General features: G+C 47.4%; 55 protein-coding genes and 1 pseudogene (2 of these 56 cut by a window edge). 19 read left to right on the top strand and 37 right to left on the bottom strand.

Annotated elements, in window-relative coordinates; genetic code table 11:
- The 9 genes and pseudogenes from E5331_RS02110 to E5331_RS02070 form a co-directional block, all read left to right on the top strand.
- Positions 1–752, top strand: the 3' portion of a protein-coding gene (locus E5331_RS02110; protein ID WP_123482767.1) for a radical SAM protein. The gene continues 175 nt to the left of window position 1, outside the view; the window shows 752 of its 927 coding nt (coding positions 176–927); the start codon falls outside the window, past its left edge; its stop codon occupies positions 750–752.
- Between the two features lie 12 nt (positions 753–764).
- Entirely contained in the window at positions 765–1,391 is a 627-nt protein-coding gene (locus E5331_RS02105) for an antitoxin (protein WP_123482766.1), read from the top strand.
- 51 nt (positions 1,392–1,442) lie between these two features.
- The gene (locus E5331_RS02100) at positions 1,443–2,267 is read left to right on the top strand and encodes a M23 family metallopeptidase (RefSeq protein ID WP_123482765.1); all 825 of its coding nucleotides are present in this window, start codon (positions 1,443–1,445) and stop codon (positions 2,265–2,267) included.
- On the top strand, positions 2,261–2,557 hold the full coding sequence (locus E5331_RS02095) for a hypothetical protein (protein WP_123482764.1): 297 nt from the start codon (positions 2,261–2,263) through the stop codon (positions 2,555–2,557). Before E5331_RS02100 ends, E5331_RS02095 begins: the two co-directional genes overlap by 7 nt.
- A complete protein-coding gene (locus tag E5331_RS02090; protein ID WP_123482763.1) occupies positions 2,557–4,422 on the top strand; it encodes a hypothetical protein in 1,866 nt (621 codons plus the stop codon). Before E5331_RS02095 ends, E5331_RS02090 begins: the two co-directional genes overlap by 1 nt.
- 22 nt (positions 4,423–4,444) lie before the next feature.
- Positions 4,445–7,135 carry a MutS N-terminal domain-containing protein gene (locus tag E5331_RS02085; RefSeq protein ID WP_123482762.1) on the top strand — a complete coding sequence of 897 codons (2,691 nt, stop codon included), beginning with the start codon at positions 4,445–4,447 and terminating at the stop codon, positions 7,133–7,135.
- A 3-nt stretch (positions 7,136–7,138) separates the two neighbouring features.
- A complete protein-coding gene (locus E5331_RS02080) occupies positions 7,139–8,707 on the top strand; it encodes a glucosaminidase domain-containing protein (RefSeq protein WP_123482761.1) in 1,569 nt (522 codons plus the stop codon).
- A gap of 24 nt (positions 8,708–8,731) precedes the next feature.
- A complete protein-coding gene (locus E5331_RS02075; protein ID WP_123482760.1) occupies positions 8,732–9,370 on the top strand; it encodes a hypothetical protein in 639 nt (212 codons plus the stop codon).
- Position 9,371: 1 nt separating this feature from the next.
- Positions 9,372–10,442, top strand: a pseudogene (locus E5331_RS02070) (ArdC family protein); the annotation flags it as partial.
- Between the two features lie 237 nt (positions 10,443–10,679).
- On the opposite strand, the gene E5331_RS20210 reads toward E5331_RS02070, so the two are convergent.
- The 8 genes from E5331_RS20210 to E5331_RS02035 form a co-directional block, all read right to left on the bottom strand.
- On the bottom strand, positions 10,680–10,838 hold the full coding sequence (locus E5331_RS20210; RefSeq protein WP_160246872.1) for a hypothetical protein: 159 nt from the start codon (positions 10,836–10,838) through the stop codon (positions 10,680–10,682).
- 652 nt (positions 10,839–11,490) lie between these two features.
- On the bottom strand, positions 11,491–12,915 hold the full coding sequence (locus E5331_RS02065; protein WP_123482758.1) for an OmpA family protein: 1,425 nt from the start codon (positions 12,913–12,915) through the stop codon (positions 11,491–11,493).
- Between the two features lie 28 nt (positions 12,916–12,943).
- A complete protein-coding gene (gene mobV / locus E5331_RS02060; protein WP_123482813.1) occupies positions 12,944–14,419 on the bottom strand; it encodes a MobV family relaxase in 1,476 nt (491 codons plus the stop codon).
- A 228-nt stretch (positions 14,420–14,647) separates the two neighbouring features.
- A complete protein-coding gene (locus E5331_RS02055; RefSeq protein WP_135984587.1) occupies positions 14,648–15,550 on the bottom strand; it encodes a hypothetical protein in 903 nt (300 codons plus the stop codon).
- Entirely contained in the window at positions 15,531–16,145 is a 615-nt protein-coding gene (locus E5331_RS02050; RefSeq protein ID WP_123482756.1) for a hypothetical protein, read from the bottom strand. Before E5331_RS02050 ends, E5331_RS02055 begins: the two co-directional genes overlap by 20 nt.
- 23 nt (positions 16,146–16,168) lie before the next feature.
- Entirely contained in the window at positions 16,169–16,522 is a 354-nt protein-coding gene (locus E5331_RS02045; RefSeq protein ID WP_123482755.1) for a hypothetical protein, read from the bottom strand.
- Between the two features lie 18 nt (positions 16,523–16,540).
- On the bottom strand, positions 16,541–16,990 hold the full coding sequence (locus tag E5331_RS02040) for a hypothetical protein (protein WP_123482754.1): 450 nt from the start codon (positions 16,988–16,990) through the stop codon (positions 16,541–16,543).
- 20 nt (positions 16,991–17,010) lie between these two features.
- Positions 17,011–18,063, bottom strand: coding sequence for a hypothetical protein (locus tag E5331_RS02035; protein ID WP_123482753.1), 1,053 nt, complete (start codon positions 18,061–18,063; stop codon positions 17,011–17,013).
- A gap of 397 nt (positions 18,064–18,460) precedes the next feature.
- Between E5331_RS02035 and E5331_RS02030 the strand changes: the two genes are divergently transcribed.
- Both E5331_RS02030 and E5331_RS02025 read left to right on the top strand, forming a co-directional pair.
- Positions 18,461–19,087 carry a recombinase family protein gene (locus tag E5331_RS02030; RefSeq protein WP_123482752.1) on the top strand — a complete coding sequence of 209 codons (627 nt, stop codon included), beginning with the start codon at positions 18,461–18,463 and terminating at the stop codon, positions 19,085–19,087.
- A gap of 69 nt (positions 19,088–19,156) precedes the next feature.
- Positions 19,157–20,464, top strand: coding sequence for a hypothetical protein (locus tag E5331_RS02025; RefSeq protein ID WP_123482751.1), 1,308 nt, complete (start codon positions 19,157–19,159; stop codon positions 20,462–20,464).
- 96 nt (positions 20,465–20,560) lie between these two features.
- Here E5331_RS02025 and E5331_RS02020 read toward each other — a convergent pair whose 3' ends face one another.
- The 9 genes from E5331_RS02020 to E5331_RS01975 form a co-directional block, all read right to left on the bottom strand.
- Positions 20,561–20,926, bottom strand: a complete 366-nt coding sequence (locus E5331_RS02020) for a hypothetical protein (protein ID WP_123482812.1) — start codon at positions 20,924–20,926, stop codon at positions 20,561–20,563.
- A 455-nt stretch (positions 20,927–21,381) separates the two neighbouring features.
- Positions 21,382–23,094, bottom strand: a complete 1,713-nt coding sequence (locus E5331_RS02015) for a ParB/RepB/Spo0J family partition protein (RefSeq protein ID WP_123482750.1) — start codon at positions 23,092–23,094, stop codon at positions 21,382–21,384.
- A 431-nt stretch (positions 23,095–23,525) separates the two neighbouring features.
- Positions 23,526–24,041: an SLOG family protein gene (locus E5331_RS02005; RefSeq protein WP_123482749.1), complete on the bottom strand. Its 516-nt coding sequence runs from the start codon at positions 24,039–24,041 to the stop codon at positions 23,526–23,528.
- Positions 24,031–24,603, bottom strand: coding sequence for a phosphoribosyltransferase (locus E5331_RS02000; protein ID WP_123482748.1), 573 nt, complete (start codon positions 24,601–24,603; stop codon positions 24,031–24,033). The genes E5331_RS02005 and E5331_RS02000 overlap by 11 nt, the downstream gene beginning before the upstream one ends.
- Positions 24,604–24,995: 392 nt before the next feature.
- Positions 24,996–25,469 (bottom strand): hypothetical protein, encoded by a 474-nt coding sequence (locus E5331_RS01995; protein ID WP_135939736.1) that lies wholly within the window; start codon positions 25,467–25,469, stop codon positions 24,996–24,998.
- A gap of 37 nt (positions 25,470–25,506) precedes the next feature.
- Complete coding sequence (locus E5331_RS01990) at positions 25,507–25,788, bottom strand: LPD28 domain-containing protein (RefSeq protein WP_123482746.1); 282 nt, start codon at positions 25,786–25,788, stop codon at positions 25,507–25,509.
- A gap of 22 nt (positions 25,789–25,810) precedes the next feature.
- Positions 25,811–26,206, bottom strand: a complete 396-nt coding sequence (locus tag E5331_RS01985; RefSeq protein ID WP_185155197.1) for a hypothetical protein — start codon at positions 26,204–26,206, stop codon at positions 25,811–25,813.
- Positions 26,203–26,448, bottom strand: a complete 246-nt coding sequence (locus tag E5331_RS01980) for a hypothetical protein (protein ID WP_123482811.1) — start codon at positions 26,446–26,448, stop codon at positions 26,203–26,205. The genes E5331_RS01985 and E5331_RS01980 overlap by 4 nt, the downstream gene beginning before the upstream one ends.
- 12 nt (positions 26,449–26,460) lie before the next feature.
- Positions 26,461–26,733 carry a hypothetical protein gene (locus E5331_RS01975; RefSeq protein WP_094401825.1) on the bottom strand — a complete coding sequence of 91 codons (273 nt, stop codon included), beginning with the start codon at positions 26,731–26,733 and terminating at the stop codon, positions 26,461–26,463.
- Between the two features lie 658 nt (positions 26,734–27,391).
- On the opposite strand from E5331_RS01975, the gene E5331_RS01970 reads away from it, so the two are divergent.
- From E5331_RS01970 to E5331_RS01950, 5 genes are read left to right on the top strand one after another with little or no spacing between them, the layout of a single operon-like run.
- Entirely contained in the window at positions 27,392–27,736 is a 345-nt protein-coding gene (locus E5331_RS01970; RefSeq protein WP_123482745.1) for a DUF3795 domain-containing protein, read from the top strand.
- Between the two features lie 10 nt (positions 27,737–27,746).
- On the top strand, positions 27,747–28,406 hold the full coding sequence (locus E5331_RS01965) for a hypothetical protein (protein ID WP_260403679.1): 660 nt from the start codon (positions 27,747–27,749) through the stop codon (positions 28,404–28,406).
- Positions 28,407–28,463: 57 nt separating this feature from the next.
- Entirely contained in the window at positions 28,464–29,477 is a 1,014-nt protein-coding gene (locus E5331_RS01960; RefSeq protein ID WP_123482744.1) for an alpha/beta hydrolase, read from the top strand.
- 35 nt (positions 29,478–29,512) lie between these two features.
- Positions 29,513–30,295: a helix-turn-helix transcriptional regulator gene (locus tag E5331_RS01955; protein WP_123482743.1), complete on the top strand. Its 783-nt coding sequence runs from the start codon at positions 29,513–29,515 to the stop codon at positions 30,293–30,295.
- Positions 30,296–30,354: 59 nt separating this feature from the next.
- Positions 30,355–30,978, top strand: a complete 624-nt coding sequence (locus E5331_RS01950; protein ID WP_123482810.1) for a CatA-like O-acetyltransferase, family 2 — start codon at positions 30,355–30,357, stop codon at positions 30,976–30,978.
- 404 nt (positions 30,979–31,382) lie between these two features.
- Here E5331_RS01950 and E5331_RS01945 read toward each other — a convergent pair whose 3' ends face one another.
- From E5331_RS01945 to E5331_RS01920, 7 genes are all read right to left on the bottom strand, one after another.
- Entirely contained in the window at positions 31,383–31,916 is a 534-nt protein-coding gene (locus E5331_RS01945) for a hypothetical protein (protein ID WP_123482742.1), read from the bottom strand.
- A gap of 12 nt (positions 31,917–31,928) precedes the next feature.
- Entirely contained in the window at positions 31,929–32,123 is a 195-nt protein-coding gene (locus tag E5331_RS01940; RefSeq protein WP_123482741.1) for a hypothetical protein, read from the bottom strand.
- 475 nt (positions 32,124–32,598) lie between these two features.
- The gene (locus tag E5331_RS01935) at positions 32,599–37,611 is read right to left on the bottom strand and encodes an N-6 DNA methylase (RefSeq protein WP_135939737.1); all 5,013 of its coding nucleotides are present in this window, start codon (positions 37,609–37,611) and stop codon (positions 32,599–32,601) included.
- 913 nt (positions 37,612–38,524) lie between these two features.
- The gene (locus tag E5331_RS20205) at positions 38,525–38,692 is read right to left on the bottom strand and encodes a hypothetical protein (protein WP_160246875.1); all 168 of its coding nucleotides are present in this window, start codon (positions 38,690–38,692) and stop codon (positions 38,525–38,527) included.
- Positions 38,693–38,718: 26 nt separating this feature from the next.
- A complete protein-coding gene (locus E5331_RS01930) occupies positions 38,719–38,988 on the bottom strand; it encodes a DUF7688 family protein (protein ID WP_123482809.1) in 270 nt (89 codons plus the stop codon).
- Positions 38,989–38,992: 4 nt separating this feature from the next.
- Entirely contained in the window at positions 38,993–39,241 is a 249-nt protein-coding gene (locus E5331_RS01925; protein WP_094401911.1) for a DUF6926 domain-containing protein, read from the bottom strand.
- Between the two features lie 342 nt (positions 39,242–39,583).
- Positions 39,584–40,009 (bottom strand): single-stranded DNA-binding protein, encoded by a 426-nt coding sequence (locus E5331_RS01920; protein WP_275441029.1) that lies wholly within the window; start codon positions 40,007–40,009, stop codon positions 39,584–39,586.
- 196 nt (positions 40,010–40,205) lie between these two features.
- Here E5331_RS01920 and E5331_RS01915 point away from each other — a divergent pair, with 196 nt between their 5' ends.
- The gene (locus tag E5331_RS01915) at positions 40,206–40,469 is read left to right on the top strand and encodes a hypothetical protein (RefSeq protein ID WP_135984585.1); all 264 of its coding nucleotides are present in this window, start codon (positions 40,206–40,208) and stop codon (positions 40,467–40,469) included.
- Between the two features lie 305 nt (positions 40,470–40,774).
- On the opposite strand, the gene E5331_RS01910 is transcribed toward E5331_RS01915, so the two are convergent.
- Positions 40,775–40,951, bottom strand: coding sequence for a ribonuclease P (locus tag E5331_RS01910; RefSeq protein WP_094401811.1), 177 nt, complete (start codon positions 40,949–40,951; stop codon positions 40,775–40,777).
- A 10-nt stretch (positions 40,952–40,961) separates the two neighbouring features.
- On the opposite strand from E5331_RS01910, the gene E5331_RS01905 reads away from it, so the two are divergent.
- On the top strand, positions 40,962–41,162 hold the full coding sequence (locus tag E5331_RS01905; protein WP_135984584.1) for a hypothetical protein: 201 nt from the start codon (positions 40,962–40,964) through the stop codon (positions 41,160–41,162).
- 202 nt (positions 41,163–41,364) lie between these two features.
- Here E5331_RS01905 and E5331_RS01900 read toward each other — a convergent pair whose 3' ends face one another.
- The 12 genes from E5331_RS01900 to E5331_RS01840 form a co-directional block, all read right to left on the bottom strand.
- Entirely contained in the window at positions 41,365–42,060 is a 696-nt protein-coding gene (locus tag E5331_RS01900) for a hypothetical protein (RefSeq protein ID WP_260403680.1), read from the bottom strand.
- A 4-nt stretch (positions 42,061–42,064) separates the two neighbouring features.
- On the bottom strand, positions 42,065–42,493 hold the full coding sequence (locus E5331_RS01895) for a hypothetical protein (protein WP_246863805.1): 429 nt from the start codon (positions 42,491–42,493) through the stop codon (positions 42,065–42,067).
- Between the two features lie 390 nt (positions 42,494–42,883).
- Entirely contained in the window at positions 42,884–43,360 is a 477-nt protein-coding gene (locus E5331_RS01885; RefSeq protein ID WP_123408028.1) for a hypothetical protein, read from the bottom strand.
- Between the two features lie 441 nt (positions 43,361–43,801).
- Positions 43,802–44,383 carry a hypothetical protein gene (locus tag E5331_RS01880; RefSeq protein ID WP_123482737.1) on the bottom strand — a complete coding sequence of 194 codons (582 nt, stop codon included), beginning with the start codon at positions 44,381–44,383 and terminating at the stop codon, positions 43,802–43,804.
- Between the two features lie 833 nt (positions 44,384–45,216).
- Positions 45,217–46,368 carry a sensor histidine kinase gene (locus E5331_RS01875; protein WP_123482913.1) on the bottom strand — a complete coding sequence of 384 codons (1,152 nt, stop codon included), beginning with the start codon at positions 46,366–46,368 and terminating at the stop codon, positions 45,217–45,219.
- On the bottom strand, positions 46,368–47,720 hold the full coding sequence (locus tag E5331_RS01870; protein ID WP_135984582.1) for a sigma-54-dependent transcriptional regulator: 1,353 nt from the start codon (positions 47,718–47,720) through the stop codon (positions 46,368–46,370). Before E5331_RS01870 ends, E5331_RS01875 begins: the two co-directional genes overlap by 1 nt.
- 258 nt (positions 47,721–47,978) lie before the next feature.
- Positions 47,979–49,535: an ABC transporter permease gene (locus E5331_RS01865; RefSeq protein WP_123482917.1), complete on the bottom strand. Its 1,557-nt coding sequence runs from the start codon at positions 49,533–49,535 to the stop codon at positions 47,979–47,981.
- A 33-nt stretch (positions 49,536–49,568) separates the two neighbouring features.
- On the bottom strand, positions 49,569–49,994 hold the full coding sequence (locus E5331_RS01860; protein WP_123482918.1) for an ABC transporter permease: 426 nt from the start codon (positions 49,992–49,994) through the stop codon (positions 49,569–49,571).
- 306 nt (positions 49,995–50,300) lie between these two features.
- Positions 50,301–50,975: an ABC transporter ATP-binding protein gene (locus E5331_RS01855; RefSeq protein ID WP_123482920.1), complete on the bottom strand. Its 675-nt coding sequence runs from the start codon at positions 50,973–50,975 to the stop codon at positions 50,301–50,303.
- Between the two features lie 85 nt (positions 50,976–51,060).
- The gene (locus E5331_RS01850) at positions 51,061–53,472 is read right to left on the bottom strand and encodes an FtsX-like permease family protein (RefSeq protein WP_123482922.1); all 2,412 of its coding nucleotides are present in this window, start codon (positions 53,470–53,472) and stop codon (positions 51,061–51,063) included.
- Entirely contained in the window at positions 53,472–54,722 is a 1,251-nt protein-coding gene (locus E5331_RS01845) for an efflux RND transporter periplasmic adaptor subunit (RefSeq protein WP_123482924.1), read from the bottom strand. The genes E5331_RS01850 and E5331_RS01845 overlap by 1 nt, the downstream gene beginning before the upstream one ends.
- 42 nt (positions 54,723–54,764) lie before the next feature.
- Positions 54,765–56,222 carry a TolC family protein gene (locus E5331_RS01840; RefSeq protein ID WP_123482926.1) on the bottom strand — a complete coding sequence of 486 codons (1,458 nt, stop codon included), beginning with the start codon at positions 56,220–56,222 and terminating at the stop codon, positions 54,765–54,767.
- Between the two features lie 388 nt (positions 56,223–56,610).
- Between E5331_RS01840 and E5331_RS01835 the strand changes: the two genes are divergently transcribed.
- Positions 56,611–57,671, top strand: the 5' portion of a protein-coding gene (locus tag E5331_RS01835; protein WP_275441039.1) for a Gfo/Idh/MocA family protein. Its footprint extends 298 nt past the window's final position; only the first 1,061 of its 1,359 coding nucleotides appear in the window; its start codon is at positions 56,611–56,613; its stop codon lies off the right edge, out of view.

Genomic DNA, 57,671 nt, shown 5'->3' with positions numbered 1-57,671 from the left:
ACAGTCCCTGGACCTGTGAGGTTATCAAGGGCGGCACCGGGTACGACATAAAGAGCCAGCTGGCTCCGGAAATTGAAGTATCATCCCTGATGGATTATTCCCTCTATCCGCAATACGACTATTCCATACAGTTATTCTCTCGCGGCTGCATCCGTCATTGTCCGTTCTGCTTGGTTCATGACAAGGAGGGCGGCATACACCCCGTGGAACCAGTGCAGCTGAACCCCAACGGAATGCATATCGAGGTGCTTGACAACAATTTTTTCGCCAATCCGGAATGGCGATCTGCTATCGACTATCTGCTGAAGGCAGGGCAAAAAGTCAATCTCCACGGTGTTGATGTGCGCATCATGGACGAGGAACAGGCATACTGGCTCAACAGGCTCCGTCTTTACAAGTCCATACATATCGCATGGGACTTGCCGCAGATAGACCTGACCAAAAAAATCACAGAAGTAACTCGATACATAAAGCCGTGGAAGATCATGTGCTACATCCTCGTCGGCTACAACTCGACCATGGAGCAGGACTTATACCGCATCGAGCGGTGCCGGGAACTGGGCATCAAGCCTTATGTGATGCCGTATCGTGACTTCGACAACAGAACACAGCCCTCGCAGTATGCGAAGGATCTCGCGCAATACGTCAACAAGCCGATGCTTTTCAAGTCATGCAGTTTCAGAGACTTCTCACCACGGAAAGGATTCAGGTGCGAGGCTTATTTTCAAACGGATAATACGATAACACTCTAAAATACAACAGATATGGGCAAATGGGCAACAATATTCAAAGGTGGCAAATACATCTTCAACAACCCGGCGACAAGAAGCCTTGGCGGAGCCGTCATCCATCCCCAGCGCACCCTTGTGGGCGCAGGTCGCGCCGTGAAAACCGCCACGGTCGGAGCCGGTGTGGGCTATCTCGGCTGGGAGGCACTTGTCAATGACAAGCCGGTGGTGAGGACGGTCGCCGACATAGCGATAGGAAGCGACAATGTGGATGCAGTGGTGGACACCACAAGCAAGACCGTCGATAGCGTGCAGGAAACGGTACGGGATGTAAAGGAATCCGTGTCCGGTCTGAGCGGTACCGTGCAACAGGCCAACAGCACATTCGGAGGCATCTCCGATTTCCTGAAGAACGTATGTGGGGGCAACGGTGCCGATATGTTCGGCAATTTCTTCTCCAACATAGGGAAAGGCAACGTGTCCGGACTGAGCATCGTCGGACTGCTTGCCGCCGGACTGATGATATTCGGACGGTTCGGCTGGCTCGGCAAGATTGGCGGCGCACTGCTCGCCATGATGCTTATCGGCAATAATTCCCATGTGGCACAGGTGCAGGAGAACCCGCAGGCAGAGAACCGACAACCGGGAGGACGGCACAGATGAACCGTACCCGAACAAGTTTGACAAGACAACAGGTAAACATATAAAAAGGATATGGAATATACACAGGAAATGAACCTGCAGTCAGAGAGCGGCTACTGTATGCCGTTCAATGACAAGAAAGAAGAAGTGGTGCTGACCCGGACTTATGGAAAACAGGAGGACGGGAGTTTCAACCACGGCATAGACCTCGCCGCAGACCGCTATGTGCTGCGTGCGGTGGCGGACGGCATCGTTACCGCCATCGGCACGGACAGGGTACACGGTCTATACCAGACGGCCCGTTACGGGAAATACGATGTGACCTACGGCGGCATACGCAACGCTATGGTTGCTTTCGGCAAACGTGTCAAAGCCGGAAGCATCCTTTCCATCAGCGGTAACACTCTTCATCTGGAGGTGAAGTATGACGGAGCGGAGATAGACCCCGTAGAGTTTTTGAAAATGCTTTTCGGTAACATGAAGATGTCCGGCACGGAAAGCGGCATGCCCGACTTCGAGACCCTCGATATGGACATCCCGACGGATTATGACGAGAACATGGAAGAGATCGAGGGCCTGATGGCAAGGTTCTATCCCGAATACCTGATGGAGGTGGCCGGAGGTCTGTACGTCGTTCCCGACAAGACAGAACAGTCCCTGCGCAACATCTTCTCCCTGTCGGCGGCACGGAGCTATTTCTATGACGCCATACCGTCGATGGCCAATCCGCTCGGACTGTCTGAACGGTCGGTGCCTATCGCCGCCAAAGTGCAGAACCTGCTTATCGGGGATTTTCTCAACTATCTCGCCCTTCGGCACAGGATATTCCTGTCGGTCATGGATGAAGCGAGTAAAAAAAAAGCTATGACGAAGCCGTCGCCACCGCCGGAATCATAGACCCGCTTGCCGACCTTGACATCGACGTGCGGAGCTTCGACATCCAGCGGCTGGTGACTGTCTATCCTGACAGGTCCGGCATACGCTGGTGGACGAAAGCCTGGTTCAACGGTTCGGAAGACGGTGAGGCGGCCGTGGAGATAGAGCGTGAATGTGCGATACAGTTCCTGCTTGACCGGATAGACAAAGAGAGGATGCTTGAGGAGTATTATCCCAAACAGATGGAGGTGTATCACAATGCCATCGAGCAGACAAAAGAAAATTTATTGAAACAACTGAACATATCATAATGGCGCAACCGAAAAATACAAAAAGGCTGTCAGAGGTGGAATACTGCCTTAGCAGCTATTTCAACGCACACTTCGTGCCGGTCATGAACCGGGAGAAATCGGCATTGCAGACGGCACAGGCAAAAGAGATAGCGGACTATTCCACTTCATTTGCCGGCATCATGCGGTCGCTTGCACAATCATCCTCTTCCGCAGGCATACCGGGTCCCGATGATACCATGCAGTACCTACGGCTTACCGGCAAGGAATGTTCCAAGACCGCGGAGGACTACGTGGGGATGTGCAAGGAGAGCATACTCGGCAACAAGGATTTCGTAGCCGACCTCCAGCGTCTTGCCGGGGAATGGCGCAATGCGGTGGTGGCCGAAGTGGGACGCAAGCGTTATGACGAACTTTCCGCAAAAATCGGTTCAGACCTGGCACTCGCCTATGTCGATCACCGTATCGAGCAGATGATGGTTGACCGTATGGTGCGTGAGCAGATGCCCAAAGGATCTTTCGACTATATCATCCGCAAGGGGGCGGCCGGCAGCCTTTTCGGATTGCCACAGGAAATGATGAAGTCACCGTTGCAACGTGAGATAGAGGAACGTGGCGAAGCCATATACAAACCGTCGAAAGCGGAAAAAGGCACGGCTAAGGGTGTGAGTTTCGCAGCGGACGTGGTGGCTTTTGGCGGCGTGTACTCATGGGGCTCGCTTGCCAGACTTGCCGGTGCGGAAGTTGTGTTCTCAGGACTTGAGTCCGTACTTGACAAGAAACAGCAGAAACAGGGATTGACGGTTGACCAATGTGTCAGCACGGGACTGTTCGGTAATGGCAATACACTCTCGGATATACGCAAGGAAAGTTTGCGCATCAAGACATACGAGAGCAACTATATCCAGTCAGTCAACGGCACTCTGTCCAAAAAGATGCCCATTCTGAAAGAAAAGCCGGCATGGGAAATGGACTGGAACCTCGGCAATTTGCAGAATCCTTTTTTGAATCAGGGAAAAGGACTTGTGCCTTTCAAGTTCTCTCCGATAACTCTTGGCAAACCTCAGACGGCAGATTGTGGAAAGAACTTCGCCAACGTGCCGTCTGTCATCGCTCCAGGTCAGGAACAGGCATACCTTGACTGGAAAACGCAGCATGACAGGGAGCAGGCACAGAAAGCGCAACAGGAAAGTCCCGCAACAGAAGAAAAAACTGAATCACGTGGACAGGAAACGACAAACGATAACACTCAAGAAATTGAGGACAACGGTGAAGAAAGGGAAAAGGAGACACAGGCACAAGACAATAACGACGGCTGGGTGAATCTTCTCAGGTCGGTCGGGCTGGACGGCATCGGTGACATCGGACGTAACCTCCCTTATGTAATAGCCATGCTGCCGGATATGCTTGTTGGACTGTTCACCGGCAAGACCACCTCCTTAAACCTCAAAAGCGGAATGATGCCTCTGGCTTCCATCCTTGTAGGAATGTTCGTCAGGAATCCTCTTCTGAAGATGGTGCTGATAGGTATGGGTGGTGCCAACCTTGTAAACAAAATCGGACATGAGGCGATAGAGCGTGAACAGGACGGACACAGTCCGACCGTCCGCTACAGGCAGTATGACGATGAAGAACTGAATCCACGCATATCCGGTGCTGTCATACGGGGCAACACGCTGATAGCCACCATTGACAACGTGCCTTGCTCGGTGATGCTGCCCGAAAATGCGGCACAGGCATACGCCGCCGGAGCATTGCCTTTGAATACGCTTGCCAATGCGGTGCTTGCCCGTCACGACCGCATGAAGGCGATGGCGGAAGACAATTACCGCAGTCTGGAAATCGAACAGGAACGGCAGCAGGAACGCGGCATAATCCTCAGATAAACCAATACATCAATATATAGCAATGAAAGAAAAGACACCACAGGAACAGACGGCGGCCGCCAGACAGGTGGAGCTGCTGTCAAACGCTCTCAACGGGGCATCTACGGAAGGATACTGGCTGAACGTGTCGGGACGCCTCTCTCCGAGAATCTATCCCAAAGGGGCTGCACTCAGCCCGTTCAACAGCCTCACGCTGATGCTCGACGCTGACAGCCATGGATATTCCACCGCCTTGTACACTACGTTTTCGGAAGCAAGGAAACGTGGCGAATCCGTCCTCAAGGACGAACGCTCCGTACCGATGAACTGGTACCGGTGGGACTCATACGTCAACAAGCACGACGAGAGAGACATTATATCCCGTGACGACTACCGCAGCCTTCCTCCTGTGCAACAGGAACAGTACAAGGCAGTAAGAAAACGTGAGATACACACACTTTTCAATGTGGAGCAGACCACTCTTCCCCATGTGGATGAAAAGGAGTTCGAGAAGTTGCGACAGCAGTTCGGCGGACGAACCGACCGAGGCAACATCCTTGCGGAGGAACGCCAGACACGTTCCGCAGTCAACAGGTTTCGTGAGCAGATTTCGCAGAACCTTGTACCAATAAGGAAATCGACCACGGGAACGGCGGCATACGACACTGGCAAGGATGCCGTCTATATTCCCGATCAGAAGCATTTCGGCAATTACATGGATTATGTGCAGGAACTGGTGCGTCAGGTGGTGAGTGCCACCGGCCACCGTGAGCGTATGTCGAGGGAAGGCATGGTGATGAACGGCGGCAAAGCACCGTCAGGTGATGCCTTGCGCTATGAGCGTCTTATCGCCGAGATAGCCTCCGGTCTGAAGATGGCGGAGTTCGGTCTGCCGGCGAAACTGTCACCTGAAAGTCGTGGCATGGTGGAATACTGGACAGAGGAACTGAAGGAGAATCCCTGCCTGATAGACGCTGTGGAGAGCGATGTGAACAATGCCCTTGATGTCATCCGCAAGGCTGAAAAGGGAGAACGCATGGAATCGGCCCACGAGCGCAACAAGCAGCAGACGGAGGAACTCAGGGAACAGGAAGAGGGACGGCCGCAGGTATCAGTTGCGGATGCGCTGGTATTGCAGGACATTCTCCGCAAGGGAGGTATGGAAATCAATGACCGTAATTTCCCGGGAGGACAGGATGACAAGCGTGAGTTCCTGGCCCGCTTTGACGGACTTGGACATTACGACACGCTGACACAGGACTCACTCACCAATGCACGTCTGAAGCATGACGACCCGGAGCTTGTCAATATAGCCTATACACAGGCTGCCGGTTCTGCTGCATGTATCCATCGCCTTTGCAGCGAATGGCTACCGCAGGAATGGGAGGAAAAAGGTGCGCATGTTATAGCTGACGACATTAATGCCGTTCCGGACAAGCGCAGCCGTGAGTTCGTGGTGGTACTCGACAAGAACACGGGGATTGCCGATGTGGTACTTCCCACTTCCGCCCGTTCAGGAGGCGATGTCGTGATGCCCAACGGTGACCGCCGCAACTACTGGATGTCACCCGACGAGGTGATGACAGCCGATGAGCGCAAAGAAGCCGGTGCGAGAGTAGTATCGCATACGATTCCCGGATTTAATAAAGAGAAGATAGCGGCTGCGTTGATGGCTCAGGGTGCCTCATACGTTAGGTTCTATAATAAGGACGGGCAGTTGCGCTACCATCCTGATGATTCCTATTTTGCAGACAAGCAGGTGTATTCGGCCAGACTGGACGGAAGGGAGATAAGAAATGTTTCCGCTTTTGATGTCAGCGAGGCAGTCAGCCGCGCTACGGAAGTGCAGTTCGAGCGAATCCAGATGCTCCGTGACGACACGGGCGGATGGGCATTGTACCTCAAGCCTGAAAACGAGCCGTCGTTCAGCATCCGTCCGGACAAGAATGACATCAACCGTTTCTTTTCCACCGTCAAGCAGGATGACCGTGTGGCTGCAGGTGCGGTACGCAACGAACTGGCTCAGAAATACTATGCTCTCGCACAGGCTGAACCCAACCTGAAGGTTGACCTGTTCGGTGCCATGCCGGACGGTATCGACCCGCTGCGCATCAAGCGCGTGAACGTGTTCAAGAGCAAGGACGACAAGATACTGTGTGTCCCCGTAATCGATGGCATCGACAAGGTGCAACCGCGCGAAGTGAGCAAGCAACAATGGCAACGGATGTGGGTGGCAGAAGATGTGGCCCAATACAAGACCTGTCTCGCCGCTACGTTGTTCTCTGACCTGCTGATGCAGAAAACGGAGGAACAAACCGTAGAAAAGCAGCAGGAAGAGGACGCTGCCGTTGTCCGTCCTGATGTGGCGGCAGTGCGTCCCGAACTCCAGCAATATGAAGAGTTGAAAGAAAAGCATCCCGATGTCATCCTGCTGTTCCGTCACGGCGGCAATTATGAGGCTTATCAGGATGATGTGCCAAGTATGGAAAAGACATTGGGACTTGAAAAAATCGAATTCGGAAACCAAAAGGAAGATGTCCATGCCGTGAAAGTGTCATTCCCGACAGATATGCTGGATGTCTATCTGCCGAGACTCGTGCGGTCAGGAGCAAGGGTAGCCATTTGCGATGCTGTTGAAAACATTTCTGCTGACAGAAAAGCCGGTATGTCACTTCCTCAAAATGCAGTTAGCGCAGCGGAAAATATGGAACGTCACACAGGAATAAGAATGTAGGCTATGGCAGGAAAGAATCAGGCATACGCAGAAAGATATGCGGAATTTGCGATGGAGCAGATGCGTCTGTACGGCATACCGGCTTCGGTAACGCTTGCTCAGGGCATCCTTGAGAGTGCAAGCGGCCAGAGCCGTCTCGCACAGAACGAGAACAACCATTTCGGCATCAAGGCCACGCAGTCATGGATAGCCAACGGTGGCAAATACGGTCTCTACTCCGATGACAAACCGAATGAGAAATTCTGCAGCTACGACAGTGTGGGCGATTCCTATGCCCATCATTCCAGATTTTTGAAGGAGAACTCCCGGTACGCATCCTGTTTCAAACTTGATGCGGACGATTACAAAGGATGGGCACAGGGGCTTGATAAAGCCGGATATGCTACAGCCGGGAAATATGCGCCCGCGCTTATATCCATTATCGAGCGTAACGACCTTCAGCGATATGACCGTATGGTAATGGAAGAGATGAACGCCAAAGGGCTGAAACCGGGGCAAGGAATCCCACAGTTGCAGTCCGGCAATAACAACAGTGCGGAACATGATTATTCTTTCCCGTTGAAACGAGAAGAGTTCCTGTTCGTTACATCGCCTTTCGGTATGCGTTCAGATCCGACAGATACTTCCAAAAAGCAGATGCACAAGGGGATGGATATACAATGCAACAATGAAGCTGTGCTGGCGACGGAAAAGAACGGCAAGGTTGTAGCGGTGAATGAAAACGCCAACACAGCTGGTGGAAAGTCGGTCACCGTAGAATATACTCGTGAAGGCGGAGCCAAGGTACAGGTCAGCTACCTGCACCTTAATTCATTTTCTGTCAAGGTCGGCGATACAGTAAATGCCGGACAGCAGATAGGCGTTTCCGGAAATACTGGAACCCGGACCACTGGACCGCACCTGCATTTAGGTGTGAAGCAGATTGCAGCGGACGGTACTACCAGGGACATGGATCCCGCCGCTTATCTTGCGGAGATAGCCGAAAAAGGAAATATCCGTCTCACCGCCATGCACGACGGTCAGAACCTGTTGGCGAAATACAAAAGCCAGAACCCTAACAGCCCGGCAATAGACACCTCGTTATCCCCGGAAGAATGGATGAAGAAACTCCTGTCATCCGAAGACAGCGGTATCGGTATGGGCGGATTTGGACAGGATCCGGTCATGGAGATGGCTATGACGCTGTTCACTTCCCTCATGGCATTGGCCGTGCAGATAGATAGCAAGACAGAAGAAGAGAAGATGGCTGCAGCAACAGCCGCCGCCCTTGACAAGCGCATAGACCTTACACCGCTTGTGCAGGGAATGAGGGAATGTACGCTTCAGGTCAAGGAAGGCGAGACTCCGTTACTGTCCGTAGATACCGGTACAAACCGTTTCACGGCACAGCTGTCTTCGTCAGACATGAACCGTATGAACCTCGTCCTGTCGGACAGTACCCTGACCGCCGACGAAAAGAAAGAACGTATTTCCGGTATCATCGGTAATATCGCGCTCAACGCCCAGTTGTCGCAGGATTACCGTCAGGGAATATCGCAGCAGTCACAATCAGAGAATATTTCAATCAAATAATCACTCACATTAAAACAAAACAGTATGATTAAAGTACAAGCAACAATCAACGGCATCATCAGCAAACCGGCAACAATCCGTGTGTCTGGAGACGGTAAAAAATTCATCGGTTTCCTTGTTAAACTCTCTGTACCAGGTTCGCGTAACAATATGCCGGGTAAGGAACTGTCCATATCCGTAAGTAAGGACGGGGACGAATCGGAGTTGCCTTCCCTCGCAGCAGGAACACGTATAGAGGCGACTGGAACACTGACCTTCCGAAAGACCGGCGACAACCTCTATTTCAATTTCCATGCAGACACGGTGAATCTCAGCCCCGAATCGTCCAAGGATGCCATTGAGGGCACAATGGAGTTCAAGGGGACTGTCGGCAAGGGAGTTGATGAGAAAACCGACAAGAAAGGTGGAAAATATGTGTCGTTCTCGGCATATTCCACAGAAAAGTCCGGGGATGCTCTGCAGTTCACATGGGTACGCTTCATCAAGTTCGATTATGTCAAAGAAGCGTTTCTCGAAGCCAAGGCGAAGATACATGCCACCGGTAAGCTGACAGTATCGGCATACAATGGCCGTATTGACCTTGACTGCCGTCTGGAAGAGGTCAAACCGTGGGAACGCCAGCCATTCCCACAGACAAAGGACAACGAAAACCCACCGATCTGATATGGCATACAGGAAATACAACGACAACGGTGACGGACGCAGTGCCGAAGACCGCGCCCTTGACAGGTTCGCAGACCTCATGGTGGAGAAAATAAAAAATCTCCAGTCAGACTGGCAGAAACCTTGGTTTACCGAGGGCAGCCTGAAATGGCCCAAGAACCTGAACGGGAGGGAGTATAACGGTATGAACGCCGTGATGCTCATGCTCCTGTGTGAGAAGAACAACTACCAGCTTCCTGTGTTCTGTACCTTCAACCGTGTAACCGGAATGAATTACTCCGTTGGGAAGGACGGCAGCCGCAAGCCGCTGGTGGATGGTAACGGAGAGAAACTCCCGGCCGTCACAGTCAACAAGGGAGAGAAGTCATTCCCGATATTCCTCACCAGTTTTACGGTAGTGAACCGCGAGACCAAGGAGAAAATCAAATACGAGGATTACAAAAGACTCTCCGAGGAAGAGAAAAAGCAGTATAATGTCTATCCGAAGCTGAACGTATATAATGTGTTCAACGTGGACCAGACCAATCTGAAAGAGGCCCGTCCTGAACTGTATGCCAAGTTGGAAGCACAGAACCAGATCACCAGACCGGCATCCCTTGATGGTGAGAAATTCTCTTTTCCTGCCATGGATGAGATAATCAAACGTGGGCTGTGGCTGTGTCCCATTAAGCCGACACATCAGGACCAGGCATACTATTCCATATCAAAGGATGAGATAGTTCTGCCAGAGAAATCGCAGTTCATCAACGGGGAGGCGTTCTATGGAACGGCGTTTCACGAAATGACACATTCGACCGGTTCCGAGAACCGTCTCAACAGGCTGAAGCCAACGACATTCGGTTCGGATGATTATGCCCGTGAGGAACTTGTGGCCGAACTGGGCAGTGCCCTTGTAGCTTCGCGCTACGGCATCGTGAAGAATGTCAAGGATGAATCAGCAGCATACCTCAAGTCATGGCTCGACAGCCTCAAAGAATCCCCCGAGTTTATCAAGACAACCCTGCAAGATGTACGTCGTGCCACATCCATGATAAACCACCGCATCGACATTGTTCAAGGACAGATAGACAGCTACCAAGCCACTCCCGGACATACGACCGAATACCCCGATGTCTATGACATCGACAATGACGGCAACACGACAGAGGTCGTTCATATAGAGGATACACCTTTCGACATGATGCGTGAGGACGAGGAAGTGCCGTTCCAAAGGACTCACCGCAGCCGCTGATTAAACACGGTAAAACCTTTCGCAATCCGCCGGGACACCTGTCTTAGGCGGGTTGTTTTTTATGCAGTCATGGAAGTGTCAGCGTCCATTCCTCTTGTTGAACTCTTCCCAGTCATATTCGTCCATGTCCGGTTTCCAGAATGAACGCTTACGTTTGCGTCGTGGCTTCTTACGCTCACGGAAGCCCAGGACTCCCGACAGCCACCATCCGACCAATAGTAGAAGTATTATTTCCATATTCTGTTATTTCCAAGTTAGTATTTGCCATATTAAAGATACAAAATAATCCGCACATACACAAGTTTTTAGCGGATTATTTTCAATTTATTTTTCATGTGCTCGGATGCGAGCTGAATAAAAAACGCCTCGAAATTGTCCGAAACGACATAAATCTTTTGCAGATAGAAAAGACTATTACCTTTACACCCAATAGAAGCAACCAAGCCTCTTCGCAATGCTCAAATCGGCATATATTAGGTTATTTCAGGTTGTCCGCATACTTTTTCCCTTACTTTAATTTCCTAAAACCGAACATCAATATAAATCCTATGTCTCTTTCCAAAATTCGATGGACATGTATCGTTTTGACCGTAAACTCAGATTGATTCTATTATTTCCTGACGACAGGGAACAGGATGATTTAACCTTTGAAATTTTGATGATTTTTCAAGTGTAAAGCCGCCTTTGTTTATTGAAACGACCACAAGACATAGTAGTATCTAAACTCATTTTTTTTGTAAAATCAGGCGTTTTAAGCGCAAATATTTGTACCTCGACGTTCTCTTAATAGTCATTTTTTGTATGTCTGTTTATGCAAAAGACAGCCCTAACCTCACGGTCGGGACTGCCTGCAAAAAAATGAAAAAGTTAGCTTCTTAGTGCTCGTCTATTATGGCAAGAAAAGTCTGACGATGGTGTTTCTGTTTGCTTTTCCCGGTGTATAATCATCAATACCGCCCCTTGAGATTTTCTTGATATTGTTCTCCAGAATGCCTCGTTCTTTCAGGCATCCGGCGATAAAGGTGGCTCTTTGAGAACCGAGATTTGAATTGATCATTTCCGTACCAGTAGCTTTGTCGGCCGAACCTGTAATTTCAATTCTAAGGTTGTATTTCTTAGCGATACGTGCAATCTCGTCGATGTTCACCAGTTGTGATTCCTCTACAAGATTGTCGGTGCCGAGTTCAAAGAAGAAATATATGGGTGCACCGAGTGCGGCATTGCCGTTAATGACATCATCCGCATAACTGTTATTGTTCCCGTCACTGCCGACTTCTGCCTTGCTTCCGTTGCTTTCCCCGGACACTGCATTTTCTGACCGGTTATCCTTTTCGGGACTGCCGTTTTTGCCATCACGGAGGCGTTTTCTAAGTGAGTTAAGCCCGTTGTAGTCGTTCATGGTATAGCCTCCTGCCGAGGTATTACCGTGGTCATCGACACGTTCAAAACATCCGGCATATTTGTCAAGCAGTCCCTCGATTTCAAGAATCTTTCGGAGTTCGGCAATCAGCCTGGCTTTTGCTTCATTCTCTTTGGCAAGCCTTTCATTCTCTTTTTCTTGTTCGTATGCTGCAGCCTTCAGTCGCTCATTGAGGATGACATAAGGCCGTGCGTCAATGACCTTTTTCCATCCACGGTTCTTTCCGAAAGTCCATGAGACACCAGCCGAAAGCGTCAGTAGGTGGTCTCCGATTTCTCGTGCAGAACCAAGACCGTCGGCATCCTTGAACGTGGTCGCGTCACCGATTTCAGCGGTGATATGCAGTCCATCGGCAATGCGAAAACGCCCTTGGACACCATAATTGAAAGCGAAAGGATTGCGCCCGGCATCACGGTTGTCAATCAATCCGACACCGACAAAGGGAATAATATCCCACCGACATTCCTTATCACCCTTAGCTATCGACGGCATCAGGTTCACAAGGAGGTCGGCATGATAATGACGGTATTGTTGGTTCGTCAAAGCCCCGCTTTTCCACTCGAAGCCTTGAAATACGAGACGGTTTCCCACCGATGGTGTATGCCATTTGCCTAATGATATTTGTAAGGCAGGTTTGATGCGTCCGAACAGATCATCGCACCCCAACGGCGAACCGATAAAGGATGATGCGCCTCCCGAGACGCTTATAAACCAGTTGTCTGTCCATGAAGGAATGATTGCACCGGAGAGATATTTCGGCTTTTTGCGGAGCGTAATTTCCTTTTGTGCGGCTTCGATTTCCTTCAATTTCATCTCCGCATGGCTGACCGCATGGGCATTCGCGTCAAGCAGTGCCACAAAGGTCACAAGCATTGAAAATAAGATTTTCTTCATCGTTTGAATTATTTGAATTAGTGTTATATCATTTACGTTTTACAGATTTTCCGCCTGACGGACGCATCATTTTTGCCGCACGGAAGAGACAACGCCGTGCCCAAAGAAGGTCGTCCTCGTCATCTTTCCGTCCCCAGGGCAGGTCGCTTCCGCCTCCTCCGCCACCGTGTCCCTCGGCAAAAGTTGTGGCACCATCAACATATCCGGCGAACAACAGTCCGGCGCATTTTAGAATCTCCTCTCCACGTTCCGCAAGGTCTCCAAGCAGCGTGTTGTTAAATACTGAACCTGCATCGCCGAGCGTTGGCAAAGTGCTTTTAAGGCTGTCAATGACATTATTCACGAAAGCATCCGCAATGCGAAAACGAACCTGTTGGGCAAGGTCACCGGATGCCTCTCGGACATCTTTCTTGTAGTCCTCTGCCTGTTGCCGGTATTCGTTGGCTTTCTCTTTGGATTCTTCCTCCAGCTCCCGGTATTCAGATAATTTCCGACTTGCCTCGGTCAGTTTCTGACGCTTGTCCGTAAGGGAATCCAGCACTTTCTCATAGTCCTTGCTAAGCCTGTCAATGTTCTTTTGCAACTCGTCAGCATTTCCTTTTCCGGCTTGCAAATCGGTAGAGAGCTGTACCATTTCCTGCTCCAGTTCTGCTTTGCGGTTCTCCAGATTGGCTATCATTGTGGTCAGTCCTTTTACCCTTCTTTCAGCATGAGATACTTCAAGTTTCAACTGTTGCAGCAACGATTTGTCCGATTCGATTTGCGTCTCAAGGTCTGCACATTCCCTGCTCAACAGTCGTCTGTATTCATACGGAGGGATATTTCTTGCCCCGGTCTTAGTTATGTCGGATCCTCGCACCAATCCCCATTTCTCATTCACTTTGGCAAATTCATCGTGGAGCGACCGCATATAGTCCTTGTAGTCGTACAAGTCTTTCCCTCCGAATATTTTCTTGAAAGCGAAGCGTCCATCCCTTATCGGAAGCAGGGTGCAATGGCAATGTGGGTTCGTCTCATCGAGATGCACGACAAATCCGGCAATGTTCTCTTCGCCCCATTTGTCGGCGACAAAACGATACACATCCAGTGCCCATTTCTCAATGTCCGGACAGCGTTTTATATGGGAATTGTCGGCATCCTTATTCAGATTTACAGTCTGAGTTCCGAAAGCTAACTCGTGCATCCTTGCTCGTGAACCACCGAAAATAAAGTTCACCACCGTGCGGAATTTCGGCTCCGGCAATCCCTCGTTAGGGTCTTTGATTCCACGCGCCGACAGTATCTCACGGATGCGTTCAGGGATGGATTTTGTCTTATCAAGAGGAACGATTTTTCCCTTCACGATTTCAAAATTCAGGCCGTCGCGTGTGCGGTCGTAGGCTCCATATCCCGATGCCCGGCCCCATTTTTTATCGTCCCAGTTACGTTTATGCTCATCGCTTTGAGCTTCGGTGAAGCCCTTTGCAACCTTGAGATCCATGACTTGTTTTTGTGAATTTGCCATGATTTTTTCGTCGTTTTTTTGATTTTCCGAAGGCTTTTTGGGAGCCATCCGACTTCATTTTTTTTGAATTTTGCGAAGAAAATTCTTCCATAACTTCACAGCTTGCTGCCGCTTTTGGCGGTCTGTCCCGGTTTTCTGCTGAAAATCCGGGGTATTATGCTTCCCAACAGCCGCAAAGCGGCCTTTTTGGGCGTAGCCCGTCCGATAATGAGGCGGCAAGCCGCCGTGTTATCCCGTATGCGGAGTCGTATCGGTTCCTGTTTCGGGCGCAGCCCGTCCCTGATAGCCAAAGACGGTCGGATTGGTGAGGACACCGTGCCTTATAAAAGGAGAATAATATTCGAGGACCGCAGCGAGCCGTTGCATCGTAGTGTCCGGTAACGACGGCGGGAACTCCGTGTTGTCGCAGCGGTCATCTATCAGTTTGAGTCCACCGATAGTAAGCAAGGTGAAGAACCTTGCAAAATCGGAATCGCAATCATCAATGAACAGACAACGCAAGGCATCCGCCACACGGTCGTCTTTTGGAAAGAAACCGGAAGGATGCAACACAAGATGATTGACCAACCGGTGCAGCCGTCGTCCGATTTTAATGTCGTGCGGGTCGTCCGCATCCAACTTCTCGACATCATGTTCGGTCTTTGAAATCACAGAGTCGAACATGTCCGCCAGTTCCTCGATGGACATCGTGCCGAAGATGAAACGCAGACGGTCACGTTCTTCACGGGACGGAAGCCGTGTAAGTGTCGGAGTGCCGGACATGCATACGGGAATGGATATGACCGTCGCCTTCCCCCGGCGTTCAACCGAAATGGCCCCAGTCTTGGTCATCTCAAGAAAGAAATTGCGCACGTTGTCGCGTGACCATCCCCAAACGACAGCAAGCTCGCTATATGAAGTCACAAGCTGGCCAACGGAAAGATGAAATTCCTGTCCGAAGGATATTGCTGTGCTCGGCTCTTTGTTCGCACGTTCCAACAAATAGACAAACGCACTGTAACGTGACAGCCGTCCGCCATCAGCAGGCCTGTCTTCCTGAAGGCTGCGGAGCAGGGCCATATTTGTCGTGAGACTAAAAGTATCTTCTGATTTCATATTGTCTGGTTTATGATTACACTTCGTCCTGTTCATGTCCGATCTCTTCAAACTCTGCATCCTCTATCTCTTCGTTAAACACATGCTTCCGTTCTCGCTCGGATTCCTGCAACATAGAGTTTCCTGATTCATCCCAACGGAAATATAATTCGGAAAGCTCCAGCAGGTCTTCGTAGCAATCCGGGCGGTACGCACATTCCGTCAGGAGCATTAAGTCTCTGAGCAGACGGGACGGATAGAATACTGTTCCGCAGAGCAGTACACCGATGGAGAAGCCAAGAGGCATGAAGTGCGGAATGAAGAGGCACGTCAAGGAGAGAACCATGCCGACCCACAGGACACGGCAATCCTGAAGGAAGTAGATAAATCTTTCACAGAGACTGTGGGAGAACATCGCAAAGCACAGCACCGATGACGGGATGAGGTCATAATGGTTCTGGAAAATCGTCAGGTGATAGAAATGGAATGCCAGCAGAAAAAGCAGCAACATTTTGGTGTACACTTTCCTGAAAGCGAAACTCATCGCCATGTTACGGTAGAAGACGAGCATGGCAGGCCGTTTGTTTTTATACAGGAACGGTACGACAAGGAATGTCGGAAACATCAGTGAATAGAGAATCTTTATCAGCATGGTTGTGTTATTTGAGTTGTTAGTTATAAATCGGAAAGTTCGAGCCGGATGAATCCATAGGATGCACGGTTTATAATCTCTTCAATGTCATCAGGACTTATTGTTTCTTTGTTCCACCGCTCCTTGAAACGAGAACCGCGTTTGAGTGAGCGCACTGCCTTTTCAAGATTGTACTCCGGAATGTCCCACACATGGCCTTGCTCATACAGCCCGTGTTTACGCAGGGCGACAAGTGTAAGCACACGGCAACGTACTTCCCGAAGTTCACGTCCTACCTGAACCATCATGTTACGTTCCCTGTCGGCATGAAGCACGGTTATCCAGGTGCGCCTTGCACGGATTATCTCGACAATTCTGTTGTATGCGGTCTCTTTCATCCTATAAGTGGCTCTGGTTTATTTCATGAAGTCGCGCAGGAGATCTTCCTCCTTGCGGGCAAAGACGACCTTGCTTTTCGCCGTCTGGTCGTTAAGCTCGGCCTGCAAGTCAAGCCCGAAATTCTCAAGCGAATCATAAAGCGAGGCGTACAGGGTATCGCAGATGCCATTGTCATCACTGATACCGTTGACCTTGTACAGATAATCGAATGACGGATTGGAATAGGCACAGCACTGGTGTCCCATGACTGTTGCTTCAGACGGAATGATATGGTAAAGGATAATCAGTTCCATCTGGTCGTCGAACTCGTCAAGCAGGTCGCTTATGTTACAGGGCTTCGGTAACTTGAACTCAAGGATGGCCATACCGTCGAAGATTTCTGCACCGGCATAGTTCGCGCGTGACATCAGTGACGGCATCTGCATGGAGATGTATGTGAGGAATCTCTCAATTTTGTGTTTCAGCATAATTGTATTCGTTTTTCGTGTCAGAGATTTGTGATGGTGGTTTTGATGAGCAGCGAAGGAAGCTCATCCGTATCAATGGGGAACTGCGGTTTCCCAAGTTTGACCACGCACTTTGGCGTTTCTGTTGCCAATATCTTCAGTGTGCCTATTTGTGCTTCGCTCATAAGCGAGAGGGCGAAGCCGTCAAATGAAATCCATGGCTGTAACAGCATCCACAGATAGGCTGCCGCCTGATCTCCGCCCTTGACTTTGCGGTTGTTGATGTCGTTCACGCATTGCAGGGCATTCTGCAACAGACGTCGGTTATTGCGCATCGTAAGCAGTATGACAACTTCGGAAGTGGTAAATGCCGGATTATCTCCTTGGCACAACTCGACCATCTCTTTCATCAGGGCAGACGAGCTGTCGCGGACTTTGGCGAGAGGGATGCCACCGAGTGTCGGCAGATGAACGAGAAAAGAGCGGAAGGCTCTGTCCTCATTCCGAAGGAACAAGAACAGGTCTCGTTTTGTATGAATCCCACGGCGGGTTGCATCATCGAGGATGTCTTCATACCTGTGAATGGTAGAAACATTGTCCATGTTGAAAACAGGGACGGAATCCATCGAGGCATAGAATCTGTGTGCTGACATCATCAACTGGTTTGAGAGCGAGTCAAGTCTCGGTCTGTTGACGGCCAGCGAGAAGTCAAGATAATCCTGAAACGACCGCTTACGGCTGTCAACAAGCGAAGTCAGTTTATCGGTAATGGAATCGCGCAGGGAAAAATATGTCGAATCAACAACTGCACGGTTCGTATGTACGCTGTCACGGAACATGGCAGCTGTCACTGAATCATCGAGAGCTTTCCATTCCAAAACGGAAGATACAAGCTCTGAGTTTGAAAGTGTCTTCTGTTTAGATACAGAGCGCAGGAAGGCTTCGTAATCTTCCAACGCAGCATTGGCGTCAGAAAAACTTTTTGCTTCTGAATCACTGCCGTTGCAGGCGGAAACCAACATTCCCAGCAAGAACATTGGTAACAAGGCGGCAATCTGCCGCGCCATTGTCTTTTTTGACGGATAATCAGTCATATCAATATCTGTTTTTGTCGCACAAGCGATTGTTTGATGCTGCGAAAGTAGAGTATAATTTCGAGATATAAGTACAATCGTAATTATATTTATATTAAATTGAAATATCATACTCTAAATGCGATTTTTGCAAATGGCTGTAACTTTTGGGGTTGCAAAGGAAAGACATTGAAAGACAATCTGTAAATGAGTGTAATCATACTCATTTTTTGCTGTGAAAAATCTGTTGCTAACAGCATATAATAATCTGTGAATATGACTAACTTTATAACGTTTAGCAGTTATATCCGATAAATAATCATAGAAATGGCGTCAGAATGGCTGATTTTGGGAAGAGTCTGATAAGTTGTCGGATTATTTAGCTAACTTTGCAGACAAAATCATACTCTTATACACGATGGCAAAAATAGGATATATAATGACGGCTCCCGGTTACGAGGACTTCTCTGCGGACAGCGGATGGATGGAAGACTTCGGTTGTGTGGAGATTGTAAGAGAGGAACTGTTGTCTGCGGACAAGGCAAGGACAATGTGGGACAGCCTTATGGGGCGTGTCCAGTTCGGGGATACTGTTGTCATACCCAAACTGTCGAATGCTTTGCGTGGTGCGAGGCAGCTCGTCTTCTTTCTGGAGTTCTGCCGGGTGAAGAACATCAGACTGGTGTCCATCCGTGACAGGATTGATTCGGGCAACGAGCTTTTTCCCGGAACGCAGACAAGTGACGTGCTTACCGCCATTGCCCTGCTGCCGCAGGAAGCAAACGCTATCCGTAAGTCCTCGCACCATATAAGCAGGATAAAGAAGCATATTGAGAGCATTAGCGACAAAGCGATGGGGCGTGCCGAGCGTAACAAGCGTATTGTCAACATGTATCTCGAAGGATTCTCCATTGATGAAATTTTCAAGGAGTCTGGATTTAGTAGTCGGAGCAGCGTGTTCCGCATCCTGAACGAAGCCAATGTGCAGCTTGATCGCGGTCGCTGGAAAGGACCACTCGGCCCTCGAAAGAAGAAGGAGGACTGAGAGGGGAAGCATTGTCATACTGGACAATGTTGTGTCATATATCTCGAATGAAAATTTAGAAAAGGAAATATGGATTACAGACAAAAAGCTAATAGAGGTGAATATATACCCGCTTTCTTTGAAATGTATCTAAAGATTGATGGAGAAATTGATTTGAACAAGCTTTCGGAAAGAGACTTTTCTCTTTTCTTTCATGAATATATCCATTTTTTACAAGATATAACTACCACCTATGGACTAACCACATGCTACGCCTATGGAGAGTATGTTCAAAGTGTGGTCAATGATATATATGCAAAAGGTAAACAAGCCTTTGAAGTTCCGTATATATATGATGATAACAAAGATAATATCAGACTTAATGAACAGGTTCAAGATGTTACATTGGGAGACTGGGATACCAATATAAAAACCTTGGACAATGTAAGGGTTTCTGTAGAGAATTTTGAATTGAAATTCGGAAAAGAACAAAACTTACCAAGTATCCCGGCCGTTTGTATTCAAGCAAATGAAGATGATATAATATCTTTTGGCGCATCGGCAATAAAAGAGAGCATTGCCTATATAATGGAAAGACATTGTTGTAGAGAATATGAAGAATCTGATGATTTTCCATATTCTTCAGCGGAAAAAGTTGCAAGTGCCATATTCCCTGAGTTTGGGCAAAGGATATTAAATGTATTAGCATTGGCTGATTGCTCATTGATGTTTTCTAATCCTGGTCACGTTTTTGTTGATATGCTGTATCAGTTTAGAGATAAAAAATACAATCCAGAAAAGGCTCAAGATATATATTCTCAATTAGGAAACGCCAAGGTTAATACAGACATTAAACTATTTGATTTTTTTGAAGGTATTGCTAATGAGGCAAGAAAAAAACTGAAATCCTATTATAGGGTTCCTGAACATCCGGAATTACACGAAGCATATCAGGGATGGGTTGATACAGTTATTGATAAAGCATTGTATTTACGAAAACATAATCCATCATATTTATTAGATATTATTGCTGATTCACCTGCTTCAACCAGTGGATTATTTACTCAGATAGTAAATGATTTAGGTACTCCCATGATGAAGAATAAGCAGAAAGATTACTATACCGTTAAACCACAAGGGATAGCTGGTTGGAATGTGGAAGTTTTGAAATCTGTGCATCAAATATACAAGATCCTCCATGATGGGAATTTTCAATGTTCATTATATCCCTGGTGTGTACGAAGTTTCAATGAGCACCCTGAAGAAGGATTAAACCCAACAGAAGATAAATGTCTTCATACGCCATGGGTAAGAGCAAGTGAAGCTGAATTGTGTCCGCTTGGACTATTATGGAAAAACTGGAATTTAGCATCTTATTATCCGCAAAAGAAACAGTGATATAAAATGCTCTTATAAGTGGTATCATCAATCTGTAGCATATAAGGCGGTGGGACATCCTCGGACATCTCACCGCCTTGTATTTGTCATAAGCCATTAACCCGTCACGAGCTTCATCAGTTGGATGTTACAAAACTTATCGTATTCTTCTTGATTGTCTCCACGCTCGATATGGCGGTCAATCAGTTCTCCAAGTTCGTCAAAGCAGACTTCATCGCTGACAAGTCTCGTCTCGGTATCATTTGTGAGATAGACCTCGTAATAGTCGCTTCCGTTCAGGGCTATTACTACAAACCCCTTGAACAATCTTCCATTGACTTTAAGTTTCAATGCCGGCATGTCCTTGAACTCTGTGGCATATAAACCACTTATGCCCCATGACATAAGAACAGAAGTCCGGGTCATGCCAAATAGTTGTTGCTTTGCCGTTTCAGCAACAGACATCACATAATCTTTTTCCATATAGACGCTCATGTTTAAGTGTTTATGAATAATTTTTATTTCCCCTCACATCAGGAGCTTCGTTCCGTCCGGTCGGGATTTGATTTTTACTTGCGCCCATCACTGCGAAGACAGGAGAATATGCACAAGAAATCCGGACTTTATTTTATGGAACACCCGATTTGGCTACAAATCGAGGAAGGCTTCCGCAAAATAAAGTCTGGATAGTATGGCGGTACTTGGGCCAAATTCACCTCGCAGTAACTTTGCAAGAGAAAAACAGAGCCGACAGGACGGTTGATATGATACAACACCAGCGTGTATAAATGGAGGAAGCCCAAAAGGATTAGTATAAAAGTTTATAACTGGAGGATGAATCGAGAATTAGTATAACAGGAAGTGTCGCCGCCCGTTGTTGTCTGACGGTATGTTAAGCATACAGGCAGGACGGATTTCTCCACCCTGCCTGTTGCTCATTATGCCGCAGCTTCTTCCGGCTTCGCATCTTCGGAGGATGCCTCTGCTGCATCGTCATTTTCGTCCGTTGGCTTTTCCTTAGCCACGATAGCGGCTTTCCTTTCCTCAATGCGTTGGTGTCGCTTCTCATAGATTTGGTTATAGCCGTCCTCAATTTCAGCAAGTTCATTCGGCATGTGCTTACGTGCGAAGTCAAGCATAAGGTCTGCTGTGGCATTGTTCCTGTATGCGTCTTTGAACTGCGCTATCAGATAATCCCTGCGGATAACAGCCTTTGTCTTTGCCGTCAGATTGGCGATGATGTTCATCTTGTCCTCGTCATTGAGGTATGGGGAGTGTTCTTCGGATATACCTAACAGGGCAAAGTTCTCTCTCCGTAGGCTTGACAGCAAAAAGAAATAAACCATTCTGTCCTCGTCCGCTCCGAACTTGGCTTCTGCCACATCTATGTTAAGGATTTGCTTCTTGGTGTCCTCGATAGTCTTTTCAAGGGCGATTTCCTTGTTTCGCTTGTCCTGTTTCTCCAACTTTTCCACAGGAGAAAGTGGCTGTCCTTGTGTCGTATCGTCTGCGGTGTTGTTCTTCTTTACATAGCACAGCGTTATGTTGTTGCTTCCTATTTTCACGTAGAGCGATATTTCGCCGTTCTCGCTTTGGCGGTGTATTTCAGCGCATCTTTCCCTATAGTCGCTCTGTTCCTGCTCGTAATCACTGCATGCCGTTTCATAGGCTTCCTCGTTGTCGTAGTCCTCTTTTTCAGGTGCTTCGGGCTGTCGGGGATAAGCCGTACCGTATGGCATGGCACTCTCCACCTCATGTCCCATAGCCATAAGACGCTCCACAGCGATAAGGTTGTAGTCATAGTCGGTATGTCCGAGCGTTGCGGTGGGGTTCTCCGCCAATACCTGCAGGGTTTTTTCCACAAGGTACGATGCGTTCATTTCGGCAAGGCATGTGCGATTTGCACATTTTCCACAACCCTCACAGAAAAGCGACATGTTGTTTGTGTTGTGGGGGCATGACAGGCACAGGGTCTTGTCAAAAGAATAACGGTCAAGGTCTGCGGTGTACTGCCGTTCAATGCTCCTTGCGATTTCAGAGGCTTTCTGCCCTCGCCAACTGCTATATGTCACATCTTCTTTCAGGTGCTGTTCGTACACCTCACGCTGTATGTCCTCACCGTAACGGCAGATTTCGCTTGCCACGCTGACCGTGATTTCGTCCGTTTCCAACAAGGCGGCGATTTCGGGAATAAGCGATGCGAATTTCAGTCTTGTACGGATATAAGCCTCACTCTTGCCGAACTGCACAGCAAGGGAAGAAAGGTCGTGCCGTCCGCTTTCCATGAGCCGTTGGTAGGCATTGGCTTCTTCCATGGGTGTCACATCTTTGCGCTGGAGGTTCTCGGTAATGGCGATTTCCTCGGCTTCTTCATCGGAAAGGTCATTGATTATGGCAGGGATTTCCTGCATGCCGACAATCGTTGCAGCACGGTATCTGCGCTCACCGAACACAAGTTCATAGTCGTTGCTGTCTGCTATGGGGCGCACGGTGACAGGCTGTAGTATTCCTTGCTGACGAATACTTTCTGCGAGTTCGTTCAAACTCACTTCATCAAAGTGCTTGCGTGGGTTGAAACCATTAGGACGGATTGCAGAGATTGCAACCATTGTGATGTCCTTTACTGCTGTCTGATTTAATGTTGCTTCCATTTTTTTGAATTTATGGGTTATTATTGAATGTTTATTTTCCCCTTTCTTCAGTCCCTTTTTCCCGGAACCGCTTTGGAGTTTTACAGATGCAACACACGGCTGTCTTATCAGCTTCATACGACGGCTTTTCTTGCCAAATACTCTCCACTGGAGGAAGATTTTGCAAGAAATGCACTTCAAGCCGCCGGATCAAGCGGGACGGCCGAACTTCGCATCTGATAAAACCAAACCGGTGACGAAGGGAAAGAACCAGGGCAAGACCAGAGAATGTGAATGATATAAGCAGGAGAACACCGAGAGGTTGTAAACAAGGTAAATGCGGTAAAACAGGTTAAGACGACCTGCATGACCGGCCGGGATATAAGAGGGCAGCCTTGCGCTTTCCGTGAAGAGGTTTATTCCCTCTCCACGGACGGACAATCCTTAGTGTGTCATCCCGACAAATGGTCATACAAGTTAAGGACAGGAATGTTCATGACTCCAGCCTTGTTGCAGGTATAGTATGTGCCACCACGACGTCGCCCGTCATAGTAGGCAACAATACGGCTCGCATGTTTGAGCATGAAATCATTTCGCACAAGCAAACAGCCTTTGTAATACACCTCGCTCAGTAATATGTGAAAATCCGCCTGTTGTAAAATGGCATGGTAGCGTTGGCGGTCACTCCAATTCCACATCCCGCACTGGTCGCGGAATGGTATAACGGCTGTAAGCGTGATGTCGTTGAAATCCGCTTTTGCCTGCAGCACACATTCTGCCGCCATAAGGTCGAAGCCCAATGCCATGCCGCACATATAATTGGTGATACCTTCTCCGTGCCAATCTCTGATAAGCTCCGTCAAGGCAGCCTTTACGTTTGCCGTTCCTCCATGGGGAAATGAGCGGTGTCCCGTAAAGGCTGCGGAACACCGCCTGTTAATGGCAGTTGGATTTATGTTATTTCCCATATCGGTAATGTGTGCGTCCAAGGAAGATGCCGCCCAATACGTTTGCCCCGAACACTTCAAGTTGGTTGGCGAACAATGCGTAACTCATGCCGGTGGTGATGATGTCATCCATGACCACGACATCCTTTCCGTAGAAATAATCATCATCAAACTCTATCACTTGAGCCATGCGGACAGTCTTGTCGTGGCGGTGCTCATGCACTGCAAGTCTGTCACACGATATTCTCACGTGCGGAAAGCCGTTGCGGATGCCTGTCATTTCGTTGACCCTCTCACAGAACTTTCGGTAGCGGTTTTCGTTCTGCTCCTGCGTGCTTGCAGGAACACAGACAAATACGATGTCTTTGGCTCTACCTCCATACTCCTTGTTTATGTAGTCGGAAGTCATTCGTGCCACTTTCTCACATGCTCCGTCTTCCGCATCCTTGAACGCCCAGACCAATTTGCGTGCTTCCACAGCGTCCTCGCCCACGTTCTTTATGCGCACGGGGAAGTATTTAAGGAAGAACGTAGTCTTTTTCTCCAGCTGTCTCTTGACTTTTTCATCAGTTACCTTTGCCATAATATGATATGTTTAATTTTTGTCATTTCCCTTTTTTCGGAAGCTGTCCGGCTTGCCGCGAGGGATTTTTCTGCCGGCAAAGGGGCATGGCGGCAAAAAGGCAAATCAAGGATGAGAAATACGCTCCATGCAAATGGAGGAAGATTTCCCATAAGGCTTGCCGTCCGGGATTTGCCGTTTGACAAAGCCTGCCGCTACCTTTGCAGAAATAATCCGTAGAGGTAAGGCGGTATGTATGAAATCATGGCAGAGAACTATAACTGGCAGGTACGACGGATAAAACCGGAAGATAAAACAGGTATGGACTGTTACGCATTAAAAAGGGGTTGCGCTTCAGCGTTATAAAAAAGCAGGCTCCCTTTGCCTCGGTGGGGAAGGCAAAGGGAAAAAGGTCAAAGTTGGTAATTGCGGATAAGCAGGGCGATATTATCTCCTTCGGCGATAACACCCTTTATGTCGAAATGCCGTTGCAGTTTCTCAAGGTCACAGAGCCACAGCATACCGCCGCCGATGTTGCACCGTACCGTGTCAAACTCGGTACGGTCAACCAAAGAGTCACACTCCATTATCTCATCGACAATATCCTTTATCTCAATCAGCGTGAGGTTTTTCCTGACGTTTTCGGAATTGTCGGGCAACAACATATTGGCGATGATGATATTGTCATTGTTTCTGCGGAGCGATAAGACAGGTGCTTTCTCCACAACCTTGTCGCCGTCGAAGTCAAAGACAGATATGTGGGCGGCTTCAGACTGACCGCTTAAGATTCTTCGTGTCGCCTCGTTCTCCATAGCGTGTATGCTTCCGCTGTCTATAATTTCGCCGTCAACAAACAGCCCGAATGTCGCAAAATTCTTTACTTTCATATATCCATGATTTTAAGTTATATACAGGGGCGGTCATTTACCAACCCCATTCTGTTATCTCCAGTTCGTCACCGTCTTTCATTTCGTCTATCGGGTCGCAGATGAAAGTGCCGAAGAAGTTTACAACCACGCACCCCCTTTTTAGCGATGCGGGTTCTGAGCCATCATCGTCACTGTGACGTATCTGATACCACTGCTTCCCTTTTGGCAGGGTATCGACTGTTATTCTGAGGTCGATAAACTCGCCCTCTACTGAAATACCGTTCTCAAGCACCAGCGACATGGATGTCTTGTGTTCCTTGTTGTAATCGAATGTCATAATACTTTTTGTTTGATGGTTATCACTTGTTGAACCGTTTTACAGGCGGCTTGTCCCAATCTGTTTCGTCATACTCATAGGTCGTATCCTCGTCCTCATACTCGTATTCATCGTATGATATGCGAATAGTCCGGGGAGTATAAAAATGTCTGAAAGCATAGATGATGCTTTCCGTTAGAGCCTTTCCTACTGTGCTGATAAAATGCAGTTCAAGCGTCCAATAGTCGAAACTGAAATCTGCGAGTTCTCCACCATATCTGTCATCTGTTTTGTACAGTGTCACAGAAACATAGCCTCTTGTACCGCTTTGCAGTTCCACAAGATGCCCGTAATAGGTAAAACTGTCATTATTTGATTGACCGGACTTGGTTATCCGGTCAATCAGTCTGTAGATGTAGTTGTATTTTGGCTTTTTCATAGCAGTGTCATTTCTTCGACTGTCACCGTATAGCCGTAACCGTCCTCTGTCCTCCATTCCTTGCACCGTGGCAGGTCTATCAGAGTGCTACCGTGTTGCACGTTGAAGTTTTCTTGGCAATCAGCGATTTCATCTTCAAATGCTTTCATCGCATCGTCAAGTGAACGATATGGGGCGTGTCCGTCAGAAACGCTGTCCTGCATTTCAATGAGGGTTGTAAGTAGATAGAATGTCTGTTCCATATCCATAAGATTTTATACGAACGGAATGTGCCGTCCATGTTTGTTTAAGTATTCAAGCATCTCCTTGGCTTCAAGATGTGACGCCATGTTGCGGTCATCGTGTCCTGTCTTATCGTCAGCGATAACCTTAATGCACTCCTTTATGAGCCGCCAAAGCGACTGCTGTAACGTGCGGTGCATTGTCGGGATAACTGCTGCAAACAGTTTGGGGCTGAAGCTGAAGGAGTTTAGAGCCATTTCCACCTGTTTTGCAAGTTCCTGTTCCTTGTTGGGTCTGTTGTCCATAACTGATATTTTTTAAGTTTACTTTTCCCTTTCTTCCGGTGTGTTCCGGACTTAGAGGAATTTTTTACTGCAAACACGAAGCTAACGGCAGGCATAAAGGCAAGGCTGACACGAAAATACGCTCCGCAGGAGGAAGATTTTCGGAAGTCACCGACAGGTATGGCCTTGACGGTTGCCGGACGGACTTAACTTCGCGGTAAAACAATCATCTGAGGCCGGCCAACCGAACGAACACAAAAAAGACAATATAGAAGAGGTGTTTCAGAACATAGCGTGTTCTGATTTCATATAACTGGATTTTGGGGAGTGCGAGAATACGATGTGAGGCAAAATCTTACAGCCCAAACGCAGAAAGCCATTAAATTATAAGAGATTGCCGCAAAAAATGAGTAACTTTGCACCCGGATAGAGGCAACTCTTGTCCGAAACATACGAAAAGATAAGAAGCGTTATGCTCATCAAGTATTTGGAAACGTAGGAAATTTTCAAATTGCATACTAAGATGGCATGGTGGTTCTCACGCTATAGCGTGGGCTGCTATTACTACATCTGTATGCAAGGTTTCCTACGACCTCCAAATTAGAAGTGGTATTGCGGTCCGCGCTTTTGCATTTAATAATCAGCCTTATTGGACTATGGGGCGCACATGTGAATAGTAGTGAAAAAGATTGAAGCAAACAAACAACTGATAGCTGCGTGCGGGCTGTACTGTGGCGCATGTCGTAAGTATCTTACGGAACAATGCCCCGGTTGCCACCTTAATGAGAAAACTTCATGGTGCAAAATCAGGACATGTGCCAAAGGCTGCGGTTTTCACACCTGTGCTGAGTGCGATAAGGATGTTACAGATTGCAGGATCTTCTCCAATCCTATAGGAAATGTTTTAGGTCTCTTGTTCGGGTCAGACCGTCCTGCATGTATCAACTATATCCGTGAACGTGGTGAACAGGCATTTGCCGATGAGATGACCTTACGCAAATGTCATGCAATAAAAAAGCAGTAAAGTAGAATATATGGAAAATAAATTCAATTCCAATACTGGAAAGACTAATAATTGTTTAGATATGAAAGATAAAATTATTCACTTTTTAGAGAATCACCTTATTGGCAAGAAATTGGCTACTGATGAGGTTGTCTATACACTTGGAGATGGGAATTTGGAAGGTATATACAGCGACCAAATGGTGTTTTCCAATCTGGAAAGAACAGTAAATGGCTTTAAGTTTAATCTCACTACCATAACCCATGAACAGATTTTTAATTTAGATGAGAACGGTGTGAGAACTACCATCGCTAAAGACTATACAGGTACAAGTGTGTTTTGTTATGAATTGGCAATGAGGAAAAGTACAAATCAATTAACAGGGTATATGCATTGTGTTTCCACGACAGTTCAAAACCAAACGATGGATGCAGTTGTATGTGGTATATTTGATGTCGTCTTTGATGGAAAGGAACTCTGTTGGCAGGAAAACCAATTACTGTATAGGGATAATCCTATTGATGAGGATAAATATAAGCCTGTAGCTTTTGATTCCAGAATCCGTGTTTATCTTAATGAAGGAAAAGTTGTATATGAGTATCTTCCTACACTTTGGGATGTCAATCCGAAAACATTGGAAAAAAGATTATCAAAAGACGATTATCCTCCATATATATCAAAAGAAGTATAGACAACATAAAGGACTCTTTTTTCTATAAAGATAATTCCATTTAGATCAATGTTTTTGATGTCAAAATTCAACAGGTTGCTTATTGTTGCACTTGTAATATGGTGCGCATGCTCACTATATTCCGCAAATACCGACTGCGACAAGAATACGGAACGTATTGAAGCCGATTCATTTCTTGCCAATATGCCGGACAAACTTCAGGAATACCAGACAGAAGCGATCCGCAAGGCGATTGCCGGCGATGACGACTTGCTTTTTAACGTAAGAAATGCAAGAAACCTGGCAGCTGAATTACCCATTGGAGTGACCCGCACTGACATAGGCAACAACCTGACATTCTTCCGTAGCGATCGCTATGATAACGACACGATACCACTACTTGTCTATTTCCACGGTGGCGGTTGGGTGATTGGCAGTGTAAACAGTTGTTCCCGATATTGCGCAGCAATGGCTGAGAAGGGCATTGCTGTGCTTGCCGTAGATTACAGGCTTGCGCCTGAGCATCCTTTTCCCGAAGGTTTGAACGATTGCATTGATGCCATAAAATTTGCTCAAAGCAAGATGACGGAGTGGAAATGTGACAGCATCTCTGTTGGTGGAGACAGTTCAGGCGGAAATCTTGCCATAGCCGTGGCACTGAGTTTCCCCGAGAATACTTTCAACAGTCTGATTACCTTCTATCCTGTCACAAAAGCTTATGCAGACGACTCTGAATCATGGAAACAATTCGGGAAAGGGTTCGGACTTGACAGTGAACTAATGAACGCTTTCAACGATGCTTATACCTCAGAACCACACCATCCGTTGGTATCTCCTGCAGAAGCGGCTGATTCGGCTCTTGCCAAACTGCCACCAACATTGCTTGTGGCGGCTGAACGAGACATACTCCGGTGTCAAGGGGCAGGCTTCGCAGACAGGCTGACGCAACTTGGGGTGGAACTGAAATATGTTCTGATTCCCGGATCAGTCCATCTGTTTATAACGGTTGCCGGACAGCCGACGGCATTCTGCCGTTCCGTGAAAGAATCTGTTGAGTTCATCTCCAGACATTCAGATCAGACTGCAAAATAAAGGGAAACAGTATTCACATACAAAACACGTATGTCATGAGGATTATCCAACCGAAACAAGAGTTACGCCCGTATGTACGTTATTACTGGATGCTGGAGGACGATGAGCCGTTCAGTGTCCTGACATTTCCCATTGGTTGTCCTCAGATTATATTCCACCGCAAATCACCACTATATGTTCCCGAACTAAATAGTCTCCAGAACAGGTTTACTATAAGTGGGCAAGTGAATTTCCCGTCACATATTCAATCGGATGGAAATTTGGACATGATTGTGGCTGTGTTTTATCCGCATACTATAGGGATGTTCATAGACACACCGCCATCTGCCTTTTACAACCGGGAGATTTCGGGATATGATATTGATAACCGACAGCTCAGCGAGATTGCCACAAAGATATTCGATTGCCAAAGTAGTGACGAATCCCTTGGCATCCTTGAACGGTGGCTGCTGGGTAAAGTAAAACCGACATTGAATATTCAAAGAATAGGCAATTCGATAAGGGAACTATTGAACACCTCGGCCATTCCAATCAATATCCTTGCCGACAACGCTTGTCTGAGCAAGAAACAATACGAACGTGTGTTTCGTGAACAGGTGGGCATGAATCCGAAGGAATATGCCCGGATTGTCAGATTTCAAAAATCGCTCAGGATGTTGCAATGCGGTTCACGGGATTATGCCTATATAGCTTACCACTGCGGTTTTACCGACCAGTCGCATTTTATCCGGGACTTCAAGGTTATGAGTGGCTACACACCCAAATCACTATTGAACCATTGTGAGCCATATTCCGATTTGTTCACCCATCCTGTGTGAATGTCTCTTTTCTTCTATCCCATGCAAAAATGTCAGCGTAACTTTGCATCAAAAAAATGATGCAAGAAGTCAATCCTGCGGAGACAACCCGCGCATACGCATTTGAAATGTGGATGAAAGCCCCAATGCCTATGGTTACATTGTTTCGTACCATAGATGTCAGCAAATTGCGAAAAATCAGTAAACGAAGCGGTTTGAAATTCAATATGCTGCTTTGCTGGTGTATCGGCAAAGCGGCAAGCCAGGTAAAAGAGTTCTTTATGCTTCCTGTGGGCGACAGACTTGTCCGCTATGATTCGATAGCGGTCAATACCATTGTTGCCAACAAGACCGGAGAAGTAAGTTCATGCGACATTCCATATTCTCCGGATGTGGCTAAATTCAATGCCAATTATCTCCGTCTGACGCAACAAGTGGCGGAGACTTGCGAGAATCATGATATAACCGACAGCATGGTGATCGGCACATCCGCATTGGTCCAATATGCAATCGACGGAGCCGTGGGGATGTATAGTGGTATCTTCAACAATCCGTTTATGATATGGGGGCGATACCGTAAGAGTTGGTTCAAAACAAAGTTGACTTTATCTTTCCAATTCCACCACACTCAGATGGACGGTGCCCATGCCGCAAAATTCCTCGATATACTGCAGACCGAGATAAATAAGGTGGCTATTGACTAAAGGCAAGTTCTTACCATGAAATCTGTTGGCTAAAAACAGGAATCGGCCGCATGGACGACTTGAAAGGCATAGGCACGGGTGGGTAATAAGATGGTCTGCCAGGCAAACTGAAGAATGACTCTTGCCGTTTGTGTCAGCATACGGCATGTGTCATGTTTGCCGATAAGATTTCCTGCAAAAAAAGAAAGAAGCGTGATGCCGGCCATTCGGTCCTCGCTCCTGATGTTTTGCTGGAAATTTACAGACATTCCGCTATTACAGGGCGGGGAGCCTATGTCACAAAAGGGAATATTCCGTATAAATAGGTCGGATGGCAGACGGAGATATAAAGGGAAAGGACGGCACGCCGTTCCACCATAAAGAATTTTTTACAACCCCTCATGGAGAAATCAGCGTGTCATCGGTCACACCGCTTTTTGAAAAGCCCTTCTGAAACGTCCTGTTTTCCACCCATAAATCTCCGCTACATACGGATAAAGCGAGCGTGTTTTTTTGCGGAAGCCGGCTTCGTCTATTTCACGGTTGTAAATCATTTCACCTATACGTTCCGCCTCGTCAATGTCTTTCGCCACACGGTAAAGTACATAATGGGTGCCGTCATGATGTGAGAGGCTGCCACGGATGTTGAAGCCGTCACCATACCATTCGTTTTCATCTTCCGACACGTTGAATATGCCGTTGATGTTATGTCCGAGTATCTTGTACCCTTGCCGTCTGCCGTTCCATAAACCGAGGTCGGCAAATGCTATGACAACACCTTCTATCTGTTTGTCAAGGTTCATGCGCTCGTCCGTCAGATTATCGTTGGTAACCTCTGTCCATTCCGCATCGCTGACTTTGTAATCGTCATCATCGAGTAGGTAACGCTGTGAGTTCTCGTATTCCTTTCTCGCTTTATCATCTAAAAGATAGTCACTTGTCCATATTATCTGTTTCATGTCCGTATGAAATTATATTGTTGCTTGATTGTATATTGACGGCTCGCTTGTCACATTATAGACATACTGCCCACACCTTACGAGAAGCGCATCATTTCCGTAATAGAGTTTCTTCATGCCCTTTATTGAGCCAGTGCAATGGAAGTTTGGGAAGCGGCTGATGCCACATCTTCTGCCTTGTTCTGCTGTCATTCTTTTTGTTCGCATCGCTGAATTTTGTTTTAATTTTTATTTCCCTATCTTGGAATCTTCCTTCCGAAGCCTTCCGCAAGAGGTTTATCTGCGCATAACAATGGCATCGTCAAGGGGCGAAAGGCAAGGTTTTCAAGATGATTTTTCACCATGCTGCAAAATCTCGCTGAAACAAAGCCTGACCTTGCACATCGCTCCCGGATGCCGAACTTCGCGCCGTAAACCACGGTCGGACGGCTTTCAAGGAAAGATACTCTAAAAAGATGAGTATAACAGGTGCTTCTACATACAAAAGGCAAGTAGGATCAGGTGGTTCCCACTATGTAAAAAAGGGACCGGTGGACAGTGGATAAGAGGGTATCTGATATGTATAATAGGTATGCCGGTTATAGTCCGAGAAGCATCCGAGACAATCTTTTTCTATACAGAAGAAACCCTCTGCCCGGTTATCACAACCAAACAGAGGGAAAGGTCAGAAATTATATTGTAATCAGGCAGCGTAATCAGTCGCTCTTCTGCCGGGTATCGGAGGCATGTCTGTTTCCGCCTCTTCCTGTTCCGGTCTGTTGTCCTTAAGACTCTCGTCAATCCGCTTTTTCAACTCGTCACATTCCTGTTTGAGTGCGGTCAGTTCATCCTGTCTGCCCCATGTGCGGCTGACGATAGCCTGTAATGTGGGAAGCTCGCTTTCCAGTTTGGCTATGCGCTCACGCTGCTGCTTTATGATAGAGGGCAGTTTGTCAAGCGTGGTCTGCGGATAGAGTGCCGTGTCTGCAAAGCCCAATGGCAATGCACCGGAAATTCCGTAACGGTATTTCAGACCGCTTTTGCCCTCGACAAAGAAAGTGTTGCGGTCAAATGAGCCGTCAAGGTTGTACTCGCTCTTTACCAAGAGGTCAAGCCCCATGTATGAGCCTATGACGGTATAGGCGTTCCCCCGATATGCCTTTGCTATCCTGTGAAGCTCACGGCCTGTCTTTTCCGCCGTGTCCTCGCCGGTCGAGAGCAGGGAAGCGATTTTGTCGCCGCTGTATGATGCCACATACTCAAGGTCATCTTCCATACGCTGAATAAAGGATGCCGCTTTTTCCGTGTCCTGTCCGTTCTGCGCAATCTTGCGCTCCGCACGTCCGCGCTCTTTCTTGAATATGGCAAACTCCTTTTCAAGCTGCATGATTTTATTGTCGAGCTTCGCCTTGTTCAGCAGGTCGGTATTTCCCGAAAGGATTGCCACGAACTCCGCAAAGTTCATGCCGTTGTCCTCGTCCATGCTGTCCTCGTCGATGCGGCGCACGGCTATCGTGCCATTGTTTATCTGATTGATAAACATTTGCTTGTTCTTTAAGAGGTTGAACTTGTAGGCATCAAGTGTCTTTTCTGTACCATAGATTACCACATCCACGGTATTGTTTCCCCACAGCTTCACGGTGTTGCCCTTGCGTACCGCCCGACCGTTGCGCTGTTCCATGTCGGCAGGTCGCCAAGGTATCTCAAGGTGATGCACCGCAACAGCCCTCTGCTGGGCGTTTACACCTGTACCCAACATGGATGTAGAGCCGAAAAGCACACGTACCCTGCCTGTGTTCATATCGTCAAACAGCCGTTTCCTCGCCCTCTCGGTGGTGGCGCACTGGATAAACTGTATCTCACCTGCAGGGATGCCGAGCATTATCAGTTTCTCCTTTATGTCGCAATAGATGTTCCACTCATTAGGCTTGTAGGTGGAAAGGTCGCTGAAAACGAACTGTGTGCCACGGTTTGCGTTTGAGCGCACATAGTAGTCATAGACCGTCCTTGCGCAGATGGAAGCCTTGTTGTTTTCATCGTCAAGGAATTTGTCGCCGAGCAGCCTCATGTCAAGAGCCATTTTTCTTGCCACGTTGGTAGCGATAAGCATTTTCGCCTTGTCGAGATTGTCCGGTTCGGGAATGTCAAGCCCCAGATCCGTCCAATTTCCGGAACTGGCGAATGATACAAGACGCCCTATCATTTCTTCCTGTGCCATGGTCGGGGCATGGGAAAGGAAGCGCACGTTCTTCTCCGGCACATCGAGGTTAATCATGTCGGCTGTGCGGTAGTCCGTTATCTCACGCAGGAAAGCGGCGAGTTCCGGCACTTTGATGTAGGTGCGGAAACGCTCTTTGCGTTTGATGTTTCCTGTCACGTTCAGCTCGTAGTCGGCGCATTTCTTGGTGAATATTGCCGCCCATGCGTCAAAGCAGCTTATCCTCTGCCGTTTCAGTTCATCAGGACGCAGATACTTGAACATCACATAAAGCTCTGTAAGGGCATTGACTACGACAGTACCCGACAGGAATGTCGCACCCAAATCGTGCCCTGTCCGCTTCTGTATGTCACGAATTGCGAAAAGCAGGTTCGCTGCCCTTTGTGAGCCTTTCGTGTTTCCGATGCCTGCAACCCTCGTGTGGCGTGTCTGAAACATTAAGTTCTTGAACATGTGGCACTCGTCCACGAAAATATGGTCTATTCCCATGGAGTGGAAATCGACCGTATCATCCTTGCGGCTGTTGATGCTCATGCGCAGGTTGGCGAGTTTCGCCTGTAGGTTCTGTTGGCGTTTCTCCAATCCGCTCTGCATCCTGCCACTTCGGTAGCGCATGGTGCTTTCCTCCAATACCTCAAGGCTACGCTCGACATCCTGCAGTTCTTCCGAAAATATCTCAAACATCGTTTCATCTGACTGCGGTATCTTGGCAAACTGGTCGTGTGTGAGAATGATGCAGTCCCAGTTATTGTTTTGGATTTTTGAGAACACCTCTTTACGGTTGGCTGGAGTGAAATCCTCTTTGCCCGGATAGAGTATCTTCGCTGACGGATAAGCCTTTCTGAAAGTGTCGGCTATTTCATGCACGTTGGCTTTCAACCCTATAATGATAGGCTTGCGAACAAGTCCGAGACGTTTCATTTCGTATGCGGCTACGCACATTATCATGGTCTTTCCTGTACCGACCTCATGCCAGCAGATGCCGCCGCCGTTCTGCTTAATCATCCAGATAGCATCCTTTTGTGAGGAATAGAGGTCATCGTAAGGGAACTGTTCAAACGAGAGACCGGGGAATGTCTGCGCCGAGCCGTCATAATGCGGACGGACATAACAGTTAAACCGCTCGTTGTAGGCTCTCACAAGGTTATCACGCACCTCTATGGGCTGGCTGTCAAGCCATGCATTGAACTTGCTGCGGATTTCCTGTATCTTGGTAGCCGCTTCCTGTATGGCTTCCTCGTCCGGCACACGCACCTTGTCACCTTTGCGGTACACCTCTTTTGTGATTTCGGGCACGGTGTCCTGCAGGGCATGGACAAACAAGTCTTCACCGTTATAGTTGCGGACAGAATAGGTGTGATAGGCTACAGCTGAATATCCCTGCAAGGAAACAACATAGGTGTCGTTCACATCGAAATACATAACCGTTGTATCGGTCTCGAAAAGTTCTTTTGCGAAAGCGGCATACAGGCTTGAGTCAATCCAACGCTCACCCATATTTATATCCAGTTCCTCATAGGGGATTGCTTCGGGGGTCGCTTCCTCCAATGCTTTCAGCGAGGTTTCCGCATACTCCTTTTCGTTTCCGTCAAGTTCCTGCAGCAATGACATGATTTCCTTGTGTTTTGCAATCACATTCCCGGCAATGAATTTCCCTTTGTTCTCCCATTCTCCCGATATGGGGTTATAGAATATCTCGCCCTTTAGGTCATTTATGGCATCCGTCTCGCTTCTGTCCGAGCTTCGGGCGATAAACGGCATATCCACCTTGCCGTAAAAATTGAGGCTTGTCGCCAACGCTTCCATGGGGGAAAGCACGGTCATGGCATCTATCTTCTTGAATGCCACAGGCTCACGCATGATGTCAGCCTTGCCGATGGTGTCACCCGACTGCATTTCAATGGTGAATACCTCGATGCCGAGGCTGTCAAGCATGATAAATTCCTTGTTGTCGTTGTCGTGAAACAGCCCCCACTTGGCTGTGAACTTGTCATATAGCGCATTAAGACGTTCCCTCAATTCGGGGTATTCCTGTTCTTTCTCACGCTCTTTGTATGACAGTTCAAAATAGGTTTCACGGATGGGGAAATAGTCATTTGCCCTTTCTTTCGCCGCTTCAATGTCAGCCATAGGCACAAAATCCACCGCAACATCAGCATAACGGCTTGACTTGCGCATCTTGAGGTTGCCGAGCTGTTCCTCAAACATCACCATTGCTCCGTCTTTCATCCACCATGCCACTTTGTCGGTATATGCACGTTTGCCCCTGTCTTTCGGTTGCGGTGTGATTTCCTCACCGAAAAGGTCAAAAAGCGACATTTGCCCCTGTGCGTCCTGTCCGTCATTAAGGAAAAGGCTCTTATGGAAGAAACGGTCGAAATCCATTTTGAGCAATGCGGAGAAGTATTGCCGCATCATCGCTTCCTCGCCCTGCCACTGGTATTTCCTTACATATTTCCCAAACTGGTTCATGGCGATACGGCTGTCAGTGGCGAGTGCGGTCTTGGGCTGTGCGAAAAGTTTGTTGGCATATTCCGTTACTATGCCGTCCGCTCCGTTTTCTTTGGCGGTCTGAACAAACAGCCTCTCACGCTGTGACAGGGTTGTTTTCCTTGTGTGCTTCTGGAATACCAACAGGTCTGTGCCTACCTCGATGCCGCCTGTTTCCATGAAGATATTGTCGGGAAGCCGTAATGCCGTGATTAGGTCGGCATGGTTCACAAGATACTCACGAACAAATTTGTTGCCCGGAGTGTCAGCTATGCCCCTTGAGGTCACAAAGGCAAGTATGCCGCCCTCATTGAGCAGTTCCATTGACTTTATAAAAAAGTAGTTGTGTATGGTCTTGGTGGATTGCTCGTATATGCCGCCCTTTTTCCACATGTCGGCATCGAACACACGGAAATTGCCAAACGGAATGTTGGAGGCAATGACATCAAAGCCCTTGTCCTGTAGGTCTTGCTCCCCGATAGTCTCAAACCCTGCCGTGACGGTAGTTGTCTTGTCATTGAGAAGCGACAGGATAAGTCCTGTCATGGGGTCTTTCTCAAAAGCGTATGTGTTTGCTCCCTGCATGGCTGTTTTCAAAAAGCCACCAATCCCTGCGCTTGGCTCAAGAAAAGAACGCATCCGCATACCGTTGTCGCTGAAGATGGTGTGTATCTGCGCTGCCACGGTGTCAATGATGAATTGCGGAGTGTAAAAAGCAGTCAGCACGGATGCCTTTATTCCGTCAACCAATGCCTTATATTCCGCTTCCTTGCCGTCTGCGAATTTCTGCAAGAGTTCCTGTAACCGCATCATAGGCTCTGCCATGCCGTCGGGCATGGGTTTATCCGTGCCGATGTTCAGCACCTCTTTGATACCTCCGAAACCCGAATAAAGGGCTAATGTCTTTTTCTCGCTGTCAGTGGCTTGTCTGCCCTGACTGTGTACCGCCAACGCTGTCTCAATGGCGTTCACATTGTCGGCTAATGCCTTTTTCTTGTTGTATCTCATATCTGACCTTAATGTTGAAGATTTATTTCTTCCCTTACTTCCTGCTCCTTCAGGAGCCGTCCGCAAGGTGGTTATCTGCGCAACACAGGGGCATCTAAGAGGCTTTAGGGACAAGGTTTTCAAGATGATTTTACCGCACGGCAGTAAAATCTCGCAGAAACTCCGTACAACCTTGGCATATAAGCCCGGATGCCGAACTTCGCGCCGATAACCACAGGTAGTGACGGTTCCGAACAGAAAAGAATTTTCTAAAAATGGCGGTGAGTATTTATAAAGGGTGGCGGCGGAAATCGCGGGACCTGCTGCAACATAGGCACGCATCCCGAAATGAAGGTAAAGTTGGGGCAAAGAGCGAACTGTGGGTGTCATTGACAGGCTGTGTGTGGAAGCATGACACACTCTGCCGGCCCACACTCGCCCTGTGACGGAGACCGCCCGGACTTGAACGTAATACAGGGTGTCGGCGTGACTGGCAGCATCGGGTGTCCCTGCGATCCGCCAGCGTTACCAAAGATTATAAAGGGAGTATCGGCCATGTCGGACAAGCGTCATTATAAAAGGCTCCTAAATTGCTATAAGAGTAAGCAGGCGAAGGTCACGGGACTGGCCGTAGCACAGGCACGACAGCCCGGAGTGGAGGGTAAGTCGGGGTGAAGAGCGAACCGTGGGTGTCACCGACAGGCTGTGTGTGGAAGCATGACACACTCTGCCGGCCCACGCTCGCCCTGTGCCGGAGGCCGCTCGGACTTGAACGTAATGCAGGGTGTCAGCGTGACTGGCAGCGTCGGATGTCCCAGTGGCTCGCCAGCGTTGACGAAACCTTATAAAAGGCAAGTTCAAGGACATCATGTCTGCTATAAATGGATTTCGCATGGAAAAGGACTGCCGGATGTCAGCAGTCCCTCTGTCATGCTCAATCTTCCCAATCCACATCGGCATCTTCCATGATGTGCCGTAGGACTATACGGCATCGTTCTGTATCAGCTTCCCGTATCATCGTGCGGATGCTGCTGCGGTAGGTCGTGGAGTATGCGAGTTCTATCAGTTCCTCGTCATGGGCTGTCAGTTTTTCTTTTTCCATAATCAACAATTTTAGAGGTTTGATTGTCAGTATGCCGGTTTCTCCAGTACAGCTTCCGCTGTCAGAATCCCGCCATGCCACAACGTGATTGTGCCGGGAACGAAACCCATATCACCGTATGCCACGTGTTTGAGGTAGTCCAGGTATTCCGCTCTCGAAAAGTTCTTACCGCTAAGATTTCGGAATATCATCGGAATAGAAACACCGTCACTGCTTGACAGGACGGTTTGCCCATCCTGCCTTATCTCATCCAGCGTGGCTTTGCTGAACACGATGTTGCGGTCATCTGTATTCATGGCACTAATCATTATTTTTATAGATAATGATGCAATCCTCCACTTCGGTCGGCTGCCCGAACAAAGGGACGCTGCTGAAATACGGTTCTGCGCCTCCTTCTTCGCTTTCTGTGATGGGGACGACGACTTCGATGCCCTGTTCGCGGCAGATGTCGTCAATCTGCTTAATCTCGTCAGCGTTCAGGTTACTTGCATCGCCATTCACCAGATAAGGCAATGCGTAGGTCGGGATTTTTTCGATGCTCTTTTCCATTTTCTTTTGAATTTAACTGTTAGACTTGTGGGATGACCTTTTCCCTGCCTTAGCCCGGCTTGCGGATCGGCCATTCCTGTTTTCTTGCGGCATTGAGGGGATGGTGGCCATAAGGGGAATTAGGCAAGGCCTTCAGAACGGAGTGTGCCTTGATGTTTGCCCTGCCACCTCCAAATTCGCCGCAGAAAACGGATGACCGGCCGCCGGATGAACAATGAGATATAACTGGTGATTGGGATTTACAACCGGTGACAGCCAGAATATATAAAGGGCTTGACCGCAGCCGGTGAGCAAAAGAAAAGACGGCCGTAGCCGTCTTTTGAGAAGAGAGGTTTGGAAGCGTCACGCAGCCTTCTTCTTGGAAGTCTTGCCTTTCGCCGGCTTTTTGCCATCGGTTTTCTTTTCGGTGGACAGTTCGCTGACGGATGTGGCGACGAAGACGATGCGGCTGTGCTTGGTTCCGTCTTCCGATGTCCATTCTTCCGGACGGATGAAGCCTGAAACCTGGACGAGCTTGCCTTTCTTGAGAAGCTCGAAGGTCGATGCCTCTTCGGACTTGCGCCAGCACTCGCAGTTTACAAGGGCCGACTTGCGGGTGGTCTCGTCACCGTTGGTTTCCGTGCGGCTGATGGAGAGGGGGAAACGGGCAACCGAGTTCTTCTCGAAGTTGCGGATGTTTGCGTTGACGGCTACGAAGCCACTGAGGTTGAAAGAGTTGGTGTTGTTTGTTGAAGTTGCCATAACTTTAAGTATTAAAGAGTTAAACATTTAATTTTTACGATGCAAAAAGATGACATGGGCATAGGGTAGCACCAGCGGAAGGTTCGGCAAATACTCTTTTTGTTGAGCCTGTGAAAAGAAAAAGGAAGATTTGTTGAAAGCCGTTGGTCAAAGGCAATGTCCGTCCCGTAGGAGCCAAAGCTCCGCCATGATCATAACTTCGCATCAGGAAAAATAAGTGTGTATGACTCGCCGTAACACTGTTGTGGTGACTTGGCGACACCATACTTTACCGGTTGGCTGTACGTCATGGCGACTTCCGCATAAACTCGGAAACCGAATATTGCACGTTCCTTTCATTTTGACGCAGTACCGACAGCAAAGAGACCGCCTCGTGGCTGTGTATGTGAGTGCGGCTGTACGTGGACGTATTGACCGCTTCTCAAGAATGGCTGGCCCATGGTCGATGTCCATACGGATAATGGATGATTGGAAAGATGACGGATGAAGTGCCGCAGTCTTTGCCGCATCCGGCTAACCGCTGACAGAATAAATCCGGCAAAAGCAGAAAGAGCAAGCCCAAAAAGGAAATGCACGCTCCAGGCGTGTCTCCAAGGAGGGCACGGACTGACTGCATCGGCGAAACAGTCTGCCATTAACAAAGGGATTGTAAGATAAAAAAGGAAATCTTACAGTAACCGTATCTGGTGGAATATAAAGGGAGGCCTTCAAAAAAGAAATATAACAGGAAATACCAGGACGGTACAATCCGAGCATGTTGCCCGGATTGCCGCATCCATACATTGGCACGTGTCAATCGAAAACAATCACTTCGTCCCGATGGGTTGCCATCTCTATGCCGTTTGAAAGCCGTACTACGACCTCTGTGCCGTAATCTCCAACAATCTGACCGTCACAGATGCCTTGATAGTCCTCTATAAGCGTGCAGTATGCGCCGATGATGTCCGATGTTTCTTCTGTCTCATACATGGTTTTGTCTGTGTTAAAGTTATTGGTTTTTATCCCTGCCTTTTCGCTTGTGCGTCGGGATTTTGAATATTACAGTGCCTGTAAAGGTGGCGCATGGCAGACAAGGCAAGGTTTTGGAGGGAAAGATAGAGCGGAGTCTCCATCTTGCAGTGACAAACACCGTGTGCCAGACCTTGACGATCTGACAGCGGCTTCTACCTTTGCACCGTAATATTCTGTAACCCCGACCGACAAGCAGGAATTGATAAATCCAAAATAGAAAAGGACGGAGTTGACTATATAAATGGACTGTCATGTATGGCTATAACAGGAAATCGTAGATATAACCACAGGTGAACTCCGTGGAATACAAGAGAAATGGCAACGGATGATTTAAGAAAACAGGCAGGGGCTTCCCTGCCTGTCCGTCATTGTCACCCCAAATAGCAAGAGGCGTCTTTGCTGTCCTTGTTTATGGTGGTATAGTGTAGGATTTCATCGACGCTGCTTAATCTCCGCCAGCCGTTGTAAATCCTTTCTCCGTTAAAGTCTATAACCTCCAGATGGCAGTTGCCCACTCCGTCATGGTTCCGTTCGGAATCAAATGTAATGCTGATGCCGTTGGCATAAGTCAGGTATAGCGAAGTGTAGTTTACCTTTACCGATGGCTTTTCCACAGGGTCGCTTCCGTTGAAATATCCTGCGGCAAGCAAAAGTTGTTCGGCGAATTTCACAGCTTCGGCAGAGTATTTCACCATGGCGGATTTGACAGGGATTTCATCATGGCTGTTTCCGATGAAGTTATATGGCAATACCCTGTTACGATACGAGAGCAAGAATGGTTCGTGACGCTTCTCCTTTATTGGGAGGTTTGTTGCCATATACTCCTCTTTCGTGATGATGTAGCTGTCAGTCATCTCTTCGTTCATATAGATGCAGTAGGCTCGCTTCGCACGTTTGCGCTTTTCCTCATAGGCTCTTTGCTCCACTGCGTCCATGCAGTTGTATTTGTGCCGTGGAACTCTTTTTACTGCATTGACAAAAGTAGGGGTCTTGCAGTACCCGAACTTTTCTGCAAATTCGGGTACTGTCCCTATAAAATCATAGCCTTTCCAGTTGTACTTATTCATCTTGTTATAATTCATTGGTTAAATAGTTGCAGGATGTAATGACGAAATCTTCCACTCCAAATACAGCGAGAGATTTAAGGTCTTCGATACCATCGCAATAGAAGAATATCTTTTCATCAGTGGCATCGTCCGCATCTGAGGACAACTTTACGGTTACAGGGGACGGCTCAATAAATTTTTCATCTTTCCACACGATTTCACACATCGCATAAAGCGGCTCTGTTCCATGCTCGGCACAAAAATTTGCATAGAGTTTGTCAATATCCTCTTTGATTTCATCGACATCAGAGAGGACAACACCGTTGCCGCAGTCATCACACCATCCGTAAATAAATGCTTCGTCCGTATAATTACGGAAAGATTTGTCATTGGGGTTAATCATGGCTTCACACGCCACATTCATACCTCCGCATTTCGTACATATCACTTTCATATTTCAATTATTTAATTTCCCTGCCTTTGAAGCCTTCTGACTTCACCGTAAGGGTTTGTTTTACGTGCGGCTCAAACGGGGGAGGCAAGAACAGAGGGCAAGGAACCGGGAATGAAATTTTATGAAAAGCCGGAATCTGTGATTGCGGAAAGTTTCCGTCAAATTTCATCAGAGGTAGCACGGCGATACTTGAACGGTGTTCGTCCACCGTAACTTTGCACAGGAAAACAAACCGTGGCGATGTCACGGCAAGCAGATCCGGCTTTATACAGGGATATTGGATGGATAAAATAGGATAAGCATGAAGCGGAACTATAAAAGGTATAGCCCGATATGGTCTTGAGGTATAAGACCACCCGTATTGTAGCGGATGGTCTATGCTTAGGTCTGTTATTCTGAAGTCCCCTTGCTCATCAGTGTGAGTTGGTTCGGACGGTCTGCAAACCAATAGGCATCACTGTCAAGGTACACACATCTGTCACCGTTCCAAGGTTTGCCGAAAGCGAGTATTTCATACGGACCGAATACAACGCCGTAATCATTTGTGAACGCCACCATGTCGCCGACTTCCAAATCAATCTCGGTAGCAATAACTTCTGAAAGCCTATTGTAAAACGCAGTACCGTCCGCTTCTTGTTTCTCTCTCCATTTCAGAAATTCCTCCTTATGGCTTCTTGTCGGGGGTATCGGTGATAATTCGGAAGCCAGTACCTCCGCTTCAGAGTGGTCGCTTGCAATCAAAATGATGCTGTCCTCATACACTTCTTCAGGAACGGAAATAACTTTGTAGCCCCCACTGGATATGCCGTTGTCGGGGTCATTCCAATAAAGCAGGTTGCCTGTCTTGATAAAATCGTATTTGCCCATTGTCTTTTTATTTGGTTGTTATTATTTCCCTTTATTCGGCCTGTTTGCGACCGTTGGGATTTATTTTTCTGCAATAAAGAAGGAGGCTGGGGCAATCCTGCAAGGCTGATACGAAAAATACGCTCGACGGAGAAGAGGAAGATTTTACGGTTCACTCGCGACTACAGTCGGCATTGACATGATTGGGAAAGCCGATTTACCTTCGTAGAAAAATAGAATCCTCCACAGGGCGCAGAGAAAAAGCTGCTGGAAGCCTTATAAAAGAAAAAAAGATTATAACCGGATAACTTGCAAAGGTTTTGAACAAATCCTTGTACCTTATAACAGGGCGCAACTGTCGGCAGACTGAATTTTAAAAATCCGTATCGGAATTAAGCCAATACGGATTTCAGCATTATAAATTAGGAATTTTCAGCCTTATCTATGCCTTTGAAAAATCGGTCAAGCGGAAATTTTGTACTCGTGGATATAGCAGTGGGCATGTGCATATTTTTTTCTCCATTGTCCTACAATCGCATCCACATCCAGCTTTGACTGGACTTGCATATCGCAGATTTCCTCCAACCACTCATATACACTCTGTAAATCTGTAAAATACTCGGTGTAGTATTCCTTTTTTGAAATGCACACTTCGACAACAAATCTATCAGGAAAGTATCTGCCTTCATCGTCATTGGTATAATACAGAGCCATTCCTGGTTCCTCCGACCGATATAGATAGTTTAATGCCGGATATTTCCTACATACCACATCGAGCGTCTCATTGCATGGAGCCCATGCTGTTTCTGTATTGAAAGTAAGCACTCTGCCGTCAAACTCCAAATCGTTCCAGCTTCCACGGCAAGATACATCTTCCCATTTTTCGCCAAGGGCATCAACAAGACATCCCAACCAAGTAGTCCCAAATCCATTCGGAACAGAAGGGTCTTTTGACTCCTGTAGCTTGTTCATCAAATCATAGAGGCTTTGTAATTCCTTTGCGTCGCCCTCTATCGCATACGCTGTGCAGCACCAGTTAGGCATATTCTTAAACTTTAATTTGTTAAACTTGTTCCCCTTTACTCAAGGTCTTTCGACTTCTCCTGAAAGGATTGTTTTCATGTGCCGTTTCAGACGGAGAGTGAAAGGACGATAGACAAGAAATCAAGGATAAAATTTTATGAAATGCCGGAATCTGTGATTGCGGAAAGTTTCCGTCAAATTTTGCTGAAGATAGGGAACGCTTCTTGGTGGACGTTCTCTCTCCGTAACTTTGCACACGAAAACAAACTTTCGTGGGAATCGTAAATGCTGAAAGCTCTATAAATGGAACATCATTAACACAACGTGGAACAAAAAAAGAAGAGGCCTTCAAAAAAAGAAAAAAGACCTTATACGAAACAAGTCAGAAAGTCGTGTTATATATACACGAACTGACTGACTAATATTCTGACTTGATTAAAGACGGGTCTCTACGATGACAATGAAATCGGATTCGGTCTAAAGACAAAACAAGTCAGAAGTCATGTACTATATATACATGAACTGACTGACATATTTATTGACCTGTTCATGTATATCTTTGAACAAGGTCGAAAGCAAAGACGATTTTGAATGGGTATAAAAAAGAGGGAAGCGGATAATTGGGCTTGTTTTTTTCTTTGAAGGCAAAAAATAATTCCAACGAAAAGGTAAAAGTAGTATATTTGCAACTGTCTTTCAATTATAAATCAGGCTAATTTTTTTCGACGAATATGTTACCTTCGTGTTAGTCGTAAATTTATGTAAGTTTGAATTGTGTTGATATTTAGATAGTTATAATCATAGTTTTAGAGAAGTATAAAGTATGGAAAGAGCAATGAAGGATTACGACCGAATCACAGTCTGTAGATCAATGGCAACATTATGGTGAAAGTTGTCGAGCCGGGTTCAGACGCAACCTTTATGGAACCGCCATGCATGCTTATAATCTGACGCGATAGGCTCAGCCCTATGCCGGAACCACCGTTTTTGGTAGTGAAGAACGGCACAAAAATATTGTCGATTGCATCCGGACTTATCCCACTCCCGTTATCCCTTACAGAGATCAAGAAGATATGTCCCGGATGGTCTGACGTCGCACTGATTAAGATTTCAGGATTCTCGCCACACGCCTCCACAGCATTCTTGATAAGATTTATAAGCACCTGCTCCACCTGATGACGGTCAATGCGGAGTTGCAGTTCCGGTTCCTCAATATTATAGGAAATATCAGGATAAAGCGACATGATACCCTCAAAAAGATCCCTTACATAAGTCCACTCCGGCTTAGGGGTAGCCACACGCGACAACCTGCGATAGTTCTCAACAAAAGTCAATAATCCTCGGCTCCGGCGGTTGATTGCCCGCACTGCCATCTGCACGTCATCATCCAGACCGAGATTCTCCTCGCAAAGAGTATTGGAAAGGGATATGATCGGAGAGAGTGAGTTCATGATCTCATGCGTGAGCACGCTGACGAGCTTGCGCTGCGCCTCTATCTCATTCTGCTCCACAAGAAGATGCACATCCTCTATCGAATAGAGAAGCGTATCCTCCCCCTCCACACGATGCTTCACCATAGATATCTTCAATCGAGTCTCACGTCCGCCGACGTTCAGCCCCAGCAATCTTGTCTGCCCCGGAGTAAGATTACGTAGTGACTGCGGCAACTCACTATTGACCGCCGCAAGCATGTCGAGGGAGGTTATCCTGAACCCGCAAAGGCTCTCGACCCCGGTCTTATTCATCCACAATACCTTACCCTCATTATCCGCCATGATAAGAGCCGTGCCTATAGTGTTGAGCATAGCCTCATATCTGCCATACAGACGCTCTTGATGCAGCAGTTCATTATGAAAATCAACCACTACACCATTCATCTCCTCAGCCAATTCCCGTTCCTTACCACGCAATCCCTCCACCGGGAAACGCATGGAGAAATCCCTACTGCGTATCGCCATAAGCAGCGACCGCATACGCTCTAACGATCTATCAGCAAACCATCTCATCACAAACCGAATTTCTCAATCTTACGATAAAGGGCATATCGGGAAATCCCAAGCAGACCGGCAGCCTGCGACAGATTGCCGTTGCTCCTGTCAATAGCCTTAATTATCGCATCCTGTTCGAGGGCATCCAGATTAAGGGTCTCCTGCACCGTCCGCGTAGGCATGGTTTTTGAAAATTCTATATCCTCCTCCTCCAACACTCTTGAAGAAGCAAGTACTATCGCTCTCTCCACCACATGCTGCAACTCCCTGACATTCCCCTGCCAAGAATGCCCGAGAAGCCGTCGGCGTGCCGACTCCCCTATCTCCACATCCTCCATCTTGTAGCGTCGGGTTATCATCCGGGCAAAATGATTGGCGAGAAGAATGATATCCTCACCCCTCTCGCGCAACGGAGGAAGATGCAGCTCTATGGTATTTATACGATAGAGAAGATCCTGACGAAACTTCCCATCCGCCACCATCTGAGGAAGATCAGCATTCGTGGCGGCAAGCAATCGCACGTCAATCTTCCTGAGTTTATTTGAACCGAGCCGCGACATCTCCCTCTTCTCAATCATGGTCAGCAACTTCTGCTGCACGCCTAAGGTGAGATTCCCTATCTCATCAAGAAATGCCGTGCCTCCGGCAGCCGTCTCCAGCCTCCCCTCCTTGGCATTGCGGGCATCCGTGAACGCACCTTTCTCATATCCGAACAGTTCGCTCTCAAACAATTGTTCCGGAACGGTGCCAAGGTCGATCGACACAAAAGGTCTATCCGCCCGTGCTGAATGATAATGAAGCAGATGCGCCACAACGTCCTTTCCTGTGCCGTTCTCACCGGTGATCAGCACGTTGGCATCTGTAGCTCCGATCTTCTCTATCCTGCGTTTCAGAAGCTGCATCTGCGGCGACTCCCCTATCAGCACGGGCATATCCTCGCATGGTATTGCCGGAGCCGGATTATGGCGGGTGCGGCTCAACTGCACGGCACTCTCCACAATTCCTCTCAGTTTAGCATTATCCCACGGCTTCGGTATAAAGTCTATCGCACCCGACTTTATCGCCCTCACCGCCTTCTCGGTGTCGATATATGCCGTGATGAAGAGCACCACCGCCTTGCTATCCCTCTTCAATATGAAGTCAAGCCATCTGTAGCCCTCCTCCCCGCTACTTGCATTGCGGCGGAAATTCATGTCAAGGAGGATCACATCCGGATGAAAGGAATCCATAAACTCACCGATACGTTCCGGATCGGTGATTACGCGGATCCCCTCGACATGCTGCCGCAACAACATATTGAGTGACAACAGCACGTCCTCATTGTCATCCACAATCAGTATCTTTCCTCTCTTCTCTGTATTCTCTGCCATATAATATCTCTTTTCGTCTACAAAGATAACACTTGGAGTTATTGTTTATTGTTTATGGTTTACGGTTTACGGTTTATGGTTTATGGTTTATGGTTTATGGTTTATGGTTTACGGTTTACGGTTTATGGTTTACGAAAATCTTCGAATATTTTACATTAAACAAAATTTAATGACAATAAACGCCCTTAAACTTTAAACCATAAACTTTAAACCATAAGCTTTAAACCATAAACTTTAAACCATAAACCATTTTAGACTTCAATCTTTCAGATATTCCGCCGGATCCACTCTCATGACTGCACGTATCTTCCATGCGATTGTGACAGCCACTACCACCAAGGTCAATACCACTGCCAAAAGATAGGTCAAAATCCAAATGGATCCGGAATTTGGTATGAAAGGCAGCATACACCATAAATAATTATTAATCAAAGCACACAATGGCAATGTGATTGCTATGGCTACTGACATTATCACCATGTACGTTCTGATGAAAATCATGCAGATCATCTTGCGGTTAGCACCGTTCAGCTTGCGCAACGCCATCTCCTTGCGTCTTCGTCGGGTATCGAGCGATACGCTCCCATATATGGTAGCCACGGTTGAGACGATACTCACAATTGACAAAATAAAGATTATAGACATCATGACCTTAATAACTATATATTTTGTAGCGAGGAATTGTATATACCTCTCCGATCCAACGTCAACACGATCGGGCATAACCTCACGGATTGCATCATCCACGGCGATACGAGTAGCCTCTTCCGAACCAGCCTCCGGTTGGACTATGATATCATACGTATCTGCGAATGAATCCTGACACGTAATGATGATCGACATATCACGCGTCTCCTCAAACGGAAGTCTGTCGTATGTGCCCCGAATCTCATAATCATCATCTCCAAGACTCACTGTCTTCCCATTCCATCTCCCATTTCTTTCCAGCATATCCTTGAATTTCTCACTCACAACTACGTTTCTTTCAGGATTCACATTCTCCCCGCACTCGGTCACTTTCACTTCAAAAAATTTTTCCACGTCATCCTTCGTCTGATGATATTCCGTGTATGTATTATACCGTTCCATTATGTCATCCTTCTCCTCTATTTCATAGACGGTCATCATAGTGTAGAATCTGAAAGTCCCGTCGACACTCTTTATCCCTCTTATACGCTCGGCAATATTACGCATTTCATCCGGAGTGGTGGCATTTGGATTTACCCACAAACAACTTTCGTAGCGATAGACATCATCCGGAATACCCTTCTCCGCTTGTATACTATCTATCTGAAACATAAAATATAATGTAACCCATATAAAAAGGATACTGACTGCAAGTTGCACCGTAATGCCGACGTTGCGCAGACGATGACTCGGTCTCGGCTTCATCCTCATTGCGAGGCATGTCTGATCCCTACGGATATGCCTTATCGTCAACAGAATCACAATCACGCCTATGAGCAGCAGGATAAGCGCGACAATTATGGTGATAGTTACGGTAGTGGAGATCTCCGGCTTAAACTCCTCAATAAATTTATCATAATTATCAATGATAAAGTCTGACAACAGGCAATCCAATATAATTGCCAACAAGGTTGAGAGCGCAAGCACTATCGCAACCTCACATAGAAAAAGCGCGAACAATCCGGAGGGTTTCCCTCCGCAACACGTGCGTACTGCTATCTCCCTCTCCCGTAAGCGGAATAATTGTATCTGCTGACGCAAATAGCCGGAGAATGAGACACACAGGAATAGAAACAGGAATAATATCACGCCGTCCCTTATAAGAATCGTCATAGTATCGTCGTACATATCCGCAATAGTAGTCAGCCTCACTTTCAGATTCTAAAATCTCTCATTCAATTCTTTCTCCAGATTTTCAGACGAATACCCCTCCTTAAGAAGAATAAATACTTCAAAACAGTCATTAGGTTGGATATCTGTCTTCTTAAGATAGATCTGTTGCGTACGACCAAATATATTATTGGCACTAAAGTTTACCACATCCTTTATCCTATATCTCTTTTCGGATTGCGAGTCACCTACGTAAGAGACAACATATAGGCTTTCTCCTATCGGATTTTTCTCTTTGAAAAGTTTCTCCGCCAATGGCTGTGTTATAACCACATCGTTATCCGAAAGAGCTTCCACCACATTTCCGGAATATGCGGATCTTTCGCCATAAAAAGTGAAGAATCCCGCATCTGTAGGCATACTTTCCGAGAGAAGTGATCGTTTCTCATCTGTGTCGGTTAAATTTGCGCTTACCATCACAGCACGACCACTCAACTCAAAATAGTGTATTGCAGAAGCGCACTTCAATTGCCGTCCGACAAGTTGTGACAGATCGATCTTCTCCGAGTACTAAAGAATTAGGATCTGAAGATCTCAACTTCACGATTCTGTCAGAGTAAGGTTGACGCAAGATTGACAAGGGTTTTATTGTGAGCAGTATTGAAGCGATAACAGATAGCAACATCATACTGACTGCAATACTGCACACGTTTATAACCGTCTGCGTCTTATATTTCAGAATATTTCTGACTGATATTTTAATATAATGCAGAATCATGACAATCACATTTCAAGTTCCGAAACCACATGTCCGTCAAAGAGCTTGACAATCCGGTTGGCATATCCGGCATCATGTTGAGAGTGAGTCACCATCACTATCGTGGTGCCCTCCTTGTGCAGTTCGGAAAGAAGCTGCATCACCTCCTCGCCATTCTTGGAATCAAGATTTCCCGTAGGCTCATCGGCGAGGATAAGTTTCGGATTAGATATCACGGCACGAGCTATCGCCACACGCTGCTGCTGTCCGCCCGACAACTGCGCCGGGAAATGACGGCTGCGGTGGGCTATATTCATACGCTCCATAGCCTTCTGCACTCTCTCTTTCCTCTCCCTCTTTCCGATTCCCATATAAAGGAGAGGCAACTCTATATTTTCCTCCACCGTCAGTTCATCAATAAGGTTGAAACTCTGGAACACGAATCCTATCACGCCCTTCCGCAAATCAATACGGTCATTCTCCTTCAGGCTGCTGACGTCCTTCCCATCAAGAAGATACGTACCACCCGACGGGGTGTCAATGAGTCCGAGTATATTGAGCAATGTCGACTTGCCGCATCCGCTCGGACCCATTATCGCCACAAACTCTCCGACATTCACGTTCAGACTTATATTGCTGATAGCCCATGTCTCCACCTCTTCCGTGCGGAACACTTTCTTTATTTCCTTCACCTGTATCATTTTCGTTAATTTTTAAGATATTATCAATCTGTTTTTATTTTAGTTTCTGTTCTGTTTTTTTGTTCAGTTTCTATTCGATTTCTGTTCAGTTTTCTTTTATAGCCTCAGCCTCTCCCGCACGGCTTGCCGCCAACGTCTGATGACCGATCGTGATAAACACTATGGCCACCATCATCATGAATGTAAGCACCATGACATACCACGGGAAAGCGATATGCTCCATAAAACCTTCAAGCCAACGGGTCATCACCACGAAAGAAACAACCGTCGCAATTATTGCCGCCACAACCAGCATTATTAGATACGTCCTGAAGAACATATTTGCAATCTGACGCGGCTTTGCTCCGCTTATTTTACGCAATGCTATCTCCTTACGTCTTTCACGGAGCGAAAGATTGAGGGTGGAATAGGCTGAGAATATACTTGTCAATATTCCACACACGGCAATCGCCATCATCAGCTGCATCAGCATCCGCTCAGATGAGAGCATCTCATCGTATTCAGACTCCAGATCATTCGGCAAACTCGTCGTATATTGCCAAGCTCCTGCCTCACCTTCATGCTCATTTCTCCACGCCTCCTGCTCCTTATCAATTGCCGGAGTGACGAAATCCAGGAAGTCTTTCTTCATTCCGGGATGCAGTTTAACGCAGAATCTACCGAAGTTATCGTAAGGATCAGTAGGTTCCTTGTATTCATACGCAGTGTACATTGCCGGAGCCGGTGTCTGGGTCGGTGGCACTATATACAGATCTGCCATCACTCCGACCACATTATAGACCGTATTTTCATTATTGGCATACAGTGTCCTCCCTATCTGAGAACCACTACCCAACAACCGGCACGCGTTCTCATTAAGCATTATCTCATTCGTGCCCGGTTTCGGGTATCTTCCCTCTATCTTATTCATTTTCCAGAAATCAGATATCTTCTCTGAAATAGAGAGAAGATCAAGCGTCAATGGCTTATCCCCCCTCTTTTCCGACGGCGACACATCAAGAGTAGAATACGTGAATATGGGGTACACCGCCCGCGGACCGGATATATAATCCTCAACATAAGGGGACTCAATCACACTCTTCTTTATCTCCGGAGTGATATTGAAGAAGGCAAATACATTCTCACGTTCAAATCCAAGTGCATTTGTATGCGACAGGTATCGCAGTTGAAGCACCATGACTGACGAACATGCCACCATGACCATACACAACATGAATTGGATGACATTACCGATATTTTCAAGCCTTACACTCCCACGTCGGGATGTGCGCCATTGCTGGATTGACCGGTTGCCATTATGAAGCACTACAAAGACAGTCACAGCCGATGAAACCAATCCCACAGCCATAATGACCGCAAGATAGGCAGCCAACCGTAATATCACGGCATCCAACGACATGGATATCGAAGCATACCGCTGGAAAACGGGGGATAACAATATTATCACTATGCCCCCCAAAAGGGCTGAGATCAGAAAAAGAATCAATGTGTCGAGCATGCTCAATGAGATGATATCACGCATGCCAGCCCCTAAAAGCCTGTGCATAGCCATATCGCGCTGACGCATACGCATGAAATTCAGAAGCATGATTATGTAGTTGGCAATAGCGCATGCCATAACCAGCAATCCGATCAGAAGGAATATCCTGACGTATTCAAGACTTATGGCATCCCGTTTATTCGGATAACGTGATTTCAGATCTGTCAGAGGCATCAGATCCTTATTCATGCTCATTTCAAACACCCTGTCATGATCTTCTGCCAACTTACTGATTTTTTGCTCCACCTCTTCAGCATCCGCTCCACGACGCAGCTTTATGAAAGTCACATGATTCAGTGGCATCTGATGGAAATCCGTCACTGTCTGTGGTTTATCATAATACAGAATCGCATCACACCCGAACTGCGAGTTATCAGCCCAATCCGGTATCACGGCATATACCACGTATTCCTCCATACTATCCGGATTTTGTCTGACCCTCACTTTACGACCTAAGGGATTATCACCACCGAAAATCTCTTTTGAGAGAGATTCCGTTATCATTACGTGATTCTCTTGCATCGTGATCGCCAAGCTGTTGACAGGTTCTATCCCAAACATGTTCACAAATGACGAATCAGCCAGATTCACGAAAATCTCCTTCTCTATATCTTTATCAGTGGCTATCTTATACTTGTTGTCGTAATAATGCGAACTGTAGATCACTGCCGAGGATTCAATTTCCGGGATATTGGCAGAAAGCAGTTTCGCAAGATACGGGTCGCCATTATAGGTGGATATTCCCGACACCAACGCACTATTCTTCTCTCCCGGCACAAAGATACGCTCTGCATCCGGCACAAAATTTTCATAGCTCTCAATATCCCTTATCCACAAAAGAGAGAAAGCATAGCATGCCATTCCGACTGAAAGTCCGATTATGCAGATTAATGTCTGCAATTTATGCGAACGGTAGAACCTGTTCCAACCGATCCATCTTCTAAAGAATTTTTCCATTATCTTAATATTATCTCCTCCATATCTTTTAACTTATCATAGCCACTGATTATCACCCTGTCGCCGGGACTGAGTCCGGAGATCACTTCATATTGCCGAGGGTTCTGGCGTCCTACCTCTATCTCCCTCTTCACAGCCTTCGTACCATCCTCATTCAGCAGATATATCCATTTGCCATTTGTGACATTATAGAAATCCCCATGCGGAATGACTACTGTGTTTTCCGGTTGCCCCAACTCAATCTGTACCCTGTAGCTTTTCCCGATACGTGCATTTGCCGGTCGCTCCCCCGTGAATATAAGGTCTGCCTCAAAGTTACGGTCTTTGATCTCAGGCACCACTCTGCTGACGCGCAGCGGATACGACTCATCCTGATAATTGATGTTGCCGGGCAAGCCCGACATTATCCGATCAACGTAATATTCATTTACCGACACGTGTACCTTATAATCTGTAAGCACTTTCAATTCCCCTATGCTTACCCCTGACTGCACCTGCTGGCCCGGCGTGACCGTAAGGAAACTCAACTGCCCGGCTACAGGTGCGCGCACTATCAGATCATCCTTCCTTCCGACCGCCCGGTCTCTCTTGGTCTGTGCGCGCCTCATATCCTCCTGAAGCATCTCCCTACGCAGAGCTGTCATCGCCGAATCATGACTGAGACCTTGCATCTGCAGAGAAGTCTTCCGTTTACGGTAGGCATATTCACTGTCGGCAAGCTCCATCTCCGCCTTGCTCTTCATCCCCATCCCATATTCCTCGTAGGCTATCTTACGCTTATTATCGAGATTCGACATCTCATAATTGGCATCAAGCACCTGCTGCTGAAGGGTCAGCGACTTCTGCTCCATCTCAATCTCCTGCTCCCGATACAGACGTTGTTGTCTGTGAAGTTCATCCTCCTCATCTATTATAGTGCGCATCAGTTCCGGATTCCTTAATATCAGAATTGTGTCACCCTGCTCAAGCATCGCGCCATCATCCGCCACGATACGCTCCACAAAACCGGATTCGATCGCATTGACCTTCACTATCTGAATCGGGCTCACTATACCCTCCACATCCACATATTCCAGGAAATTATCCTCCATCACCTCTGCCACTCGCACGCTGTCCTTATCAACGTGCAGACGACGCGGACCCCACGCCAAGACCACTGCATAACCCAATAATATCAGCAGCAGCACGCCAAGCCCGATATAATATCTATATCTTACATACCACGGCTTCCTTTTCAATTGAATATCCATAATCAAAAAATCTATATTTAATTAGCACTCACCACTCAATTATCAATTTCCAATTCCCATCGCCTCCGGACCGGTCAGCGAACGTATCGTATAGAATAGAGTCCAATACGTCTTTATTGATGCGATGTATGCCCGTGTAGCGGAATCCTTTTCCGATAATGCCACGTTGAGATCAAGGATAGTGTTACGTCCGGCGATATAGAGCCGACGTGCGATATCATATCTATGAGATGCAAGTTCCTTTGTGCGACATGCCACTCTCACCTTCCTCGCCTGCATATTAAACTGCATCACCATCTTGTTGAGATTCTGTCGGAAATCATTCATTCCCTGTTCTGCCTCCGTATATGCAAGATCACGTTGGGATTTTGCCACCTTCACCTGTCCTTTCCCTCTCCCCCAATCAAGAATAGGCAATGAGAGCGTGACGCTCACGTATTCCTGGTGCAGAAGATGCCTATAGCTTGCGGCAAAGGTGTCGCCCGTCTGGGATAGTCCGAACTGAAGATAGAGATCCGCCCTCAACCCGGCATTCGCCCTTGCCTGTGCCACGCGGCTGTCGCTCTCCCTCTTAATGCGCTCATAATAATCCGGATCGGAGGCATTGAGCATGGCAAGTTCATGTGCCATGGGGAGTGATACCTGTAAGTCGGGCACAGACTCCGGCAATTGCAACGTCACTCTGGGCATGTCGTCATAGCCTAAATAGGATGCCAATAATTGCGTCTGCTCCTTCAGCGCCACCTCCGCATCCATACAGGCTGTCTCCTCATTCAGCCGGTTGATCTCCAGCTGTACCATATCATTCTCATTTATGCTCCCTATCTCATACCGTCCTTTCGCCATCTGATAGAGAGTATCAGCCGATGCAAAGTTAAGACGTGCCATATCAAGATTAGTCTGAGCCTCCACGAGTGAGAAGAAATAGGTGCATGCATGGGCAGCCACAAGTTCCATCGCCTCATTATAGTTCTTCTCAGCCTCACGATATTTCACCGGTTCAATCCTTCTGTCCCATTTCAGGGAGTTATAACCGAAGAGACTCTGACGATAACCGATAGTCAATGGATAAGCACTGTATGATGTCCGGTCTCTCTCAAACTCATCAATACGGGAAAGTGATGATTTCAGGAAGAATGATCCGCCGGTCAATGCTAAGTTCTGGTTTATCTCCAAGGCAATATCCGTGTTGAGCTGATCCTGCCTGACAAAGGCACTCGTGCCATCGTTCAATGTTATACGGTTGATCTCACGATTGAGGAACGGCGACGATGTCAATGTGACCGACGGCAAATAGTTTGCCTTATAATATTTATATTGCCATTGAGCCGCTAAGAAAGCATGTTTGGCACCCTGTGCCGCCGGCGACTGCTCCTGAGCACGCGAGATGACCTCCTGAAGAGTCATCTTCATCCCATCGTCATTTATGCCCGACGAGTGGGCATACGACACAGCGACGGAAGCGGCTGCAATGATATTTAATAGTAACTTACGCGACATGATGTAGTTATCAGTGTTAATTTTACCCACTTAATAATCAAACCTCATGCCAAACTCATATTATCCTATAGCTCAATAAATTGCATCCGATATAGGCTGAGTGGAGATGTGCGGAATCACACGCTCTGCGTGTGATTCCGCACACATTCCGAGCCATGATATACCTAATGCATGATGAATCCCGTTGATTACAAAGTTATAAAATAATCGCTTATAATCGCGTATTTTCAATGATTTTTATGGTATTGTTTCAGAGATTTTGTGTAAATTTGCAGATGGTGGCTATCGGCTGCCAATATAATCTTTCGCAACTTCTAAATTACTTTTAGACAACAACATTATGAATCTTACCAACAAACTTCTGTTAGGAGCGTGCACTGCCGGACTTATGGCTGCATGTGCTGATAAGGCTCCACAATCTGCTGTCATAGAGACTGAGATTCCGGAACGTCCCGCCGGACAAGAGGATATGGTCGGCTTTGCAGCCGAACCGATTGATACAGTCCGCGTCGGTTTTATCGGTCTCGGTATGAGAGGTCCGGATGCCGTCGAACGGTTCACTTATATTCCGGGCACTAAGGTGGTAGCTCTTTGCGACATCGATTCATCAAGAGTGGAGGATACGCAGAAGATTCTCGATAAAAGAGGTATGCCACGCGCCGCTGCTTATTACGGCTCGGAAGATGCCTGGAAAAAACTCGTGGAAAGGGATGATCTCAATCTCGTCTATATCGTCACTGATTGGAAAAATCATGCTCCCATGGGACTATACTCAATGGAGAATGGCAAACACGTGGCTATCGAGGTGCCCGCCGCAACTTCTCTCGATGAGATCTGGGCTCTCGTAAACACTTCCGAGAAAACGCGCAAGCATTGCATGATGCTGGAGAACTGCGTGTATGATTTCTTTGAGCTTAACACTCTCAACATGGCGCAGCAAGGACTGTTCGGTGAGATTCTTCATACCGAGGGGAGCTATATCCACAATCTGAAAGAGTTCTGGGGTGAATATTGGAACAACTGGCGTCTTGACTTCAATAAGGAGCATCGTGGCGACGTATATCCCACTCATGGTCTTGGTCCCGCCTGCCAGCTTCTCGACATTCACCGTGGCGACAAGATAAACACGCTCGTGGCTATGGACACAAAAGCCGTGACCGGTCCGGAACTCGTGAAAGAAGCAACAGGCTCTGCCCCCGAATCATTTGCCAACGGCGACCATACAATGACAATGATGCGCACAGAGAACGGCAAGACAATCCATATCCAGCATGACGTGATGAATCCGCGTCCCTACTCCCGTATGTATCAGCTGACCGGCACAAAGGGTTTTGCGAATAAATATCCGAGAGAGGGATATGCTTTCCAACCCGAGCAGATGGATTCAACCATTATTCCTGATCATGAGAACCTCAATATGCACAGATGGATCTCCGATGAACAGCAGGA

It is taken from the genome of Lepagella muris (genome assembly GCF_004793975.1).
GTDB lineage: Bacteria > Bacteroidota > Bacteroidia > Bacteroidales > Muribaculaceae > Lepagella > Lepagella muris.
Note: the sequence above shows the minus strand (reverse complement) of the source record. Positions and strands in the feature narration are given on the sequence as shown.

Excerpts from the sequence above, each read along its gene's own strand:
- E5331_RS02080 (WP_123482761.1), top strand. The coding sequence starts at position 7,139 with ATGGCAGGAAAGAATCAGGCATACGCAGAAAGATATGCGGAATTTGCG.
- E5331_RS01920 (WP_275441029.1), bottom strand. The coding sequence starts at position 40,009 with ATGTTTAACTCTTTAATACTTAAAGTTATGGCAACTTCAACAAACAAC.
- E5331_RS01850 (WP_123482922.1), bottom strand. The coding sequence starts at position 53,472 with ATGGAAAAATTCTTTAGAAGATGGATCGGTTGGAACAGGTTCTACCGT.
- E5331_RS02015 (WP_123482750.1), bottom strand. The coding sequence starts at position 23,094 with ATGGAAGCAACATTAAATCAGACAGCAGTAAAGGACATCACAATGGTT.
- E5331_RS02045 (WP_123482755.1), bottom strand. The coding sequence starts at position 16,522 with ATGAAAGAGACCGCATACAACAGAATTGTCGAGATAATCCGTGCAAGG.
- E5331_RS01980 (WP_123482811.1), bottom strand. The coding sequence starts at position 26,448 with ATGGAACAGACATTCTATCTACTTACAACCCTCATTGAAATGCAGGAC.
- E5331_RS02055 (WP_135984587.1), bottom strand. The coding sequence starts at position 15,550 with ATGAACAGGACGAAGTGTAATCATAAACCAGACAATATGAAATCAGAA.
- E5331_RS01915 (WP_135984585.1), top strand. The coding sequence starts at position 40,206 with ATGACTCGCCGTAACACTGTTGTGGTGACTTGGCGACACCATACTTTA.
- E5331_RS01950 (WP_123482810.1), top strand. The coding sequence starts at position 30,355 with ATGCAAGAAGTCAATCCTGCGGAGACAACCCGCGCATACGCATTTGAA.
- mobV (WP_123482813.1), bottom strand. The coding sequence starts at position 14,419 with ATGGCAAATTCACAAAAACAAGTCATGGATCTCAAGGTTGCAAAGGGC.
- E5331_RS02090 (WP_123482763.1), top strand. The coding sequence starts at position 2,557 with ATGGCGCAACCGAAAAATACAAAAAGGCTGTCAGAGGTGGAATACTGC.
- E5331_RS02050 (WP_123482756.1), bottom strand. The coding sequence starts at position 16,145 with ATGCTGATAAAGATTCTCTATTCACTGATGTTTCCGACATTCCTTGTC.
- E5331_RS01845 (WP_123482924.1), bottom strand. The coding sequence starts at position 54,722 with ATGGATATTCAATTGAAAAGGAAGCCGTGGTATGTAAGATATAGATAT.
- E5331_RS01930 (WP_123482809.1), bottom strand. The coding sequence starts at position 38,988 with ATGAATACAGATGACCGCAACATCGTGTTCAGCAAAGCCACGCTGGAT.
- E5331_RS01895 (WP_246863805.1), bottom strand. The coding sequence starts at position 42,493 with ATGAAAGTGATATGTACGAAATGCGGAGGTATGAATGTGGCGTGTGAA.
- E5331_RS02075 (WP_123482760.1), top strand. The coding sequence starts at position 8,732 with ATGATTAAAGTACAAGCAACAATCAACGGCATCATCAGCAAACCGGCA.
- E5331_RS01935 (WP_135939737.1), bottom strand. The coding sequence starts at position 37,611 with ATGAGATACAACAAGAAAAAGGCATTAGCCGACAATGTGAACGCCATT.
- E5331_RS02025 (WP_123482751.1), top strand. The coding sequence starts at position 19,157 with ATGGATTACAGACAAAAAGCTAATAGAGGTGAATATATACCCGCTTTC.
- E5331_RS01965 (WP_260403679.1), top strand. The coding sequence starts at position 27,747 with ATGGAAAATAAATTCAATTCCAATACTGGAAAGACTAATAATTGTTTA.
- E5331_RS01985 (WP_185155197.1), bottom strand. The coding sequence starts at position 26,206 with ATGAAAAAGCCAAAATACAACTACATCTACAGACTGATTGACCGGATA.
- E5331_RS01885 (WP_123408028.1), bottom strand. The coding sequence starts at position 43,360 with ATGGGCAAATACGATTTTATCAAGACAGGCAACCTGCTTTATTGGAAT.
- E5331_RS01870 (WP_135984582.1), bottom strand. The coding sequence starts at position 47,720 with ATGGCAGAGAATACAGAGAAGAGAGGAAAGATACTGATTGTGGATGAC.
- E5331_RS01960 (WP_123482744.1), top strand. The coding sequence starts at position 28,464 with ATGTCAAAATTCAACAGGTTGCTTATTGTTGCACTTGTAATATGGTGC.
- E5331_RS01860 (WP_123482918.1), bottom strand. The coding sequence starts at position 49,994 with ATGGTAAGCGCAAATTTAACCGACACAGATGAGAAACGATCACTTCTC.
- E5331_RS01925 (WP_094401911.1), bottom strand. The coding sequence starts at position 39,241 with ATGGAAAAGAGCATCGAAAAAATCCCGACCTACGCATTGCCTTATCTG.
- E5331_RS01900 (WP_260403680.1), bottom strand. The coding sequence starts at position 42,060 with ATGAATAAGTACAACTGGAAAGGCTATGATTTTATAGGGACAGTACCC.
- E5331_RS01955 (WP_123482743.1), top strand. The coding sequence starts at position 29,513 with ATGAGGATTATCCAACCGAAACAAGAGTTACGCCCGTATGTACGTTAT.
- E5331_RS02065 (WP_123482758.1), bottom strand. The coding sequence starts at position 12,915 with ATGAAGAAAATCTTATTTTCAATGCTTGTGACCTTTGTGGCACTGCTT.
- E5331_RS01875 (WP_123482913.1), bottom strand. The coding sequence starts at position 46,368 with ATGAGATGGTTTGCTGATAGATCGTTAGAGCGTATGCGGTCGCTGCTT.
- E5331_RS01880 (WP_123482737.1), bottom strand. The coding sequence starts at position 44,383 with ATGCCTAACTGGTGCTGCACAGCGTATGCGATAGAGGGCGACGCAAAG.
- E5331_RS02100 (WP_123482765.1), top strand. The coding sequence starts at position 1,443 with ATGGAATATACACAGGAAATGAACCTGCAGTCAGAGAGCGGCTACTGT.
- E5331_RS01975 (WP_094401825.1), bottom strand. The coding sequence starts at position 26,733 with ATGGACAACAGACCCAACAAGGAACAGGAACTTGCAAAACAGGTGGAA.
- E5331_RS01940 (WP_123482741.1), bottom strand. The coding sequence starts at position 32,123 with ATGCGAACAAAAAGAATGACAGCAGAACAAGGCAGAAGATGTGGCATC.
- E5331_RS01990 (WP_123482746.1), bottom strand. The coding sequence starts at position 25,788 with ATGACATTCGATTACAACAAGGAACACAAGACATCCATGTCGCTGGTG.
- E5331_RS02000 (WP_123482748.1), bottom strand. The coding sequence starts at position 24,603 with ATGGCAAAGGTAACTGATGAAAAAGTCAAGAGACAGCTGGAGAAAAAG.
- E5331_RS01910 (WP_094401811.1), bottom strand. The coding sequence starts at position 40,951 with ATGTATGAGACAGAAGAAACATCGGACATCATCGGCGCATACTGCACG.
- E5331_RS20205 (WP_160246875.1), bottom strand. The coding sequence starts at position 38,692 with ATGGAAAAAGAAAAACTGACAGCCCATGACGAGGAACTGATAGAACTC.
- E5331_RS01865 (WP_123482917.1), bottom strand. The coding sequence starts at position 49,535 with ATGTACGACGATACTATGACGATTCTTATAAGGGACGGCGTGATATTA.
- E5331_RS01840 (WP_123482926.1), bottom strand. The coding sequence starts at position 56,222 with ATGTCGCGTAAGTTACTATTAAATATCATTGCAGCCGCTTCCGTCGCT.
- E5331_RS02035 (WP_123482753.1), bottom strand. The coding sequence starts at position 18,063 with ATGACTGATTATCCGTCAAAAAAGACAATGGCGCGGCAGATTGCCGCC.
- E5331_RS20210 (WP_160246872.1), bottom strand. The coding sequence starts at position 10,838 with ATGGAAATAATACTTCTACTATTGGTCGGATGGTGGCTGTCGGGAGTC.
- E5331_RS02020 (WP_123482812.1), bottom strand. The coding sequence starts at position 20,926 with ATGGAAAAAGATTATGTGATGTCTGTTGCTGAAACGGCAAAGCAACAA.
- E5331_RS02040 (WP_123482754.1), bottom strand. The coding sequence starts at position 16,990 with ATGCTGAAACACAAAATTGAGAGATTCCTCACATACATCTCCATGCAG.
- E5331_RS01855 (WP_123482920.1), bottom strand. The coding sequence starts at position 50,975 with ATGATACAGGTGAAGGAAATAAAGAAAGTGTTCCGCACGGAAGAGGTG.
- E5331_RS02005 (WP_123482749.1), bottom strand. The coding sequence starts at position 24,041 with ATGGGAAATAACATAAATCCAACTGCCATTAACAGGCGGTGTTCCGCA.
- E5331_RS02105 (WP_123482766.1), top strand. The coding sequence starts at position 765 with ATGGGCAAATGGGCAACAATATTCAAAGGTGGCAAATACATCTTCAAC.
- E5331_RS02085 (WP_123482762.1), top strand. The coding sequence starts at position 4,445 with ATGAAAGAAAAGACACCACAGGAACAGACGGCGGCCGCCAGACAGGTG.
- E5331_RS01995 (WP_135939736.1), bottom strand. The coding sequence starts at position 25,469 with ATGAAAGTAAAGAATTTTGCGACATTCGGGCTGTTTGTTGACGGCGAA.
- E5331_RS02030 (WP_123482752.1), top strand. The coding sequence starts at position 18,461 with ATGGCAAAAATAGGATATATAATGACGGCTCCCGGTTACGAGGACTTC.
- E5331_RS01945 (WP_123482742.1), bottom strand. The coding sequence starts at position 31,916 with ATGAAACAGATAATATGGACAAGTGACTATCTTTTAGATGATAAAGCG.